This window comes from Sulfitobacter sp. EhC04, assembly GCF_001650875.1.
Classification (GTDB): domain Bacteria; phylum Pseudomonadota; class Alphaproteobacteria; order Rhodobacterales; family Rhodobacteraceae; genus Sulfitobacter.
Map to the genome: position 1 here is coordinate 1 of NZ_LXYI01000038.1, position 54,651 is coordinate 54,651.

Annotated in this window: 57 protein-coding genes, 1 pseudogene and 1 riboswitch (1 of these 59 only partly in view); of the genes and pseudogenes, 39 read left to right on the forward strand and 19 right to left on the reverse strand. The window is 62.3% G+C overall.

Going from position 1 to position 54,651, the window contains the following annotated elements; translation table 11 throughout:
* Positions 1 to 79: 79 nt before the first annotated feature.
* Positions 80 to 1,219, reverse strand: coding sequence for a phosphoserine transaminase (locus tag A8B82_RS15900; RefSeq protein ID WP_067294506.1), 1,140 nt, complete (start codon positions 1,217 to 1,219; stop codon positions 80 to 82).
* Positions 1,220 to 1,375: 156 nt separating this feature from the next.
* Here A8B82_RS15900 and serB point away from each other — a divergent pair, with 156 nt between their 5' ends.
* A complete protein-coding gene (gene serB, locus A8B82_RS15905) occupies positions 1,376 to 2,251 on the forward strand; it encodes a phosphoserine phosphatase SerB (RefSeq protein WP_067294508.1) in 876 nt (291 codons plus the stop codon).
* Between the two features lie 71 nt (positions 2,252 to 2,322).
* On the opposite strand, the gene A8B82_RS15910 is transcribed toward serB, so the two are convergent.
* Positions 2,323 to 3,303, reverse strand: a complete 981-nt coding sequence (locus tag A8B82_RS15910; RefSeq protein WP_067294511.1) for an asparaginase — start codon at positions 3,301 to 3,303, stop codon at positions 2,323 to 2,325.
* A gap of 176 nt (positions 3,304 to 3,479) precedes the next feature.
* Between A8B82_RS15910 and A8B82_RS15915 the strand changes: the two genes are divergently transcribed.
* The 3 genes from A8B82_RS15915 (at position 3,480) to A8B82_RS15925 (ending at position 5,843) form a co-directional block, all read left to right on the forward strand.
* The gene (locus A8B82_RS15915) at positions 3,480 to 4,010 is read left to right on the forward strand and encodes an invasion associated locus B family protein (RefSeq protein ID WP_067294513.1); all 531 of its coding nucleotides are present in this window, start codon (positions 3,480 to 3,482) and stop codon (positions 4,008 to 4,010) included.
* Positions 4,011 to 4,183: 173 nt separating this feature from the next.
* Positions 4,184 to 5,362 carry a 23S rRNA (adenine(2503)-C(2))-methyltransferase RlmN gene (gene rlmN / locus A8B82_RS15920; RefSeq protein ID WP_067294516.1) on the forward strand — a complete coding sequence of 393 codons (1,179 nt, stop codon included), beginning with the start codon at positions 4,184 to 4,186 and terminating at the stop codon, positions 5,360 to 5,362.
* A gap of 268 nt (positions 5,363 to 5,630) precedes the next feature.
* Positions 5,631 to 5,843: a hypothetical protein gene (locus A8B82_RS15925; protein WP_067294518.1), complete on the forward strand. Its 213-nt coding sequence runs from the start codon at positions 5,631 to 5,633 to the stop codon at positions 5,841 to 5,843.
* A gap of 92 nt (positions 5,844 to 5,935) precedes the next feature.
* On the opposite strand, the gene A8B82_RS15930 is transcribed toward A8B82_RS15925, so the two are convergent.
* Positions 5,936 to 6,781: a TIGR00730 family Rossman fold protein gene (locus tag A8B82_RS15930; protein ID WP_067294521.1), complete on the reverse strand. Its 846-nt coding sequence runs from the start codon at positions 6,779 to 6,781 to the stop codon at positions 5,936 to 5,938.
* A 168-nt stretch (positions 6,782 to 6,949) separates the two neighbouring features.
* Between A8B82_RS15930 and dapD the strand changes: the two genes are divergently transcribed.
* The 3 genes from dapD to A8B82_RS15945 all read left to right on the forward strand — a co-directional run bounded on the left by dapD (position 6,950) and on the right by A8B82_RS15945 (position 8,507).
* Complete coding sequence (gene dapD, locus A8B82_RS15935) at positions 6,950 to 7,777, forward strand: 2,3,4,5-tetrahydropyridine-2,6-dicarboxylate N-succinyltransferase (RefSeq protein WP_067294524.1); 828 nt, start codon at positions 6,950 to 6,952, stop codon at positions 7,775 to 7,777.
* 60 nt (positions 7,778 to 7,837) lie between these two features.
* The gene (locus tag A8B82_RS15940) at positions 7,838 to 8,092 is read left to right on the forward strand and encodes a GlsB/YeaQ/YmgE family stress response membrane protein (protein ID WP_067294527.1); all 255 of its coding nucleotides are present in this window, start codon (positions 7,838 to 7,840) and stop codon (positions 8,090 to 8,092) included.
* Between the two features lie 88 nt (positions 8,093 to 8,180).
* Positions 8,181 to 8,507 (forward strand): hypothetical protein, encoded by a 327-nt coding sequence (locus A8B82_RS15945; RefSeq protein WP_067294530.1) that lies wholly within the window; start codon positions 8,181 to 8,183, stop codon positions 8,505 to 8,507.
* Between the two features lie 151 nt (positions 8,508 to 8,658).
* Here A8B82_RS15945 and A8B82_RS15950 read toward each other — a convergent pair whose 3' ends face one another.
* Positions 8,659 to 9,753, reverse strand: a complete 1,095-nt coding sequence (locus A8B82_RS15950; protein WP_067294531.1) for a Hint domain-containing protein — start codon at positions 9,751 to 9,753, stop codon at positions 8,659 to 8,661.
* A 1-nt stretch (position 9,754) separates the two neighbouring features.
* The gene (locus A8B82_RS15955) at positions 9,755 to 11,335 is read right to left on the reverse strand and encodes a Hint domain-containing protein (RefSeq protein WP_067294534.1); all 1,581 of its coding nucleotides are present in this window, start codon (positions 11,333 to 11,335) and stop codon (positions 9,755 to 9,757) included.
* Between the two features lie 278 nt (positions 11,336 to 11,613).
* Between A8B82_RS15955 and dapE the strand changes: the two genes are divergently transcribed.
* The 6 genes from dapE to A8B82_RS15985 all read left to right on the forward strand — a co-directional run bounded on the left by dapE (position 11,614) and on the right by A8B82_RS15985 (position 18,304).
* Positions 11,614 to 12,759, forward strand: coding sequence for a succinyl-diaminopimelate desuccinylase (gene dapE, locus A8B82_RS15960; RefSeq protein ID WP_067294537.1), 1,146 nt, complete (start codon positions 11,614 to 11,616; stop codon positions 12,757 to 12,759).
* 2 nt (positions 12,760 to 12,761) lie between these two features.
* On the forward strand, positions 12,762 to 13,172 hold the full coding sequence (locus tag A8B82_RS15965; protein WP_067294676.1) for a GNAT family N-acetyltransferase: 411 nt from the start codon (positions 12,762 to 12,764) through the stop codon (positions 13,170 to 13,172).
* The gene (locus tag A8B82_RS15970; RefSeq protein WP_067294538.1) at positions 13,169 to 13,768 is read left to right on the forward strand and encodes a TIGR04282 family arsenosugar biosynthesis glycosyltransferase; all 600 of its coding nucleotides are present in this window, start codon (positions 13,169 to 13,171) and stop codon (positions 13,766 to 13,768) included. Before A8B82_RS15965 ends, A8B82_RS15970 begins: the two co-directional genes overlap by 4 nt.
* A 5-nt stretch (positions 13,769 to 13,773) precedes the next feature.
* Entirely contained in the window at positions 13,774 to 16,035 is a 2,262-nt protein-coding gene (gene rnr / locus A8B82_RS15975; protein ID WP_067294541.1) for a ribonuclease R, read from the forward strand.
* Positions 16,036 to 16,258: 223 nt separating this feature from the next.
* Positions 16,259 to 16,969 carry a helix-turn-helix transcriptional regulator gene (locus A8B82_RS15980; RefSeq protein WP_067294544.1) on the forward strand — a complete coding sequence of 237 codons (711 nt, stop codon included), beginning with the start codon at positions 16,259 to 16,261 and terminating at the stop codon, positions 16,967 to 16,969.
* A 72-nt stretch (positions 16,970 to 17,041) separates the two neighbouring features.
* A complete protein-coding gene (locus tag A8B82_RS15985) occupies positions 17,042 to 18,304 on the forward strand; it encodes a lytic murein transglycosylase (protein ID WP_067294545.1) in 1,263 nt (420 codons plus the stop codon).
* 57 nt (positions 18,305 to 18,361) lie between these two features.
* On the opposite strand, the gene A8B82_RS15990 is transcribed toward A8B82_RS15985, so the two are convergent.
* Together A8B82_RS15990 and A8B82_RS15995 are read right to left on the reverse strand one after the other, a co-directional pair.
* Positions 18,362 to 19,759, reverse strand: a complete 1,398-nt coding sequence (locus tag A8B82_RS15990; protein ID WP_067294548.1) for an aspartate aminotransferase family protein — start codon at positions 19,757 to 19,759, stop codon at positions 18,362 to 18,364.
* 84 nt (positions 19,760 to 19,843) lie between these two features.
* Positions 19,844 to 20,533, reverse strand: a complete 690-nt coding sequence (locus A8B82_RS15995; protein ID WP_235604715.1) for a GntR family transcriptional regulator — start codon at positions 20,531 to 20,533, stop codon at positions 19,844 to 19,846.
* Between the two features lie 144 nt (positions 20,534 to 20,677).
* On the opposite strand from A8B82_RS15995, the gene A8B82_RS16000 reads away from it, so the two are divergent.
* From A8B82_RS16000 to A8B82_RS16020, 5 genes are all read left to right on the forward strand, one after another.
* Positions 20,678 to 21,763, forward strand: coding sequence for a polyamine ABC transporter substrate-binding protein (locus A8B82_RS16000; protein ID WP_067294555.1), 1,086 nt, complete (start codon positions 20,678 to 20,680; stop codon positions 21,761 to 21,763).
* A gap of 72 nt (positions 21,764 to 21,835) precedes the next feature.
* Entirely contained in the window at positions 21,836 to 22,963 is a 1,128-nt protein-coding gene (locus A8B82_RS16005) for an ABC transporter ATP-binding protein (RefSeq protein ID WP_067294558.1), read from the forward strand.
* A 2-nt stretch (positions 22,964 to 22,965) separates the two neighbouring features.
* Positions 22,966 to 23,841, forward strand: a complete 876-nt coding sequence (locus tag A8B82_RS16010) for an ABC transporter permease subunit (RefSeq protein WP_067294561.1) — start codon at positions 22,966 to 22,968, stop codon at positions 23,839 to 23,841.
* Positions 23,838 to 24,659: an ABC transporter permease gene (locus A8B82_RS16015; protein WP_067294564.1), complete on the forward strand. Its 822-nt coding sequence runs from the start codon at positions 23,838 to 23,840 to the stop codon at positions 24,657 to 24,659. Before A8B82_RS16010 ends, A8B82_RS16015 begins: the two co-directional genes overlap by 4 nt.
* On the forward strand, positions 24,656 to 25,984 hold the full coding sequence (locus A8B82_RS16020; RefSeq protein ID WP_067294566.1) for an NAD(P)/FAD-dependent oxidoreductase: 1,329 nt from the start codon (positions 24,656 to 24,658) through the stop codon (positions 25,982 to 25,984). Before A8B82_RS16015 ends, A8B82_RS16020 begins: the two co-directional genes overlap by 4 nt.
* Here the strand turns inward: A8B82_RS16020 and A8B82_RS16025 are convergent.
* Together A8B82_RS16025 and A8B82_RS23645 are read right to left on the reverse strand one after the other, a co-directional pair.
* Complete coding sequence (locus A8B82_RS16025) at positions 25,965 to 26,705, reverse strand: flagellar hook capping FlgD N-terminal domain-containing protein (RefSeq protein WP_067294569.1); 741 nt, start codon at positions 26,703 to 26,705, stop codon at positions 25,965 to 25,967. The two genes, A8B82_RS16020 and A8B82_RS16025, sit on opposite strands and share 20 nt — an antisense overlap.
* A 13-nt stretch (positions 26,706 to 26,718) precedes the next feature.
* Complete coding sequence (locus tag A8B82_RS23645) at positions 26,719 to 29,025, reverse strand: flagellar hook-length control protein FliK (protein ID WP_138069789.1); 2,307 nt, start codon at positions 29,023 to 29,025, stop codon at positions 26,719 to 26,721.
* A 29-nt stretch (positions 29,026 to 29,054) separates the two neighbouring features.
* Here A8B82_RS23645 and A8B82_RS16035 point away from each other — a divergent pair, with 29 nt between their 5' ends.
* Positions 29,055 to 29,333, forward strand: a complete 279-nt coding sequence (locus A8B82_RS16035) for a rod-binding protein (RefSeq protein WP_067294574.1) — start codon at positions 29,055 to 29,057, stop codon at positions 29,331 to 29,333.
* Positions 29,323 to 29,682: a flagellar biosynthesis protein FlgN gene (locus tag A8B82_RS16040; protein ID WP_067294577.1), complete on the forward strand. Its 360-nt coding sequence runs from the start codon at positions 29,323 to 29,325 to the stop codon at positions 29,680 to 29,682. Before A8B82_RS16035 ends, A8B82_RS16040 begins: the two co-directional genes overlap by 11 nt.
* Before the next feature lie 220 nt (positions 29,683 to 29,902).
* Here the strand turns inward: A8B82_RS16040 and A8B82_RS24570 are convergent.
* Both A8B82_RS24570 and trhO read right to left on the reverse strand, forming a co-directional pair.
* Positions 29,903 to 30,010 (reverse strand): annotated as a pseudogene (locus tag A8B82_RS24570) (chemotaxis protein MotB); the annotation flags it as partial.
* Positions 30,011 to 30,116: 106 nt separating this feature from the next.
* A complete protein-coding gene (gene trhO, locus A8B82_RS16045) occupies positions 30,117 to 31,007 on the reverse strand; it encodes an oxygen-dependent tRNA uridine(34) hydroxylase TrhO (RefSeq protein WP_067294580.1) in 891 nt (296 codons plus the stop codon).
* Between the two features lie 89 nt (positions 31,008 to 31,096).
* On the opposite strand from trhO, the gene pncA reads away from it, so the two are divergent.
* Entirely contained in the window at positions 31,097 to 31,690 is a 594-nt protein-coding gene (pncA, locus tag A8B82_RS16050; RefSeq protein WP_067294582.1) for a bifunctional nicotinamidase/pyrazinamidase, read from the forward strand.
* A 13-nt stretch (positions 31,691 to 31,703) separates the two neighbouring features.
* Here the strand turns inward: pncA and A8B82_RS16055 are convergent, their stop codons facing one another.
* Together A8B82_RS16055 and A8B82_RS16060 are read right to left on the reverse strand one after the other, a co-directional pair.
* Positions 31,704 to 32,351, reverse strand: a complete 648-nt coding sequence (locus A8B82_RS16055; protein ID WP_067294584.1) for a MarC family protein — start codon at positions 32,349 to 32,351, stop codon at positions 31,704 to 31,706.
* A 92-nt stretch (positions 32,352 to 32,443) separates the two neighbouring features.
* A complete protein-coding gene (locus A8B82_RS16060; protein ID WP_067294586.1) occupies positions 32,444 to 33,115 on the reverse strand; it encodes an NYN domain-containing protein in 672 nt (223 codons plus the stop codon).
* A gap of 78 nt (positions 33,116 to 33,193) precedes the next feature.
* Here A8B82_RS16060 and pncB point away from each other — a divergent pair, with 78 nt between their 5' ends.
* Positions 33,194 to 34,486, forward strand: coding sequence for a nicotinate phosphoribosyltransferase (gene pncB / locus A8B82_RS16065; RefSeq protein ID WP_067294589.1), 1,293 nt, complete (start codon positions 33,194 to 33,196; stop codon positions 34,484 to 34,486).
* A gap of 211 nt (positions 34,487 to 34,697) precedes the next feature.
* Here pncB and A8B82_RS16070 read toward each other — a convergent pair whose 3' ends face one another.
* Positions 34,698 to 35,603 (reverse strand): DMT family transporter, encoded by a 906-nt coding sequence (locus A8B82_RS16070; RefSeq protein WP_235604716.1) that lies wholly within the window; start codon positions 35,601 to 35,603, stop codon positions 34,698 to 34,700.
* 241 nt (positions 35,604 to 35,844) lie between these two features.
* Positions 35,845 to 36,061: riboswitch (cobalamin riboswitch) on the forward strand.
* A 35-nt stretch (positions 36,062 to 36,096) separates the two neighbouring features.
* Here A8B82_RS16070 and A8B82_RS23655 point away from each other — a divergent pair.
* The 10 genes from A8B82_RS23655 to cobJ all read left to right on the forward strand — a co-directional run bounded on the left by A8B82_RS23655 (position 36,097) and on the right by cobJ (position 45,528).
* Positions 36,097 to 36,264 carry a CbtB domain-containing protein gene (locus A8B82_RS23655; RefSeq protein ID WP_082899340.1) on the forward strand — a complete coding sequence of 56 codons (168 nt, stop codon included), beginning with the start codon at positions 36,097 to 36,099 and terminating at the stop codon, positions 36,262 to 36,264.
* A gap of 192 nt (positions 36,265 to 36,456) precedes the next feature.
* Positions 36,457 to 37,149 (forward strand): CbtA family protein, encoded by a 693-nt coding sequence (locus tag A8B82_RS16075; protein WP_067294591.1) that lies wholly within the window; start codon positions 36,457 to 36,459, stop codon positions 37,147 to 37,149.
* Positions 37,150 to 37,156: 7 nt separating this feature from the next.
* The gene (locus A8B82_RS16080; protein WP_067294594.1) at positions 37,157 to 37,654 is read left to right on the forward strand and encodes a hypothetical protein; all 498 of its coding nucleotides are present in this window, start codon (positions 37,157 to 37,159) and stop codon (positions 37,652 to 37,654) included.
* On the forward strand, positions 37,651 to 38,025 hold the full coding sequence (locus A8B82_RS16085; protein ID WP_067294597.1) for a DUF1636 family protein: 375 nt from the start codon (positions 37,651 to 37,653) through the stop codon (positions 38,023 to 38,025). Before A8B82_RS16080 ends, A8B82_RS16085 begins: the two co-directional genes overlap by 4 nt.
* Entirely contained in the window at positions 38,022 to 39,056 is a 1,035-nt protein-coding gene (gene cobW, locus A8B82_RS16090) for a cobalamin biosynthesis protein CobW (RefSeq protein ID WP_067294599.1), read from the forward strand. Before A8B82_RS16085 ends, cobW begins: the two co-directional genes overlap by 4 nt.
* Positions 39,057 to 39,060: 4 nt before the next feature.
* On the forward strand, positions 39,061 to 42,303 hold the full coding sequence (cobN, locus tag A8B82_RS16095) for a cobaltochelatase subunit CobN (protein WP_067294602.1): 3,243 nt from the start codon (positions 39,061 to 39,063) through the stop codon (positions 42,301 to 42,303).
* Positions 42,300 to 43,427 carry a precorrin-3B synthase gene (cobG, locus tag A8B82_RS16100; protein ID WP_067294604.1) on the forward strand — a complete coding sequence of 376 codons (1,128 nt, stop codon included), beginning with the start codon at positions 42,300 to 42,302 and terminating at the stop codon, positions 43,425 to 43,427. The genes cobN and cobG overlap by 4 nt, the downstream gene beginning before the upstream one ends.
* The gene (locus tag A8B82_RS16105) at positions 43,428 to 44,057 is read left to right on the forward strand and encodes a precorrin-8X methylmutase (RefSeq protein WP_067294606.1); all 630 of its coding nucleotides are present in this window, start codon (positions 43,428 to 43,430) and stop codon (positions 44,055 to 44,057) included.
* 2 nt (positions 44,058 to 44,059) lie between these two features.
* Positions 44,060 to 44,797: a precorrin-2 C(20)-methyltransferase gene (locus A8B82_RS16110; RefSeq protein WP_067294609.1), complete on the forward strand. Its 738-nt coding sequence runs from the start codon at positions 44,060 to 44,062 to the stop codon at positions 44,795 to 44,797.
* Complete coding sequence (gene cobJ, locus A8B82_RS16115; protein WP_067294611.1) at positions 44,794 to 45,528, forward strand: precorrin-3B C(17)-methyltransferase; 735 nt, start codon at positions 44,794 to 44,796, stop codon at positions 45,526 to 45,528. Before A8B82_RS16110 ends, cobJ begins: the two co-directional genes overlap by 4 nt.
* Here cobJ and A8B82_RS16120 read toward each other — a convergent pair.
* A complete protein-coding gene (locus tag A8B82_RS16120; RefSeq protein WP_067294614.1) occupies positions 45,504 to 46,250 on the reverse strand; it encodes a cobalt-precorrin-6A reductase in 747 nt (248 codons plus the stop codon). The genes cobJ and A8B82_RS16120 overlap by 25 nt on opposite strands.
* Position 46,251: 1 nt before the next feature.
* Here A8B82_RS16120 and A8B82_RS16125 point away from each other — a divergent pair, with 1 nt between their 5' ends.
* Genes A8B82_RS16125 through cobF form a run of 7 tightly spaced genes read left to right on the forward strand, consistent with a single transcriptional unit; the run spans position 46,252 to position 51,698 of the window.
* On the forward strand, positions 46,252 to 47,433 hold the full coding sequence (locus A8B82_RS16125; protein ID WP_067294617.1) for a bifunctional cobalt-precorrin-7 (C(5))-methyltransferase/cobalt-precorrin-6B (C(15))-methyltransferase: 1,182 nt from the start codon (positions 46,252 to 46,254) through the stop codon (positions 47,431 to 47,433).
* On the forward strand, positions 47,430 to 47,798 hold the full coding sequence (locus tag A8B82_RS16130; RefSeq protein WP_067294620.1) for a cobalamin biosynthesis protein: 369 nt from the start codon (positions 47,430 to 47,432) through the stop codon (positions 47,796 to 47,798). The genes A8B82_RS16125 and A8B82_RS16130 overlap by 4 nt, the downstream gene beginning before the upstream one ends.
* Before the next feature lie 10 nt (positions 47,799 to 47,808).
* A complete protein-coding gene (gene cobM, locus A8B82_RS16135; protein WP_067294621.1) occupies positions 47,809 to 48,594 on the forward strand; it encodes a precorrin-4 C(11)-methyltransferase in 786 nt (261 codons plus the stop codon).
* Positions 48,591 to 49,913, forward strand: a complete 1,323-nt coding sequence (locus tag A8B82_RS16140) for a cobyrinate a,c-diamide synthase (protein ID WP_067294624.1) — start codon at positions 48,591 to 48,593, stop codon at positions 49,911 to 49,913. The genes cobM and A8B82_RS16140 overlap by 4 nt, the downstream gene beginning before the upstream one ends.
* A complete protein-coding gene (cobA, locus tag A8B82_RS16145; protein WP_067294682.1) occupies positions 49,913 to 50,638 on the forward strand; it encodes a uroporphyrinogen-III C-methyltransferase in 726 nt (241 codons plus the stop codon). Before A8B82_RS16140 ends, cobA begins: the two co-directional genes overlap by 1 nt.
* Positions 50,635 to 50,937 (forward strand): DUF1636 domain-containing protein, encoded by a 303-nt coding sequence (locus A8B82_RS16150; RefSeq protein ID WP_067294627.1) that lies wholly within the window; start codon positions 50,635 to 50,637, stop codon positions 50,935 to 50,937. The genes cobA and A8B82_RS16150 overlap by 4 nt, the downstream gene beginning before the upstream one ends.
* Positions 50,934 to 51,698, forward strand: a complete 765-nt coding sequence (gene cobF / locus A8B82_RS16155; protein WP_067294630.1) for a precorrin-6A synthase (deacetylating) — start codon at positions 50,934 to 50,936, stop codon at positions 51,696 to 51,698. Before A8B82_RS16150 ends, cobF begins: the two co-directional genes overlap by 4 nt.
* A gap of 83 nt (positions 51,699 to 51,781) precedes the next feature.
* On the opposite strand, the gene arfB is transcribed toward cobF, so the two are convergent.
* The 4 genes from arfB to mepA form a co-directional block, all read right to left on the reverse strand.
* Complete coding sequence (gene arfB, locus A8B82_RS16160; protein WP_067294632.1) at positions 51,782 to 52,204, reverse strand: alternative ribosome rescue aminoacyl-tRNA hydrolase ArfB; 423 nt, start codon at positions 52,202 to 52,204, stop codon at positions 51,782 to 51,784.
* A 391-nt stretch (positions 52,205 to 52,595) separates the two neighbouring features.
* The gene (locus A8B82_RS16165) at positions 52,596 to 53,216 is read right to left on the reverse strand and encodes a queuosine precursor transporter (protein ID WP_067294635.1); all 621 of its coding nucleotides are present in this window, start codon (positions 53,214 to 53,216) and stop codon (positions 52,596 to 52,598) included.
* A 92-nt stretch (positions 53,217 to 53,308) separates the two neighbouring features.
* Entirely contained in the window at positions 53,309 to 54,190 is an 882-nt protein-coding gene (locus A8B82_RS16170) for an esterase-like activity of phytase family protein (RefSeq protein WP_067294638.1), read from the reverse strand.
* On the reverse strand, positions 54,166 to 54,651 hold the 3' portion of the coding sequence (gene mepA / locus A8B82_RS16175; protein ID WP_067294641.1) for a penicillin-insensitive murein endopeptidase. 453 nt of this gene lie beyond the right edge of the window; only the last 486 of its 939 coding nucleotides appear in the window; its start codon lies beyond the right edge, outside the window; the stop codon is at positions 54,166 to 54,168. Before mepA ends, A8B82_RS16170 begins: the two co-directional genes overlap by 25 nt.

Consider the following 54,651-nt stretch of genomic DNA (forward strand, 5'->3'; position numbering starts at 1 on the left):
TTAGCGAAAACTGGGGGGGGGGGGGGGGCAACCCCCACCCTACCGGCTGTCGGGAGGGTGGGGTTCTACCCCACGGATATCATGCGTTGATTTCGGCCTCGAAAGCCCAGGCGAGCCAGGGCAGCATCGCGGCGATGTCGGCGGTTTCGACCGTGCCGCCGCACCAGATGCGCAGACCGGCGGGCGCATCGCGGTAGGCGCCGATGTCCAGCGCCACATCCTCGTCCGCCAGCCGCTTGGCGACGGCCTTGGCAAAGGCGGCACCGTCGGTGATGCGGTCATCGGTGAACTTCAGGCAGACCGACGTGTTGGAACGCGTGGCCGGGTCTTCGGCCAGGTTCGCGATCCAGTCGTTCGCCGCGCAGAAATCAAAGATCGCCTGCGCGTTGGCGTCGGCCCGTGCGATCAGACCTTTGAGGCCGCCCACGGATTTGGCCCAATCAAGCGCCAGCAGGTAATCCTCGACGCAGAGCATGGAGGGCGTGTTGATCGTCTCGCCCTTGAAGATGCCTTCGTTCAGCTTGCCGCCTTTTGTCATGCGGAAGATCTTTGGCAGGGGCCAGGCGGGGGTATAGCTTTCCAGCCGTTCCACCGCGCGGGGGCTGAGGATCAGCATGCCGTGGGCCGCTTCACCGCCCAGCACTTTCTGCCAGGAGAAGGTGGTCACATCCAGCTTGTCCCAGGGCAGGTCCATGGCAAAGGCGGCAGAGGTGGCATCACACAGGGTCAGGCCCGCACGATCTGCCGGGATCGCATCGCCGTTCGGCATGCGCACGCCGGAGGTGGTGCCGTTCCAGGTAAAGCAGACATCGTTGTCGTAGTTGAGCGTCGCCATGTCCACGATCTGGCCATAGTCGGCTTCGTGTACTGTCGCTTCGATCTTGAGCTGTTTGACCACGTCGGTGACCCAGCCCGCGCCGAAGGATTCCCAGGCGACCATTTCGGCAGGGCGTTCGCCCAGCAGGGACCACATGGCCATTTCGAAAGCGCCTGTATCAGAGGCGGGAACGATGCCGATGCGGTAATCGGCCGGTACGCCGAGGACCTCGCGGGTCGTCTCGATTGCTGCAAGCAGTTTGGCCTTGCCCGGTGCCGCGCGGTGGCTGCGGCCAAGGGGCGCGGTGGCCAGCTTGTTCAGATCGAATGTGGGGATTTTGGCACAGGGGCCGGAAGAAAAACGCGGATTAGCCGGCCGCGTTGCCGGTGTCGTCATAGCCATTGATGCTACCCTTTCAGATAAGCGCCCTTCGTTGGGGAAGGGTGTCCCACGGCTGCGTTTAAGGGGTCGCTCAGGCTGGCGCAATCTGAAAAACGTGTCTAGAACGCCGCCTTGTCGCACATTTGCGACTTGAATGACGCGGATCGGAAACTTCGGATGTATACAGTTGTCTTGCTGACCTCACCCCAAGCGCGGAGTCTTGCGCCCGCGCTGGTCGAAAACCTGCGCAATGCCTGGGGCGGCGGCGACGCGGTCTGGCTGGCACCGGATGAGGCGGCGGAATTCGGGATCGCGCGACAGCCCGACAATTTTGACGCGGTCTGGGAGGACTGTCAGGAGATGGGCGTCGATCTGGTTGTGGTGCCGACGGAGAATCGCCGCAAGCGGATGTTGCTGGCCGATATGGACAGCACGATGATCCAGCAGGAATGTATTGACGAACTGGCAGATGAAGCCGGTGTCGGGGCAAGGGTCAAGGACATCACGGCACGCGCGATGAATGGCGAGCTGGATTTCGACGGCGCGCTGCGCGAGCGGGTCGGCCTGTTGAAAGGGCTGCCGGAAGCGGTGATCGGCAAGGTCTTGGCGGAACGGATTACCCTGATGCCGGGCGGCCCGGCGCTGCTGGCGACGATGAAGGCGCAGGGCGGTCATGCGGCGCTGGTCTCAGGCGGTTTCACGGCCTTTACGGCGAAGGTTGCGGGGATGCTGGGTTTTGATGAGCATCGGGCCAACACCCTGCTGGTCGACAAGGGTGTGTTGAGTGGTGAGGTGGGGATGCCGATCTTGGGGAAACAGGCAAAGGTCGACGCGCTGGCGCAGATCACGACGCGGTTGGGCATTGCCGAAACGGATGTGATCGCCGTCGGGGATGGGGCGAACGATCTGGGGATGTTGAAGCGCGCGGGCCTTGGTGTGGCGCTGCACGCAAAGCCCGCCGTTGCCGCGCAGTGCAATGTGCGGGTGAATTTCGGCGATTTGACCGCGTTGCTATACGTGCAGGGCTATGCGCAGGTGGATTTCGCCGCCTGACGGCGGCGATCCGGAGGGGGCGCTGCCCCCGTCCTTCGGACTCCCCCGGGATATATTTCAGCCAAAAAGAATCAGAGGAGTTCGGCAGCGGGTTTCAGTATGCCTGTCTGGATGTCCCGCCTGTTGGTGATCGGGGCGTTCATCCGCTTTAGCGTTGCGGGATGGTTCGGATCGAGGGCACCGAGTCTGACCAGGATCGCGGCGATGGCGCATTCGGCGGCGCGGGTGGTGCCGCAGGCCGCCTTGAGGGCGATGCCCAGCTTCTGTTCCGGCAGGATGGCGATGAAGAAACCTTCGGCGCCGGTTTTCAGGGCGATCTTGCCTTCCATCGCGCGCATCAACTCGGTGCAGGCCCGGCCTTCGCCCGCGACAAGCTCGGGGTGCAGGCGCATCGCTTGATGCAGGCGTGTTTCGGCGGCACCATCGGGCGCGGCGGCAAAACGGGCCATGGCGCGCGCCATGCCGTGCAGCGTGCAGGCATGGTTCGGGGCAGAGCAGCCGTCAATGCCGTAACCCGGCGAGGTTTCTTCGGTGACGTCTTCGAATGCGGTCAGGCAGGCCATCTGAACCGGGTGGGCCGGATCGACATATTCCGCATTGCCGCCAAGGTGCTTGTTCAGTGTCAGAAAGCCCGCGTGTTTGCCCGAGCAGTTGTTGTGGACCTGGCAGGGGGATTCATGGGCCCGGATCAGGCTGTCGCGGGCATCGCGGTCATCGGGTTCCTGGGGGCCGCACCGGAATGCGGTATCCTCCAGTCCAAGGGTGTCGAGCCAGGTGCTGACCCTGTCGGTATGGATCGCCGCGCCATTGTGCGAGGCGCAGGCGAGCGCGAGCTGTTCTGTGGAAAGCCCCATCTTGTCAGCGGCACCGGAGGTGATCAGCGGCAGGGCCTGAATCATCTTGGACGACGAGCGCGGCAGGATCACCTTGGCCGGATCGCCCCAAGCCTGCACGATTTGACCGGTGTCGTCACAGACCACCGCATGGCCCGAATGCACGCTTTCCAGAATGGGACCACGCCAGATTTCGGCAAAGGGGCTGGGTTGGGTCATGAATTCCTCCGATTCGTGCGCGAAATCCTGCCAATCAGGGTTTCGTCTGTCGCCTGTTTCGCGTTATTATGCTTGTTGTCGAAAAGATAACAGGCACTTGCAGGAGAGCGGCCAAACAACGCCGCCATCAAGGCTTGCGATTGAGTTGAGGTCAAGGACAGCTGGAGGCTGGACAGATGCGAATTATTAAGAATTTTGGGATTGTGGCGGGGTTGGCCGCTTTTGCGGCGTCAGGCGTTGCCGCACAGGATCAGAGCACGAACCGCGTTGCGGCCAAGACCGACTGGAGTGTCTTTGTTGAGGACAATCCGACCGAGTGCTGGGGCGTGTCCACGCCAAAGGAAACCGTGAATTCGCGCGATGGCCGGGTTGTCGCGGTGAACCGTGGCCAGACGTTGTTGATGGTGTTCTACCGGCCCTCTGCCGGTGCCAAGGGGCAGGTTGCCTTTACCGGCGGTTATCCTTTCAAGTCTGGCTCGACCGTGAACATGGATATTTCCGGCAATACATTTGAGCTGTTCACCGAGGGTGAATGGGCCTGGCCGGCGACCACTGAAGATGATTCCAAGATCATCACGGCAATGAAACGCGGTGCCGATGCGGTGCTCAGCGGTCAGTCGGGCCGGGGGACGGATACCAAGGACACGTTCTCCTTGCTGGGCTTCACCGCTGCGGTGGAAGATGCGGCCAAGCGCTGCGGCGGGTGAGCGCCATCTATGCCTTGGCCGTCAGGGTGAAGCCGTAAATATCTGTGCTTCGACATAAGTTGGTGCATGACGGCCTGGGATGAAGCCAGGATGGTTTGTGGTTGGGCCAAGACCCTTTTGCAATTCACGGCACATTCTATATAGAGACGCATCCACCCAAGGAGAGTCGCCCCATGACCGCCACCGCGCCAATCACCCAGGACGTCCATACCATTCCGCGCAAGATGCCGGAGGGGCCTGTGAACCTTGTCGGGATGACCCGCGACAAGATGCGGGAGGTCCTGATTGCCAATGGGACGCCGGAAAAGCAGGCAAAGATGCGGGTGGGCCAGATCTGGCAGTGGATCTACCAGTGGGGTGTGCGTGATTTTGACGCGATGACCAATCTGGCCAAGGCGTATCGCGCCGAACTGGCTGAGAAATTCGTGATCGAGGTGCCGGAGGTTGTGACCAAGCAGGTCAGCAGTGACGGCACCCGCAAATATCTTGTCCGCATTGCCGGTGGTCATGAGGTCGAGGTTGTTTACATCCCAGAGGACGGGCGCGGCACACTTTGCGTGTCGTCGCAGGTGGGTTGCACGCTGACCTGTTCGTTCTGCCACACCGGCACGCAAAAGTTGGTGCGCAACCTGACGGCGGCAGAGATCATTGGCCAGGTCATGGTGGCGCGGGACGATCTGGACGAATGGCCCGTACCGGGTGCGGTCAAGGATGAGACGCGGCTTTTGTCGAACATCGTGCTGATGGGCATGGGTGAACCGCTGTATAATTTCGAGAATGTGCGCGACGCGATGAAGATCGCGATGGACGCCGAAGGCATCCAGCTTTCCCGGCGTCGGATCACACTGTCCACATCAGGCGTGGTGCCGGAAATCTGGCGCACCGCGCAGGAGATTGGTTGCCAGCTTGCGGTGTCTTTCCATGCGACCACCGACGACGTGCGTGACAAGCTGGTGCCGATCAACAAGCGCTGGAACATCGAGGAACTGCTGGACGCCCTGCGCAGCTATCCCAAGGTCAGCAATTCCGAGCGGATCACCTTCGAATATGTCATGCTTCACGGCGTCAATGACAGTGACGAAGACGCGCGGCGGCTGGTCAAGCTGATTGACGGCATTCCGGCCAAGATCAACCTGATCCCGTTCAACGAATGGCCCGGTGCGCCCTACAAACGGTCCAGCAACAACCGCATCCGCGCTTTTGCCGACATCATCTACAAGGCCGGTTATGCCTCTCCGATCCGCACCCCGCGGGGCGAGGATATCATGGCCGCCTGCGGGCAGTTGAAATCGGCCACCGAACGCGCGCGCAAGTCGCGCAGGCAGATCGAGGCGGATGCGGGGCTGAACTGAACCGCCGTCGCCCCAGAATGGTTCTGAAGCTGGGCGGGTTTCAATTCCCGATACAGTAGAATCTGGCGGTTTGAGAGCAATTTGGGTGCCGAGATCAATCGGCTATGCCTTCCATGTAGTTGAATTAAGATATAAAATTCAGAATGGCCGCGCTGTCGATCCTCCGGCGCATCCAGAAATGACCTTTGTTCCGACGCATTCCCGAGCGATTGTTGCCACGGGCGAGGTCAAGATTGTTTCCTGTAGAAACCCAATCAGGAGACAGAACATGTCTGTCATGATCAACAAAGACCCTTTTATCACCGCGCAGGTCATGGACCTTGTCTTGCGGGAACGCGCCGTCGCGCTTTCGAACCGCGAATGGAAACATCGGCTGGCGGGATACGGTTACGCCATCAAGGTCACGGATCACGGTGAGATCGTGGAAACGCTGCCACATCATGTCGAAGTTGGTGTACTGCCGGTCCAGCCGCGCGCCTGACAGGGACGACTGCGTTTGATTGGCCAAGCGTCGGCACGCCCGCGACCTGCGCCTGCTGACCAAGACCGACCCGAAATACCGGGGTTCTGACCTTACCGGCCCGGTATCTCCTTGCGAGGCGGCGATACTTTCCAGTTTTCGATCAGGTCCATCGCTTCTGCTGCTGTTTCGACAAAGCGGAACAGATCCAGGTCTTCGGCCGATATGGTGCCCGCATCTGCCAGCGCGTCCCAGTTGACGATCTTTTCCCAGAACGCCCGCCCAAAAAGCAGAAACGGCACCGGTTCCATCCGGCCGGTCTGGATCAGGGTCAGCGCCTCGAACATTTCGTCCATGGTGCCAAAGCCGCCGGGAAAGACGCAGATCGCCTTGGCCCGCATCAGGAAATGCATCTTGCGGATCGCGAAGTAGTGAAAGTTAAAGCATAATTCCGGCGTGACATATTCGTTCGGGGCCTGCTCAAACGGCAGAACGATGTTCAGCCCGACAGACCGCCCACCGGCGTCCATTGCGCCCCGGTTGCCTGCCTCCATCACCCCCGGTCCGCCGCCGGTGACAATCACCCCCTCGCGCCCGTTGCCCTGCATGGATTTCAGGGTCATCAGGCGGGCAAACTCGCGGGTTTCGTCGTAAAAGCGGGACAGTTCCGCCAGCGTCTCGGTCCGGGCGGTATGTTTTTCTGCCGGTTCAGGAATACGGGCCCCACCGAACAGGACGATGGTGCTGTCCACCCCTTCGGCATCCAGCATCAACTGGGGTTTCAGCAGTTCCAGTTGCAGACGTACCGGGCGCAATTCCTCGCGACACATGAAATCGTCGTCGGTAAAGGCCAGACGATACGCCGGGGCACGTGTCTGTGCCGTGTCGGGTGCGGATTCCGCCGCCTTGCGATCGCTGGATGCATGGCGCAGGGGGTGGCGGCGGTCATCGTCTTTCATCGGTCTCTCCGGATTGGCTGGCAGAACAGGGTGGCGTGGTTGGGCCGAACTTGCAATGGGGTATCCATATTGCCGGAACCGGCCCGCCGTTGGTCTTTACTGACGTTGCGTGACCTCGGGTCGGCAGGTATAGCGCATCAAAGTCTTTCTTCAGCAGGAGTGCGCCCGATGTCCAATGCCCAACTTGAAACCGCCATTGAAAATGCATGGGACACCCGTGACCAGATCAATTCGGCGACCACCGGCGAAACCCGTGACGCGATCGAGGACACGCTGAACGCGCTGGATTCGGGCAAGCTGCGGGTTGCGGAAAAGCAGGAAGACGGCAATTGGCATGTGAACCAATGGGCCAAGAAGGCCGTGCTGCTGGGCTTCCGGATCAAGGATATGGAATATCACGACGGCGGGCCGCAGGGTGCCGGGTGGTGGGACAAGGTTGACAGCAAGTTCAAGGGCTGGGGCGACGCGGAATGGAAAGAGGCCGGTTTCCGTGCCGTGCCCAACTGCGTGGTGCGGCGGTCGGCCTATATCGCGCCGGGTGCTGTGCTGATGCCGTCTTTCGTCAACATCGGTGCCTATGTGGACACAGGCGCCATGGTGGACACCTGGGTGACAGTCGGGTCCTGTGCGCAGATCGGCAAGAACGTGCATCTGTCCGGCGGCGTTGGCATCGGGGGCGTGTTGGAGCCGATGCAGGCGGGCCCGACAATCATCGAGGACAACTGCTTTATCGGGGCGCGTTCAGAAGTGGTCGAGGGCTGTATCGTGCGTGAAGGTTCCGTTCTGGGCATGGGTGTTTTCATCGGCCAATCGACCAAGATCGTGGACCGCGAAACCGGCGAGATCATGTATGGTGAAGTGCCTGCGGGCTCGGTCGTGGTGGCGGGCACCATGCCATCCAAGAACAATGTCAGCCTGTATTGCGCTGTCATCGTCAAGCGGGTGGATGAACGGACGCGGTCGAAAACCTCGATCAACGAGCTTCTTCGTTCCTGACCGGGAACCTTTGGTCATCTTGTTGGTTGGGATCTGACACCTCAGAGAAGGACGGATACCATGACAGGTTTGGGCTGGTTCGCGGCAATTATCGTTGGCGGCATCGCCGGATGGCTGGCGGAGAAATTCATGAAGGGGGATCACGGGCTATTGCTCAACATCTTCATGGGTATCGTCGGGGCGATGCTGTTCAATGCAATCCTGTTTTTCGTGTTCGATTCCACCCTTGGCGGATGGATCGGCCAGCTGTTCGTCGGCTTCGTCGGTGCGTGCATACTGATCGCAGCGATCCGCGCTGTACGGGGCCGCAGTTGACCAGGCTCTGATCGCTGGTGTTCCGACCGGCGCGCGGGGTGTCTTGCAATGGCTTGACAAACCCCCTGCCGCGCCGCCAATAGCGCGCATGGCGAAAAAAGGCCCCAGCAGACAGCAAGTGTACACCCTTTTGGTCGAGATTGGCCGCAAGGAGGGTGATGGCCTGCCCGAAAAGGCGACAGGTGCCGCGCTGATGTGCTTTGCCTCCGGCATCGACGAGGCGGAAGCGGTGCGCGAGACTGTGGCGATCCTCAAGCAGGCGGATACCAATCCGCTGGACGTCACGGGATATGGCACATTGGCCGAACGCGAGGCCGAAGGTCACGAGATCGACGACGAGGAACGCGCGCTGATGGCCCGCGCGCTGGAAGAAAACGCGGTCATCGTCGCGCAGATGACGCCCTTCTTTGATTAAAGCGCCCCGCCTTAAACTTGAATCGCCGATACCCTGCCGCGCTTCGCGCTCTCGGGACATCGGCGATACGGAGTGTATCAGGTTAAAGGCGGGACGCTGTAGCAACTGTATTTCTCAGACGGGCTGAGCAGACCATTTCTGGCCTGACCCGTCAGGCCGCGCGCTGTCGGGCCAGATGGATCGCATCGTACCATTGCAATACGTGATGCGCGGGCTTGCCGTGCTCGGGCAAGCTGTTGCGGTCCAATCCGTGCAGCAGGCTGCCGTGCAGTTGTTGCCCGTTCCGGCGAATACGCCCGATGTAGAGGCTTTCGAGCGCGGTGCCCGCCGCCAGGAGCGTTTCGTGGCTGGGCAAGAGCAACTGGGTATAGCTGATGGTCGGGCCGCAGGGCTCTTCCATGGCGGCAAAACCGTTGACCAGATGCCGGGCGGGCACCAGCACCGCCTCCTGGCCAAACAGGTATTCCACTTCGGGGCCGTCGATGATCAGCCGCTGATCGGGTGATACGATGATGTCCTGCTGCAATCCGAAATAGGGCGCGCGCAGGCGGACAGGGCGATAGCTGCCGCGCGCGGGGACTGTCCGGCTGATGGTCTGCAAGACCGGGACCACGCCCGCATCGCGGGTCATCACCGTGTCGCCGCGTTGCAATGTATTGGCGGGTTTGTAGCCCCAGGGGGTGGCCAGCGGTGTGCCCGGCAACAGGCTTGGCATCGGGCCGATCGGTTCGATCTGATCCGACAGCGCGGCAAAGATCATGTCCGGTGCAAAGGTGTGATCGCCGCTGCCCAGCATCAGGTGACGCACGTCTTCCAGCGACAGGGGGCGCGGATTCTCGATATACACGCTGGTCGAGGTTGTGACTTCGGGCTGTTCCAGCGTCATCCGGCCCCATTTGGCGCAGCTGTCCCAGGAATAGGTGATGCGCACCACATCTGTCCGGCCTGCATCCTTGCGCTGGATCGCGGCGTGGTTGATGGATTTGCCCTGCACCTGCACCATGGCGATACCGCCGCCCGGTATCGCCTGAAATGTCAGGCTGCGCTGCCAGGGATATGTCGTCTTGTATCCGAACAGAAGCTGCGGACGCCCATCCGCCGAAAGCCGGGTTTCAAACATGATCGAACCACGCGTCAGCAGCGTGCGCGGATTGTCCTCGACCTTTGGTTGGTCATTCTTGTCACTGCCCAGACCCCGGACAGAGAACCGCCTGCCATCGTGATCGCAAAGCGCCAGCCAGGTCATGTCACGCCGCCTTTGCGGCACGCAGCAGGTCCGCCTCAAATCGTTTCAGGGTCCGGCGTGCGGCGGGGGAATAGCCCGCGCCCGTCTCGGGGTCGATTTCCGGGAACAGGGCGCAGATTTCATTGACGATCTCCTGCTCGAAGCTGCGTTTGGTCTGGGGGCCGGGCAGGAAGCTTTCGGTTTCCAGCCCTTCGGAAAAGACAACCTGATGGCGGTCGAACAGCAGATGAACATAGGTGACTTCGCCGCCCGTGCGGCGGGTGACGGACCTGTCATTCACAAGGTCCCGCGCCGCGATCAGCACTTCGGCCTCTCCGAACAGCAGCTCTGCCAGATTGTCCCGGATCAGCACCCGATGCAGCGGCGACACCAGCAAGTCGCGGTGTTGGCCAAAGGTGTTGGCGCGGATGTGGATCGGGGCAAAATCGCCGGTGGCGGGCACCGTGCGCGTGCCGCGCCAGCGCAGCGGCTGCGGGCCGTCATCCTGTGTCAGCACCATATCGCCGGGTTGCAGGCTTTCGGCTGGCCGTTCCCCGTCGAGGGTCGCGATCAGGGTGCCGGCGACGAAACAGGGCACACCCGTGGCGTTGACGAAGCCCACGTCGGTGTTGATGCCGTTGTCGATTGTATAGGTGAAGTTGAAGTTCTCGACGTCACCATCACCCGTGACCGTAAATGTCCCGTTTGCGTTTAGCCGCACTGTCTGGCCGGTTGGTAGCGTGATCGTGTCGCCCGCATTGACGGCAACGCCGTTGACATGGGTGATGGTCAGCGTGCCGCCGCCTTCATTGATGTCGTTGCCCAGGACGTCGATTTCACGCTCGCCGTCCGGGTACAGATCGACATTGTCCGAAATCGCGATCAGGTCGGTCTGAACCGAGTTGCCCGCGATCAGCAGATTGGAATCGTAATTGCTGTCCGCGACGTCGGCGATGGCAAGGCGCAGCGAATTCACGACGCCGGGATTGACGAACATTGTCAGGGTCAGTGTGATCGTGAACCCGTCCATTTCGGTGTTGAACTGGTCGTTCTGGTTGTTCACGTACATGTTGATGTTGTTGGCGGTGTTGACGTTGCCGGGGTCCACGTCGCCATTGCCCACGTCCATCGGCACAAGCGAACCGTTGACCCAAACGCCGACAAAATCCTGATAGATCGAATTTTCGAACTCGGGATATTCCTCCGAGGAAAAGACGAACTGCATGGTCATCACACTGCTGTCCGGAATGAAATCCACATCCAGCGTTGCCGCATCATATGTCCTGGCCCCCGCCACGTTGTTGTAGGGGCCGTAGTTGTTGGTTCCCGATGTATTGGTGGAGGTATTGGTGTTCTGGTTCGACTGACCGTAGGAATTGGTGAAATCCTGCGCGTTGCCCGTCGACAGGATCACCCCGGTATCGCCGGGCGTCACGCCGGGGGCTGTTGAGTCGCCACCTGAATAAATACCTGCGCTGTCGTTGTCGCCGTAATATGTGGCACCAACCACCGTCACGCCGTCGCCGAATATCGTTTCGGCCATTTCCGTGGCACTGGTGCCTTCGCGGACCGTTTCGATGGGAAGTTCTGATGCTGCTACCACGTCTCTGCCTCATACCCTTGGTTCGAGGCGGCATTGGTCAGCGGCGCAGGGATCAAGCCCGTGCTTTTCGTTTGCCAAAGTGCAAGGGTGGCCCTGTTTTCAGGTGTCCGGTCTTGCGTTTACTGCTGATGCCCTGCCTCGGGTCATATTATTGCCACAACCTTAACACCATCCGGACAAAACTGTTAAGCGTTTCGTGAAATCCACCCCTTGGCACCGCGCTTTTTTGGCCACAAAAGGTCCTTGCCGACGAAAACACATCATCCAAGGAGCCCGATATGCCCGCGATTGACCCTGTAGAGCTGACCGCAAGGCTGGTGCGCTGCGCCTCTGTCACCCCGGCGAATGATGGGGCGCTGGAGATTGTGGAGGAGGTTCTGTCGCAGGCCGGGTTCAACTGTGCCTGGGCAGATCGGGGGGGCATCCGCAACCTTTTCGCTCGCTGGGGGGTCAAGGGGAATGGCAAGGCCTTTGGCTTTAACGGGCACACGGATGTGGTGCCTGTGGGGAATCCCGACGATTGGTCGATGCCGCCCTTTGGGGCAGAGACCAGGGATGGCGTGATGTATGGCCGTGGCACCACGGACATGAAATCGGGTGTTGCGGCATTTGTTGCCGCTGCTGTCGATTTCGTGCGCGACACCCCGCCGGACGGTTCTGTTGTCCTGACCATCACCGGCGACGAGGAGGGCGATGGCGTGGATGGCACCATGGCGCTGCTTGACTATATGGCGGAAAATGGGGAGCGCATGGATGCCTGTCTGGTGGGCGAGCCGACCTGCCCGGAGAAGATGGGGGATATGATCAAGATCGGCAGGCGCGGGTCCATGACCGCTTGGTTCAAGGTGATCGGGCGGCAAGGGCATTCGGCCTATCCGCATCGCGCCAACAACCCGCTGCCCGCCATGGTGCGGCTGATGGACCGCCTTGCCAGCCATGAGCTTGACCAGGGCACGGAGCATTTCGACCCCTCTACACTGGCCGTCGTGACGGTGGACACCGGCAACCCCGCCACCAATGTGATCCCGCGCAGCTGTTCGGCTGCCGTGAATATCCGGTTTAATGACAGGCATTCCGGGGCCAGCCTGACGGAGTGGCTGGAGCAGGAGGTGGCGCAGGTCCGCGATGCCTTTGGCGTAGAGGTAGAGACGACGATCAAGATCTCGGGCGAAAGTTTCATCACCCCGCCCGGCGCATTGTCGGCGCTGGTGGCAACTGCCGTCGCGGCTGAAACCGGGGTGACACCCGAACTGTCCACCACCGGCGGCACCTCCGATGCCCGTTTCGTCAAGGCGCATTGCCCGGTGGTGGAGTTCGGGCTGGTGGGGCAGTCCATGCATCAGGTCGACGAACATGTTGAGGTTGAGCAGATACACCAGCTCAAGGCGATATATGGGCGCATCCTGCGCGATTATTTCGCGTGACCGTGTCGATTGAAGAAACGGATGACCTGACAAGCTGCCTGCACCTGCGGCGCGTTGTCTTTACCCTGGAGCAAGGCGTCAGCGAGGCGGATGAAATCGACGGGCTGGACGACAGATGCCTGCATCTTCTGGCGCGGGACGGGGCCACACCGGTGGGGACCGCCCGCATCCTGTTCGACGGCGAGGTTGCCAAGATTGGCCGGGTTTGCGTGCTGAAATCCCATCGCGGCACCGGGTTGGGCGCGGGTCTGATCCGCGCGGCACTGGCAGCGGCCAAAGGGCGCGCGCGCAAGGCCAGGCTGGGCGCGCAGGTGCATGCCCTGGGGTTCTATGAGGCGCTGGGGTTTACGGTGGTTGGACCCGTCTTTGACGATGCGGGCATTCCGCATCGCGATATGGTGCGGGACCTTTGAACCGAACGCTGATCATCATGTTGAAAGAGCCGCATCCGGGCCGGGTCAAGACCCGCCTTGGCCGCGACATCGGCATGACGTCAGCGGCATGGTGGTTCCGGCATCAGACACGGCACCTGTTGCGGCGATTAGACGATCCACGCTGGCAGATCGTACTGGCGGTTTCACCTGATGCCGAAGGGATGCGCAGCCGGGTCTGGCCCGCTGGTCTGCCCCGGCTGGCGCAGGGGCGCGGTGATCTGGGGCAACGGATGGCGCGGATGCTGGGCCATGTGCCGCAAGGCTCCGCCTGCCTGATCGGCGCGGATATTCCGGGTATGAACCGGGTGCATGTTGCAAAGGCATTCAGCCGGCTGGGCAGTCATGACGCGGTCTTTGGCCCCGCCGCCGACGGGGGGTTTTGGCTGATCGGCCTGAAGCACCCCCGCCGCCAGCCCCCCGGTTTTTTCCAGAACGTGCGCTGGTCCACGCCGGATGCGCTGGCCGACAGCCGGGCGACGCTGCGTGACCACCGGATTGCGACCTGCGATACCCTGAGCGACGTGGACACTGCTGACGATTTGAACATGACGTTGGCAGGGCCGCGTGCTAGCTGAGGGACATGAGCAACATCCCGACCAAAGCAGAGATCCTCGACTGGATCGAACAGAACCCCACCCTGACCGCAAAGCGTGACATCGCCAAGGCGTTCGGGATCAAGGGGGCCGCACGCATCGACCTCAAGCGCCAGCTCAAGGAGCTGGAGGCCGAAGGGCATCTGGAAAAGCGCAAGCGCAGCTATCAGGACCCTGACCGCCTGCCGCCGGTCTCCGTTCTGGTGATCAGCCACGCGGACAAGGACGGCGATCTGTTTGCCAAGCCGATGGAATGGCAGGGCGAGGGGGTGGAACCCGTTGTTCTGGTGATCCCGCGCGCATCCGACCCCGCGCTGGGCGAGGGGGATCGCATTCTGGCGCGTCTGACGGTGGTGAAGGAAGATGGCCACAATTACGAAGCCCGCCTGATCCGGCGGATCGGCACCAATCCAAAGCGGGTCATGGGTATCTTCCGCAAGCGCAGCGAAGGCGGGCGGATCGTGCCGATCGACAAGGGGGCCGACCGCGAATGGGCGGTGGCAGAGGGGGCGACCCACGGTGCCAGGGACGGCGAGTTGGTCGAGGCGGAACAGGCCGGGCCAAAGGGCCGGATGGGCCTGCCCAGGGCGCGCATTGTTGAACGGCTGGGGGATCCTTCGGCGCCCAAGGCGGTGTCGTTGATTGCGATCCATCAGCATGGCATTCCGGATCATTTTCCCGACGACGTGATCGCCGAGGCGGATGGAAAGAAACCTGCCGGGCTGAAAGGCCGCGAAGACCTGCGTGATCTGCCGTTGATCACCATCGACCCATCAGACGCGCGCGACCACGATGATGCCTGCTATGCCCATGCCGACGACGACCCGAAGAACGAAGGCGGTCATGTGCTGTGGGTCGCGATTGCCGATGTTGCCCATTATGTCACGCCCGGCTCTGCCCTGGACCGCGAAGCGCGCAAGCGCGGGAACTCCACCTATTTCCCCGACCGCGTCGTGCCGATGTTGCCTGACCGGCTGTCAGGAGACCTGTGTTCCCTGCACGAAGGGGTGCCGCGCGCCTGTATCGCCGTGCGCATGGTGCTGGATGCCGGGGGCAACAAGCTGAAGCATTCATTTCATCGCGGGCTGATGCGCTCGCCCGCCTCATTGCATTACGAAGAAGTGCAGGACGCCATAGATGGCAACCCGAATGACAAGACAGGGCCACTGCTGGAGCCGGTGCTGAAACCGCTGTACGCGGCCTATGGCGCGCTGAAATTGGCAAGGGCCGAGCGCCAGCCGCTTGATCTGGACCTGCCAGAACGGCGGATCGAACTGGCAGAGGACGGCACGGTCAAGTCGGTGAACTTCAAGGACCGTCTGGACGCCCATCGGTTGATCGAAGAATTCATGGTGCTGGCCAATGTCGCCGCGGCGGAAACGCTGGCGGCCAAGAAGACACCGCTGCTCTACCGCATCCATGAGGAACCCTCGCAAGAGAAACTGGATGCTTTGCGGGAAACCGCACAGGCCGCCGGGTACACGCTGGCCAAGGGGCAGGTGTTGCAGACGGCGCATCTGAACCGGCTGCTGAACGATGCGGCGGGCTCTGACGATGCGGAACTGATCAACCTCAGCACCCTGCGGTCGATGACGCAGGCTTATTACGGGCCGGAGCACATCGGGCATTTTGGCCTGGCTTTACGGTCCTATGCGCATTTCACCTCGCCGATCCGGCGTTATGCCGATCTGATCGTGCACCGCGCGCTGGTCACTGCGCATGGCTGGGGAAAGGATGGGCTGACGCCCGAGGATATGGACGTGCTGGAGCAGACCGGCGCGCATATCTCCGATACGGAACGCAGGTCGATGACGGCGGAGCGGGACACAACCGACCGGTATCTGGCGGCCTACCTGTCTGAGCGTGTGGGCAGTGAATTTACCGGCCGGATCAGCGGCATCGCCCGGTTCGGGGCCTTTGTGAAACTGGATGAAACCGGGGCCGATGGATTGCTGCCAATGCGCGCGCTGGGCCGCGAGTATTTCCATTATGACCGCGAGGCGCAGACCCTGATGGGCTCGGATACCGGTATGCTGATCAGCATCGGCCAACGCGTTACTGTCCGCCTGGCAGAGGCCGTGCCGGTCACCGGCGGCATCGCGCTGGAATTGCTCGAAATCGACGATCAGAAAGTCGCGCAGGGGCGGCAGTCACCGGCAGGTCGCAATCCGCGCCGGAGCTCGGCCAAGGCAAAGCGCAAGAAGGACAAGATCAAGCGCAAAGTGGCTCGGACACGGCGGTCGAAGTGACATCATGCAACTGCCGACCGTCCAGCATGTTCTGACAACGGTTGGTTTGGCTGGCAGGCATCCGGTCCTCGGCAATGCCTGTCTTGGCCAGCCAGTGGCCCGGCTTGCACTTTACGTCGGAGGGCAAAGGTGAAGAGGGTGATCACGGTGCGCCCCTGTTTTCCATGCTCCGTGAGAGAGGGCCGTGCTGTCAATTTTTGTCAGGAAGGTTTAGGCTGCGCCAATGACCCGAACACATCGCCTTTTCCAGATGATGACAACGCTGCATCGGCTGCCCGCGCCGGTCCGGGCGCAGCAGCTTGCGGATGAAATGAATATCTCGCTTCGGACGGTCTATCGCGACATAGATGCGCTTCGGGGGCTGGGCGCGGTGATCGACGGCGAGGCGGGGTTTGGCTATACCCTGATCGGAGATGCCGCCATGCCCCCGCTGGGATTCGAAGATGACGAACTGGAGGCCCTTGTGCTGGGTCTGCGGAATGTCACCGTGATTGGCGACCCGGCCCTTGCTGGTGCTGCCAGAACCGCGCTGGCCAAACTGACCGCCCGCGTCCCCCCGCGACAGGCGCATCGGTTGCAACATGCGATTCTGGATGCGCGCCGGTCCGATCCGCCCGCGCCACCGCGTATCGACGTGGCTGTGTTGCGCGCTGCGACATGGGACGAGGAGGCCGTCGCCTTTTCCTACGTGGATGCCAAAGGGGCCGCTTCTGTCCGTCAGGTCGATCCTTTGGGCATCGTCTACATGCAGCAGACCAGTATGTTGCTGGCCTGGTGCCACCTGCGGCTGGATTTTCGGGCATTCCGGCTTGACCGCATGGATGACCTTGCCCGCACCGGCAAGAGCTTTCGGCCCCGCCGTGTTCCGATGCTGCGCGACTATACAGCGCGCCTAAGGGAAGCAAACCGCACACGGCCTGAAGGCCAGGACTGAACAACCAGTCACAAGCCCTTTTTCGCGGGGCCAAAGACGGGTAGGTTTGCCCAAAGTCCTTTTCAAAGAGACATGCAAATGCACAGGCGACTTTTCCTTTTCTGCCTATTGATGGTTTTCGGCACGGCCAGCGGGGCACAGGCCCCCGATGCTTCCGTCCGCCCGCCGGAGCGTGCTGCCGTGGTTCAGGCGGCGCCGGAGGGCGGTTCCACCGCAGGGTTGCGGGCGTGGGTCGCGGATTTTCGGCCGCGCGCGCTCGAACAGGGCATTGATGGGGCGGTCTATGACCGGGCGCTCAGGGATGTGACTTATGATGCAGAAGTCGTGCGCCGCGACCGCAACCAGGCCGAATTCACCAAGACGATATGGGATTATCTGGACACAGCGGTGTCTGATCTGCGCGTCTCCAACGGCAGGGCGGCCCTGGCGAAGTGGAACAGCACGCTGAGCCAGATCGAAGAAACCTATGATGTGGACAAGGAGATTGTCGTCGCTATCTGGGGATTGGAAAGTGCCTATGGCACGTTCCGGGGCGGTGATTCTGTGCTGAATTCCATGGCCACGCTTGCCTATGATGCCCGGCGGGCCGCGTTTTTTGAAGATCAGTTGCTGGCCGCCCTCAAGATTTTGCAAAGCGGCGATACCACGAAATCCAGGCTCAGCGGGTCGTGGGCCGGTGCGATGGGCCATACGCAGTTCATGCCGACCTCGTTTCAGGACCATGCGGTCGATCATGATGAGGATGGCAAACGTGACATCTGGGGCGATGACCCGGTGGATGCGCTGGCCTCGACGGCGGCTTACCTCAAGCATCACGGATGGAACCGGGGCCAGCCCTGGGGGGTCGAGGTCAAGATACCCGAGGGTTTCGATTATGCATTGGCGCGCCGATCCCTGCGCAAGATGCCAAGCGAATGGGCAACGCTGGGTGTCACCCGGCCCAGTGGGACGGCAGTAAAGGATTATGGTCTGGCCTCTGTCCTGCTGCCCGGCGGGGCGGAAGGTGCGGCTTTCCTGATCTTTGGCAACTTTGCGGCGTTGGAAAATTACAATACCGCGGATGCCTATGTGGTTGCGGTCGGTCACCTTGCTGACCGGATCAGGGGGGGACCGGCGTTTGAGCACGGCTGGCCCAGGCACCTGCGGGTTCTGACCTTTGACGAAAGGGTCGAGCTACAGAAAAGGCTGACCAGCGCGGGCTATGACACGGAAAAGATCGATGCCAAGATGGGGCCGCTGACAGTGGATGCCATCCGCCGTTTTCAGGTGGATCAGGGCATTGCGCCCGATGGCTATCCGTCGCTGAGCGTTCTGGACCGCTTGCGGGCATTGTAAGGATGGCGGGCTGCCTGCGCCCGGGAGGGCGACACCCCACCCGCCATCCCGAAGGGGTCAGGATGCTTTCTTCAGCATGTCCTTGTCCTTGAGATCCTTGTAGGTCGCGTCCAGCGCCAGCTTGGCGCGGGATGCAAAGACGTCGATCTCTTCCGGTGTGATGACCAGCGGCGGCGAAATGATCATCCGGTCGCCCACATGGCGCATGACAAGATTGTTGGCAAAGCAGTGCTCGCGGCACATGTAGCCCACGGTGCCGCCATCGCTTGCGAATTTGGCGCGGCTTTCCTTGTGCGGTGTCAGGGGCAGGGATGCCATCATGCCTGACACGTTCACTGTGCCGACCAGAGGATGCTCGCCCAGTTTTTCAAGCGCCGCGTGCAAGGCCGGCATCGCGGTGTTGCGGATATGGCCAAGCAGATCTTCCTCTTCCATGATGCGCAGGTTTTCCAGCGCGACAGCGGCGCAGACCGGGTGCCCCGAATACGTATAGCCGTGGTTGAATTCGCATGCGTCGATCACGGCCGCGATTTCATCCGACACGATGGACCCGCCGATGGGCGCGTAGCCAGAGCTGAGCCCCTTGGCGATGGTCATGATGTCGGGGTTGATCCCGACGGTTTGCGAGCCGAACCAGTTCCCGGTCCTGCCGAAACCGCAGATCACCTCGTCCGCGATCAGCAGCACGTCGTATTTTCGGCAGATGCGTTCGATCTCAGGCCAATAGGTGCTGGGGGGGATAATCACGCCGCCAGCGCCCTGGATCGGTTCACCGATGAAAGCCGCGACCTTCTCTGCCCCGAGTTCTAGAATCTTTTCTTCAAGCTCCTGCGCGCGGGCAAGGCCGAATTCCTCTGGCGTCTGGTCGCCGCCTTCTGCCCACCAGTCGGGCTGTCCGATGTGGTGAATGCCGGGAATCGGCAAGCCGCCCTGTTCGTGGATATAGGTCATGCCACCCAGGCTGCCGGACCCGACAGAAGAGCCGTGGTAGGCATTCTTGCGGCTGATGATATGGCTTTTTTCCGGCTGGCCCTTTTGCGCCCAGTAAGTCCGCACCATCCGGAGGTTCGTGTCGTTTGCTTCCGATCCGGAGCTGGCAAAGAACACGTGGTTCAGGTTGCCGGGCGCAAGGTCGGCGAGTTTTTTCGCCAGGGCAATGGCAGGCACATGCGAGGTCTGGAAGAACGTGTTGTAAAACGGCAGTTCATTCATCTGCCGCGCGGCGACCTGGCCCATTTCCGGCCGACCGTACCCCAGGTTCACGCACCACAGACCGGCCATGGCATCCAGAATTTCATTGCCGTCACTGTCCGTCAGGTAGACGCCGCTGGCCCGCGTAATGATCCGGGCACCCTTTGCCGCCAGTTCGTCATTGGTTGTGAAGGGGTGCATGTGATGCGCTGCGTCCAACGCCTGGAGTTCGGCGGTTGGCAGATGGTTGGTGATGGTTGACATGGCATGACCCTTTCGGACAGGCGTTTCGGAATGGGTCGCAGAATATGATCAAATTCTGCGGTGTCAATCGAATCACGGGTATGTTCAGGTTTCGGCAAGCACGACCCTGATCTGATGCATGCCCTGATCGACGTCTTCTGCCATGGCTTTTGCAGCTGCATCGGTATTGCCACCCGCCAGCGCCGCGATCAGGTCCGAATGCTTGTCTGGCAAGCTGGAAGTCCCGAATCGCCCGCAGACGACACGAAGGGAGGGGCCGAATCGCAGCCAGAGCCGGTCGACGGTGGCTGTCATGATCGGGGCCGCCGCTGCGGCATAGACCTGCGAATGAAACCGGTAGTTATGGGTGAGGTAACCGCCGACATCGCCCACGTCTATCGCGGTATTCAAATCCGAATCGCAGGCTCTCAGCCGATCCAGACACTCCGGGGTCATGCGCTGCGCTGCCCGGCGGGTCAGTTCCGGCTCCAGCGTTCGGCGCATGAAATGCAGTTGATCAAGGCAATCCGCCGTCAGACCGGGGACCGTAACGCGACGATTTCCCTGGTGAATTAGCGCCCCTTCCGCGATCAGGCGGCGCAGCGCCTCGCGCACCGGCGTCATGCCGGCACCAAGTGTTTCAATCAAACCCTGGATTGTCACGGCCTGCCCCGGAACAAGATCGCCAAACAAAATCATCACGCGCAATTGCTCGTAAACCTGCTGATGCGCAGGTATTTTTGCAGGATCGTCGGCACGAAACGGATTTCCGTGCACGAACATCTCAGTTTTCATTCTCAGCGCCTTTTTTTTGTCCAACACCAGCACCTTGCACCATAATGCAGTGCATGAAAGCATATCTTATATTGCCCGCGGAGGCAAAACTTGATCAAATTCAACAGAAGCCGGGATCAACCTGGTATCAGATGGGAGAGCCAAATGAAGAATTCTATCATGGGCAGCGTTGCCGCTGCCGCCGTCATGGCAACAAGTGCCATTGCCGATGAAGTCAGGGTCTATAACTGGTCCGACTACATTGACGAGAGCCTGTTGGAAAAATTTGAAACCGAGACAGGTATCGACCTGATTTACGATGTGTTCGACAGCAACGAAGTGCTGGAGACAAAGATGCTGGCCGGTGGGTCAGGTTACGATGTGGTTGTGCCGTCAGGTACTTTCCTGCAACGGCAGATCACGGCGGGGGCGTTCCAGAAGCTGGACATGGCCAAACTGCCAAACAGTGGCAACCTTTGGGATGTGATCGAAGACCGGCTGAAGAAATACGATCCCGCGAACGAATATGCGGTCAACTACATGTGGGGCACCACCGGCATCGGCGTGAACGTGAACAAGGTCAAGGAAGTGCTGGGCGAAGATGCGCCCATGGGGTCCCTTGCGTTGATCTTCGATCCCGCGAACATGGAAAAGCTGGCCGCCTGTGGTGTGCATTTCCTGGATGCACCGGCAGAGATGATCCCGGCGGCGCTGGCCTATCTGGGCGAAGACCCGGATGCGCAGGACGTCGAGACAATTGAAAAGGCCGAGCCTGTGCTGTCGGCAGTTGCACCCCATGTGCAAAAATTCCACAGCTCGGAATACATCAATGCGTTGGCCAACGGTGACATCTGTGTCGCTTTCGGGTGGTCCGGTGACATCCTGCAGGCGCGCGACCGTGCCGCAGAGGCCGACAATGGCGTCGAAATCGAATACAACGCACCTTCCGAAGGGGCGCTGATGTGGTTCGACAACATGGCCATCCCGGTAGACGCGCCAAACCCGGACGCCGCGCATCAGTTCATCAACTTCATCATGGATGCACAGAACATGGCGGCGGCATCGAACTACGTCTATTATGCCAATGGCAACAAGGCGTCCCAGGAATTCCTGGAAGAAGACGTGATCGGTGATCCGGCGATTTATCCCAATGAGGCGACGCTGGAAAAACTCTATACCACATCGCCATATGGGCCGAAGGTGCAGCGGACAGTGACCCGCATGTGGACCAAGATCAAGTCAGGCACCTGACCCGATCCTGCGGCGAGGCCTGATGGCCTCGCCCTTTTTTCATGGTCTGCGGCACCCCAAGGATGATTTGAATTGACCCAAACTGTATTCGCCCCATGGGATGATCCCAATGAAAAGCCGCTAATTCGGTTTCAGAATGTGACCAAGCGATTTGGCGAGTTCGTTGCGATTGACGATCTGACGCTGGATATCTTTGAAAAGGAGTTCTTTGCCCTTCTCGGTCCTTCCGGATGTGGCAAGACGACAATGATGCGGATGCTGGCGGGGTTCGAATCCATCAGCGAAGGTCGCATCGAATTGTCCGGCAAGGACATCGGCCATGTGCCGCCTAACAAGCGCGCGGTGAACATGATGTTCCAGTCTTATGCGCTGTTCCCTCATCTGTCGGTCTGGGACAATATCGCCTTTGGCCTGCGCCGCGACCGCAAGAGCAAGTCCGAGATCGACGCGCGGGTCGACGAGATGCTGAAACTGACCCGGCTGGAAAAGTTCGGCCGCCGCAAACCGCATCAGATTTCCGGCGGCCAGCGGCAGCGCGTTGCCCTGGCACGGTCCCTTGCCAAGGCGCCGAAGCTGCTGTTGCTGGATGAACCGCTGGGCGCGCTGGACAAGAAACTGCGTCAGGATACCCAGTTCGAACTGATGGACATTCAGGAAAGTACCGGCACCACCTTTGTGATCGTGACCCACGACCAGGAAGAGGCGATGACCGTTGCCTCCCGCGTCGCGGTCATGGACGAGGGGCGGATCATTCAGGTCTCGACGCCTGCAAACATCTACGAATACCCCAATTCGGTCTATGTGGCGGATTTCATCGGTGATGTGAACATTATCGACGCGACAGCGACCCCGACGGGAGAGAATACCTATGCCTTGAACTGGATCGACGGTCAGCCGCCGATCACCGCAGAGACCAAGACCACATTCAGCACGGGCCAGAAGGCGCATCTGGCCATCCGGCCGGAAAAGATCCGCATTTCGACGGAAAAGCCCGATGATGCGGCCAACGCCCTGCAGGGCAAGGTGCTGGACATCGCCTATCTGGGCAACCTCAGCACCTATCACGTGCAACTGCCCGGTGGTCAGGTGATCAAGGCGCAAACGGCCAACACCCGCCGCATCGCGCGTCGCGACATCACCTGGGAAGACCCGGTATGGATATCATGGAGCGCCACCGCCGGCGTTCTGTTGGAGCATTGAACATGCGCCGCTTTGCCCTGATCGCTGTTCCCTATGCATGGCTGCTGGCGCTCTTCCTCGTTCCGTTCATCATCGTTTTCAAGATTTCGCTGTCGGATCTCGCGCTGGCGATTCCGCCCTATACCCCCACCATGCGGGACGGGATCGGCGACATGTTCGCCGCCTTCGATTTCGAGAATTTCGTCTTTTTGACCGAGGATGACCTGTACTGGAGAGCTTACCTGAGTTCCCTGCGCATCGCGCTGGTTTCGACCTTTGTGACATTGCTGGTGGGTTATCCCATTGCCTATGGCATGGCCAAGGCACCCGATGAATGGCGGGCGACCCTTATGATGTTGGTCATCCTGCCATTCTGGACTTCTTTCCTGATCCGGGTCTACGCTTGGATGGGCATTCTGAGCAACGAAGGCCTGCTCAACCAGTTCCTGCTCTGGCTTGGATTGATCAATGAGCCGCTGGTGATCCTGAACACAAATATCGCTGTCTATATCGGTATTGTTTATACGTACCTGCCGTTCATGATCCTGCCGATCTATGCCGCGCTCGACCGGTTGGATGAATCCCTAAATGAAGCGGCAGAGGATCTGGGGTGCTCTCGGATGCAGGCGTTCTGGCTGGTGACGATCCCGCTGTCGAAAAACGGGATCATTGCGGGATCGTTTCTGGTGTTTATCCCGGCGCTGGGTGAATTCGTGATCCCGTCGCTGTTGGGTGGGTCCGGCACGCTGATGATCGGCAAGATCCTGTGGGAAGAGTTCTTTAACAACCGCGATTGGCCGGTTGCTTCCGCCGTGGCGGTTGTCCTGCTGTTGATCCTTGTCATCCCCATCGTGCTGTTCCAGCGCAACCAGCAGAAACAGGCGGAGGCAGAGCAATGAAACGGATGTCGTGGTTCAATGTCACCTCGCTGACCCTGGGGTTCGCGTTCCTGTACCTGCCGATGATCATCCTCGTGATTTACAGTTTCAACGCCTCCAAACTGGTCACGGTCTGGGCGGGTTTTTCGACCCGCTGGTATGGCGAGTTGATCCAGAACGAGGCGTTTCTGGATGCAGCATGGGTGACGATCAAGGTTGCCGTCATGTCCTCGACATTGGCCACTGTCCTGGGGACGATGGCCGCCTATGTCCTGGTACGGGGTGGGCGATTTCTGGGCCGCACCCTGTTTTCCGGGATGATTTATGCACCGTTGGTCATGCCAGAGGTGATCACCGGCCTCTCGCTGTTGCTGTTGTTCATCGGCATCGGGCTGGATCGCGGGGTTCTGACCATCGTGCTGGCGCATACAACCTTTTCGATGTGCTATGTCTCTGTCGTCGTGTCCTCGCGGCTTGTCACTTTCGACCGGTCGCTGGAGGAGGCGGCGCTTGATCTGGGCTGCTCCGGCTGGGACGCCTTTCGTCTGGTCACCCTGCCGATCATCGCACCTGCCGTGATTTCGGGATGGTTGCTGGCCTTCACCCTGTCGCTTGACGATCTGGTAATTGCGTCGTTCACCTCCGGGCCTTCCGCCACCACTCTGCCGATCAAGATTTTCTCGGCTGTGCGGCTTGGCGTCTCGCCCGAGATCAACGCGTTGTCCACGATCATGATTGCAATCGTCGCGATCGGTGTGATTACGGCGTCGCTTGTCACAAAACGCAATGCCATTCGGGCCGAGGCCGACACCCGTGCAGCGGAACGCGCCCAGGCATGAAACGCATATACGGCGACTTCGCCTATTCCGATGCCCCGAGGCAGGGATGTTGGTGGGATCAGACCTGCGACATCCCTGATCGTCCGGCGCTGTCCGGCGAACACCGCTGCGAGGTTGCGATTGTCGGCGGCGGCTTCACCGGCATTTCGGCGGCCCTGCATCTGGCCGAAGCCGGTGTCAAAGCCACGGTCTTGGAAGGCCGGTATGTCGGTTGGGGGGCCTCGGGCCGGAACGGCGGATTTTGCTGTCTGGGCGGTGGCATGTTGGACAATGCGGCGCTGGACAAACGCTTTGGCCGGGATGGTCGCATGGCCTGGCGCGAAACGGAAATGGCGGCGATCCGCCTGGTCGAAGGCCTGTTGGACCGGCATGCGATAGATGTGGATCGCCATTCCGATGGTGAAACGCAGTTGGCGCATCGACCCAAGGACTTTGACGCGATGCGCGATGACCTTGAATATTATGCAGAGAGTTATGGCGTGGAGGCGCGCCTGACCCGGCCAGAGGATCTGGTGACCGAAGGCATGAATGCGGGGTTTCACGGGGCCATCACCGTGCCCATCGGTTTTGGCCTGAACCCGCGTAAATACATCACCGGGCTGGCTGCCGCTGCCGAAGCGGCGGGGGCCCAAATCCATCATGATACACCGGTCACCGCGATCACGCGGCAGGGGTCCGGTTTCGAACTGCAGACACCGGCGGGCCGGGTGATTGCTGATCGTGTGATCATCGGCACAAACGGCTATTCTTCCGAAGATTTGCCGGATTGGCTGGCGGCCCGCTATATGCCGACCCAGTCCAGCGTGATCGTCACCCGCCGCCTCACGCAAGATGAGCTGGACGCGCAGGGCTGGACCAGCAGGCAGGCCTCTTATGATACCCGCCATCTGCTGCATTATTTCCGCCTGATGCCGGACAATCGAATGCTGTTTGGTGTGCGCGGTGGCCTGCTGGCCAACGCCGGATCGGAGAAGCGGGCGCTGGAACGGGCGCGGGCGGATTTCGACCGCATGTTTCCGGCATGGCGCGAGGTGGAAACACCTTTTAATTGGTCGGGCATGGTCTGTATTGCGCGTGACAGGATGCCCTTTGTGGGGCAGGTCCCCAACCAGCCGGGCATGTTTGCAAGCCTTTGCTACCACGGAAATGGGGTCGCGATGGCAAGCTATTCAGGAGCGGTGCTGGCGGACGTGGTTCAGGACAAGGTGCCGCAACACCCAGATCCGGAAGCCATGCAGCGCCCACTGGCCAGGTTCGAACTGGGCAGGCTGCGCCGCGCCATCATGCCCTTTGCCTACCTTGGTTTCAGCCTCTCCGACCTATAGCGCTGGTGCCGGCTGATGACCCGCCTGCGCTTGAGCCGGTGGCAGGGCTGTTGCCGGCCGGTTCGCGTAGACCGCTGACGGCGCTGGCCAGAACGGCAGCGCCCCCTTCCAGGATCAGAACGGTTTGGCCGTCTTGCACACGCGCCTCCGTGATGCGGCCATATGTTGCGACCGGATCGGTCAGGACCACTTCACCATCTGCCCGGCTTTCGATTTCAAAACTGTAAAGGCCCTGGGCGAATGGCGTGCCATCCTCTGCGACACCGGCCCATTCGACAGGCTCCGCCGAAACCGGGATCGATGTGCGCTGCACCTCGGTTCCGGTCTCATCATAGACAACCAGAAACACCTCGTCAGAGATGGCGGCAGGATTTGGATTGATCGTGACCGGGCTGCCGTCGAAGTAGGTGGGCGCAGTGCTGAGCGCTTCCATGCCGATCCAACCTGCCATTTGTGCCATTCCGCCAGAACCAAGATGTGTTGTCAGCGCGGTCAAAAGGTCATTGGACAGCACCTGCTGTTCCACCATCGAGAATTGCGCCAGCTGGGCGGCATATTCAGAGGAATCAATCGGTTCCAGAGGGTCCTGGAACCTGGCTTGTGCGGTCAGCATTTTCAAAAACGTCTCAAAATCAGAGGATATGACGGCGTTGGACCCGGCCGAGGCGGCAGTGCCGGTGCCGGAGGTAAGGTTTGCAGCAGTTGATGTGGGTGAGATCATTGGTCTTCTCCAGTCATAGCCTGATGTCGATGCCGGTTTCGGGCGCGGAAGAGAGGCTGATTTCCACCGGGTTTTCCGGGCCCGCATCGGCCCCCGATTCAGGTGGTCTTGACGGTGACTCCGTCGTCCGGTCCCCTTGTCCGGTGTCCCCACCCGCAAAGCTGAGGCTGACATTCGAATAGCCGATTTGTCTGAATTCCTGCGTCAGCTCTGCGATATGCCGACGCATCAGTTCAATCGTATCCGGGCGTTCGGCCGTGACATGTATCACCATGCCGGACTCGGTTGCGGAAAGGGCCAGGCGTACGCGGCCCAGCTCCTCGGGATTGAGCGCAATATCAACCGGGCGCTGCCCGGTATTCTGGAATGCCTCAGCCAGTTGCCGCGCGACCTGCACCGGTAAATCAGCGCGATGCGGCGGGGTGGTTTGATGTGCCGTTGACGTGTGCATAACATCCACGCGCGGTCCCCCGTGGCCATCAGCAGCCTGCGGGCGGTTTGGTTCCACTACAGATTGGGCTGTGTCGGTCTTTGCGGCCTCTGGACCGGTTGTGGACGCGGGCGCTGCCAAAGCGGCCCTTGGGGGACTTTCGGCGTTGGGCGTTTGCGGAAGGGTGGCATCGCGACTTGAGACGGCACGTTCTGGTGGGTGGCTAGCCGCCGATGCGCGGCGACCCTCGTGGTGAGAAACGGACAGGAGCAACCCGTGATCGCGGGCCACCGCAGCAGCGTCAGGCGCTGAGCCTGAAACAGGTGCCGCAGGTCGTGGATTGAGGGCGGGACGATCTGCTGCCTGCGGTATCAATTGGGATTGACCCGTCCCGCCCTTGTGATCGAATGCCATCTCACTGCGCCCCGCGCCGGGCATTTTGGCGGTGTCGGATGATCCTTGTGGAAAATTCACGACAGTGGCAGGGTTTGCGACGGGCGCGGGACGCTCTGATTGGCGGCTCTCATTGTTGAAAGACCGATCCATGGCCTTGCTGATCGCCGTCACAGGGTCTGTGACAATTTTCCCTCGACCTGGCTGTGTCGCAGCGTTGAAGGCCTGTTCGGGTTGTCGCGGCATCACCATCGGCGTTTCCCGTGGCTGGACCAACCGCGAGGTCACGTCACCTGTAGATGGCCCCGGTTGCGGCCCCTTTCCGCCAGCCGTCGGAGGCACCTCCCCGTGGATTTTCAGGTGGCCCGCTGTGTCGGGAGCCCAGGTTGGCGCGCCATTGCGGCCCATCGGGATGACCGGCTGATCCAATTGCTGATCGGCGGCGACTGCCGGGCGATTTCCGGCGATGGATTGCTGCCCAGACAAGGGGATCAAGTCAGACTTGGGCCACAGCACCGATGATCTGCGTGTTTCAGGGCCTTGCCGACCCATTTGGCCGGTTACGGCGCGTTCCAGAAACGTCTCGCGCGGCTTGGCGGCGGCGGATGTCGGCGGTTCTGTCGGCGTCGGGCGATTTTGAAAATTATGGTTTTCAGGCTCAGGCGACGGGCCGCTTGAAGCAGGCCCTGGTCTGTCTGCCCGCTTTGCGAGAGGCAAAGCTGTTTGGGTGAAAACCAAGCCCCCATCAGTGGTTTGAGGTGAGGGGTGCGGCAGATTTGTGCCCATCACAGGTTGCCGGATAGTTTCGTGATCCTGCGCGGTCACTTTGGCAGGAAGCGCCAGGCTTTCATGCGCGGGGCTGAGGTGGCTTTCTCTCCTTCGCTCCGGCAGGACAGGACGGTCTTGTTGCAGCGTAAATATCGTTTGCAATTGCGGCTTCGGTTCGGGGCGGGCCGGGGTGTGAATTTCGGAAGTCTCATCACTTCTCGCCCGATCAGTTGCCAATTGACCATCCGTCACTGCCAGTTGGTGATCCGCTTGCGACGTCGGCGTTTTTGGGTCGGTAGCTGCCGGGCGTGATGCGGCTTCAGCTCTCTGTCGATCGCAGCTCTCCTCCCGGTTGTCGCGCGGGTGGTCTACGGAAGCGGTGTCGATGTCCTTTGGTTCCGCGACCCGGACATTCTTTGCGGGCTTTTGCCCTGTGCGCATCTTTCCCGGCTCCGGTTCGGACTCCGGTGTCTGGGCCTTTTCAGTGAAAGGTTCCGCCGAATTGTCATAGGCGAGACCAAAATCAGCCATGCCGGCGCCAATCGCGGTGCCATTAGGCGCAGCGGCGGGCAGTACCAACGTTCCCGGTTTTCGGGCCTCGCTTGCCGACTGGGCAGTGGTTTGAGTCAGGGAAATGTTCAACAGCGCCTCCGGGAGTTCTTCTCCGATAAGGGCTGTATGCGGCAATATCCTTACCGGTTGTTTACCGGTTCCGGCGCATCCTGGCAAAAATAGAGCGCAATTTAGGGATCAGGTCGATGCAAATTACTCAACCACCGGGCCGTATCCCTGCGGCCAGTGCTGCGGACCTGCGGCTCCGACAGGCGGCCGAGCAGCTTGAAGCGACATTTCTTGCAGAAATGCTGAAATCCGCAGGGCTTGGACAATCTCGGGATCAGTTCGGCGGTGGCGCGGGGGAGGATCATTTTTCCTCTTTCTTGGTGCAGGAGCAGGCCGCGGCAATGGTCCGGGCCGGTGGCATCGGATTGAGCGAATCTCTCTATGAAGCACTCAAGGAGAAAGAAGATGACCGATGAGATCATGAAACATCAGATCGATGCCCTCAATGACCTGCTGGAATCGGAACGCGAGGCCCTGCTGGAGGGAGATCTGGAGCGGTTGGCAGAGATGCTTGAGCCGAAAGAGACGTTGATCGGCGCGATCAATATGATGCCTGGAGGAGATCTGAAGGTGCTTCGGGCACTCGACAACAAGGTAAAGCGAAACCAATTGCTGCTAGGTGGGGCGCTGGACGGAATCCGCGCGGTTGCAGAACGGATGGCACAGCTTCGACAGGTCAGAAGCAGCCTGGAGACCTATAACGCCGATGGAAAGAAGCGAACCATCGACATGCCGGACAAAACCACCTTGGAACGGCGGGCGTGAGGGTCAAGTCGATCAATCCCAACTTCGGCAAAATCAGCTAAAAATCGCGATAGTCCCGTGGCTGGCATTCAGCAAACATTAAGCCCCGAGAGGGCATGTAGGCCAAGCACCCGAAATCGGGTGGCGCATCGTTTGCCAAAGAACGCGTGCACAGGTCAGAACGCCGCCAACCTATCCCCATGGGGGGTGACACTCCACGGACGCAAAGCGTCTTTGACTGAAGGAAATAGCTTATAGCGACTTTCCAGGCCCCACCATGGTGCCCGCCGCCGCCGACGACCTTCTTACGTTTGATGATGATTGGCCGCGCATTTGCCTGCGCACTCATCTCCACCACCTCTTTTTCACCCGAGACCATGAATAGGGGATGAGGTTTACTGCCCGCTTAACAGGTCAATTTGTCGGGAAATTAGGGGCCGCAATGGATCGGCAGATTAGGGCAGGCGCCGCCGTGCCGCCAGGCGAAGCTGTTTCTGCCGCTCGCGGAACCGTGCCTTGTCGGCCTCTGTGGTTTGGTCAAAACAATGATGACAGCTTACGCCTTCTTCGTATTCGGGCCGGGTGCGGTCCTGAGGCAGGATCGGTTGCCGACAGCCATGGCACAGCAGATGCGGTCCCTTGCGCAGCCCGTGACCCACGCTGACCCGCGCATCGAAGACAAAGCAGTCGCCCTGCCAGGTACTGTCCTGCGCAGGCACGTCTTCAAGGTATTTCAGGATGCCACCCTTGAGGTGAAAGACCTCTTCAACCCCTTGTCCCAGCAGATAGTTGGTCGATTTCTCGCATCGGATGCCACCGGTACAGAACATCGCGATCTTCTTGTTGTGGAACCGTTCCTTGTTGGCCTCCCACCAGGCGGGAAATTCGCCAAAGCTGGCGGTCTCGGGGTCAATTGCCCCATCGAATGTGCCGATGGCGACCTCGTAGTCGTTCCTAGTGTCGATCACCGCCACCTCCGGATCGCGGATCAGGTCGTTCCAGTCCTTAGGTTCGACGTAATGTCCGACCCGCGCCTGTGGGTCCACATCCGGCTGACCCATGGTCACAATCTCGCGCTTGATGCGCACTTTCATCCGGGGGAAGGGCGGCGTTTCGGATTGCGCCTCCTTCCACTCCAGCCCGTCGCAACCCGGCAGCGCGCGCAGATGGGTGATCACCGCGTCGATGCCCGCGCGCGGTCCCGCAATGGTGCCATTCACGCCCTCAGGTGCCAGCAGCAGCGTGCCCTTGACCCCCTGCGCGACACATAACTCCAGCAGCGCGGGCTTCAGCGCTGCGGGCTCTTCGAACCGGGTAAAGTGGTAAAGGGCGGCGATCGTATGCATGGAGGCGGAAATAGGCCCTTGGGGGGCTGTTGTGCAAGGGGGTGCTGAGGTAAAAGCCCCGGTATCCAACCAGAAAGGGAGTGACCCCGATGCAGGCCCTGATCGTGATCGACGTACAAAAGGATTTTTGCCCAGGCGGCGCGCTAGAGGTGCCCGAAGGGGATCTGATCGTGTCGGGCATTACCGATCTGATGGCAGATTTCGATGCGGTTGTTCTGACCCAGGATTGGCACCCTGCGGGGCATTCGTCCTTTGCCAGCGCGCATGAAGGGCGCGCGCCCTACGACATGATGGAAATGCCCTATGGCCCGCAGGTCCTTTGGCCCGACCACTGCATTCAGGGCAGCCTGGGCGCGCAGTTTCACGAAGGGCTTGCACAGGACCGCGCAGACCTGATCATCCGCAAGGGCTATGACGCGGCAATCGACAGCTATTCCGCATTTTTCGAGAATGACCACAGCACTCCCACGGGATTGGAAGGCTATCTGCGCACACGCGGTATCGACAGGCTGACCATGGTGGGGCTGGCGCTGGATTTCTGCGTCAACTTTTCGGCTGTTGACGCGGCAAAGCTGGGTTTTGCAGTGACAGTGCGGCAGGACCTGTGCCGCGCGATTGATCTGGACGGATCACTGGATGCGGCCCGTGCAGGCATGGCTGCCAGCGGCGTCATGTTGGCCTGATACGGCAGGCGCCCTAGTTCAACGGGCTTTCTGTCTGAGCCAGATCAAGCAGGCCCAGCGCTTCCAATCCACCCAGTGTCGAATCGACCGCCACAGTGGCCAGGACAATGCCCATGACCCGGCTGATCACGCTTGACCCTGTGGTGCCGATCAGGCGGCCGATCCTGGACGCCAGCAGCAAAAGCACCAGCGTCAGCAGCAACACCAACACAAGCAGCCCGCCGGTGACCACCTGATCGACCACCGGATTGGTGTGGTTGTCGGTAAGGATGACAATCGCCAGCATGGCACCGGGCGAGGCGATTGAAGGCATCGCCAGGGGAAAGACCGCACCAGCCAGATGGTCACGTTCGGCGCTGGCGACTTCCTTTTCCGGTTTGCTGTCGCCAAAGATCATGGTCAGGGCGAACAGGAACAGGATGATCCCGCCCGCGACCTGGAATGACCCCAGCCGCAGCCCCAGTGATTCCAGCAGGAATTGGCCGCCAATGAGAAAGGCCAGCAGAACGGCCCCCGCGACAAGCACCGCCCGCAATGCGAAACTGCGGTGCAATTGCTTTGGCACATGGGCCGTCGCGTACAGGAATATCGGAATGCTTCCGATGGGGTCGATGACCACCACCAAAGTAATGAATTCACGGATCAGGTTCTGCCAGTCCATCGGGCGGCTGTCTTTCGGGGCTGAAATATTGGGCGCTAACCTGCTTTACCGGGATTGACCGGCAGGTGAAACGCCAAAGCGGGCCGTTTTGGCTAAAGGCCTTCGAAGATCGGCTTGCCGTTGGCAAAAATGCCCCGGACAAGGCGCAACTTTCCTGCAATCTGAGCCCGATCCCTGAACTGGTCGTTGGACACCACCGGCATGTTGTTCTCCTTGGCGTATTGCAGCAGGAATGCGTCAGCTTCTGTCCCTGCGGGACAGACCATCACCCGGTTCTGCGGCAGGCCAAGTGCCTTGGCAAAATCCTTTTCCGTCAGGCTCTTGTCCTTCAGGTGGTGGCGCGATGAGGCATCCAGAAAGACCACCGGCGCAAATTTCCGTTTCACCAAGGCGTAGACGACCAGCCGCAGGCTGGCCAGTTCCGCGTCCTCGCCATCCCAATACAGGACATTGGTGCCGTCTATGGCGATATCCTGCCGGTCCTTGGCGGCGATTTGTTCCCTGGGCGGCGCAACCGGCGCGGGCGCGCGGCCCAACCGCGACAGGACAATGGCACCCAACACCAGCAGGGCGGCACCGCCCCAGCCAAGGGCATTTGACGCAACAAATGGATAGGAGAGCGACAATAGCCCCGCCAGCGCGGCTGTGCCCAGCAACGTCAGCCAAAGCGCTGCGGCCAGCAAGCGGACATAGCCAAAAGCGGCCAGCGCCAGAACAACGGGGGTCAGGATCTGCAACGGTGTGAGGTTTGCAAGCACATCCATGGTTCAAACCTTACCTTTGTCCTTGCCCCCGTTGTGCAGTCTTTGCCACAAGGGTGCGGTAATTCTGAGGAATAACTGATGGTCGATATCGCAACCCGCGTCTGGAATCACAAGTGGAAGATCGACCCGATCGTTCGCTCCCTGATCGACATGGATTTTTACAAGCTGTTGATGTGTCAGTCCATTTTCCGCAACAAGCCGGACACGCAGGTCACCTTTTCCCTGATCAACCGCTCAGATCATGTGCCTCTGGCCAAGCTGATCGACGAGGGTGAGCTGCGCGAGCAGTTGGACCACATCCGGTCTCTCAGCCTCAGCCGCGGGGAAAGCACCTGGCTGCGCGGCAATACCTTTTACGGCAAGCGCCAGATGTTCCGGCCCGATTTCATGGAGTGGTTCGAGGGGCTGCGCCTGCCGCCCTACCACCTTGAGCGGCGTGGCGACCAATATGAGCTGACTTTCGAAGGCAAATGGCATGAGGTCATGCTGTGGGAAATTCCCGCGCTGGCGGTGCTGATGGAACTGCGGGGCCGCGCGGTGCTGGACACGATGGGCCGATTTGAGCTGCAGGTGCTTTATGCCCGCGCGATGACCCGCGTCTGGGAAAAGATCGCCGACCTGCGCGAGATCCCGGACCTGTCCGTGGCCGACTTTGGCACCCGCAGGCGGCACAGCTACCTGTGGCAGGACTGGTGCGTTCAGGCCATGCAGGAAGGGCTGGGAAAAGCCTTTACCGGGACCTCGAACTGCAAGATCGCGATGAGCCGGGAACTGGAGGCGATCGGGACAAATGCGCATGAATTGCCAATGGTTTACGCCGCATTGGCCGAGGATGACACGGCGCTGGCGCAGGCCCCCTACGAGGTGCTGTCAGACTGGCATGACGAACATGAGGGTAACCTTCGGATCATCCTGCCGGACACCTATGGCAGCAAGGGTTTTCTCGACAATGCGCCGGACTGGCTTGCCGGTTGGACCGGCATCCGCGTGGACAGCGGCGATCCGGTCAAGGCCGCGCAGATTGCCATCGACTGGTGGAAATCGCGGGGCGAGGATCCGACCCAGAAGAGGGTGATCTTCAGCGACGGTCTGGATGTGGACAAGATACGGGAACTGCATGGTAAATTCGCCGGAAAGGTCAATGTCTCCTTCGGCTGGGGCACGTTGTTGACCAATGATTTCAGGGGCTTGGTCGAGGATGATGCCCTGGCCCCGTTCTCACTGGTATGCAAGGCGGTCGCGGCGAACGGCAGGCCCACGGTGAAGCTGTCGGACAATCCGAACAAGGCGATGGGTCCTGCCGACGAGATCGAGCGTTACAAGCGGGTCTTCGGGGTTGGGGCCCAGGACCGCCAGGAGGTTGTTGTCTAGGACCTCGTGCGCGCAACACCTGCGCCTTGCTGGTGGCGGAAATCGGCGAATCATTGGTTAATGGCTCTTTTCCAAGGGTTTCGCCGGTATGATTCCCGTACACGGCCCGTACACAACCTGTGCACCGTTTTACGGGCCGGAGGCCGGTTAACGGGGCGTGCGGCGGGATGTGTTAACAGCCCATGAAAATTTTGCGGGGGATCATCCCCATTTACTTTGGCGTGGTCACGTCCCGACGTGCCGCATTCATCTGCCGTTCCCGCCAGATAATCAGCAGTCCGCCACCTGCCAGCAGCAGCGCGCCGGGGAACAGCTCTGCCCACGGCGCTTCGCCGTAGAACAGCCAGCCCAGGACAAAGGCCAGCGGGATGCCGAAATAGCTGAACGGAGCAAGGTTGCTCTGTTCGGTCATGCGGTAGGCCGTGACCAGCACCAGCACCGCGAATCCGCCCAGCCCGCCCATTGCCACAATCCACAGCAGATCCGTGCTGTCGTGCATGGGCGTGAAGCCGCCCGTGGCCAGCGTCAGCGCCAGCGCGCCCAGGGTCGCAACGCCGGTGGAGTAGAGGTTGATCAGGGCTGTTGGCGGGCCGTCGTCCATCATGCGGGCGGTGACGGCGGTCAGCGCATAGCACAGCGCCGCGCCCAGCGGCAAAAGTGCGGCCAGAGAAAAGCTGTCGCGGCCCGGCCCCACAATCATCACCACCCCGGCAAAGCCGACCAGCACCGCAGCCCAACGGACCAGCCCGACCTTTTCGCCCAGCAGGGGCACGGCAAGGGCGGTGACAAAGACCGCGTTGGAATAGGAAATGGTGGAGGCGGTGGCAAAGGTGAGGATGCCCAGCGACAGGTAAAAGAAATACTGCGCAAAGGTCAGGATCAGCCCGCGGAGCAGGGCCAGTTTCCATTGCCGCATGCGCAGGCTGCGCCCCTTGGCGTGCCAGTCGCGGGAGGTCCACAGGACTAGAAGGGCAGGTATCAGCCCCACCAGGTTGCGGTAAGCCGAAAGTTCGGCGGCCCCGTAGGTGCCAGAGAGATATTTGATGATCAGCCCCATGCCATCGAACAGCAGAAGCGCAAACAGCGAGTAGAGAATCGCGAGGGTGGTTCTGCTCACGCGGGGAAGGCTCCTGTCGGGCGGGGAGGGGTGTCTGTCTGTTATGGGCCGGGCGGCAGAGCAGGACCAGAGGGAATTTGACTGTCCAGGATCGGGCGGCGGTGGGCCAACACCCGAAGCGCCGACCGTTTGATTGAAAGCCTGATACCGATATTTCCGATCTGCGCGCGACTCTGTGGCAGGCATGCGCATATGGCGCACGAGTTGTCGTGAATGAGTCTTGCCTTGGCCTGGGCGAAGTGCAACATTAGGCCTGCTTGGTGTTCCCGCAAGCGCCCCTTGGGGCGTGGAACCGAACAGGGAATTCCGTAAGGGCCGCATGGCCTGAAGCGGAAGCCGCCCCCGCGACTGTAAGCGGAGAGTCTGCGCCCAACATGCCACTCGACCAACCGGTCGGGGAAGGCGGGCAAAGACATCGACCCGTGAGCCAGGAGACCTGCCAGGCATGAGAAACTTGAAACAGGTCGTCGGGTGTGACGGCAAGGAGATGACAATGACTACAATGACTGCCAAGTCGCTGACCGCCAGCCGCTTTGTTCCCGCGATATTTGCCGCCGTGCTGGGCATTGCCCTGATCACGCTGACCGGGCACGTTCAGGCCGCCGCGCTGCATGATGCCGCGCATGATGTGCGCCATGCGACAGGTTTCCCCTGCCACTGACCTGTACGGGCCCTCGGGATCAGGTCTGAGCCGCGTCAAAGCAAGCGGCGACCCGGTTTCTTTGGTGAACAGCGCAGCGCATTCCGGTCCGAGACCTTTATCAGCTTGAGGCGCTGCCGATTTTCGGCGGCGTGTTTGTGTTGATAGGGTATCGGCACCGCCGCGTTGCCATGAAAACAAGAGGATTTTGTCATGACGTCACGGTTTTTGGTTTCTGCCCTTTTTGCCGGGGCATTGGCGGGGGTGATCATCGGCCTGCTGCAATTGGTATTTGTGCAACCTGTTCTGCTGCATGCGGAGCTTTATGAAAGCGGGGAACTGGTGCATTTCGGCGCAGAGGCCGTCAGCGCCCATCCCGTCCTGCCCGGATTCGACCTGATGCGCGACGGTTTGAGCGTGATTTTCACCATGCTGACCTATACCGGCTATGCGCTGATCATGGTTGCCGCCATGAGCTTTGGCGAAGATCGCGGTGCGCGGATTGACGGGCGCTGGGGCATCCTGTGGGGTGTGGCCGGTTTTGTGGCCTTTCATCTGGCCCCCGGATTCACCCTTGCGCCGGAAGTGCCCGGTGTTGCTGCCGCCGATGTGGCCCTGCGGCAGGTCTGGTGGTTCGCGACCGTGATCGCGGCCTGTGTGGCGCTCTGGTTGCTGGCATTTGGCCACAACTGGGCGGCCTGGGGCGCGGCGGCGCTTTTGCTGGCTGCACCGCATCTGATCGGCGCACCGGAGCCCGAGAGCTTTACCGGCCCCGTCCCGACCGAGATCGGCGCGCTTTTCGCGGCCCGTGCGCTGGGCGTCGGGCTGGTTGCCTGGGTGCTGCTGGGGTCCTTTGCGGGCTATTTCTGGCAACGCGAAGGGGAGCACGCCGCGCAGGCGGTGTGAGGCTGTGATGAGCAGAACGCTTGCGCTTTTCGTCATTGGCCTGATCTTCGGCGGCGGCCTCGGCTTTGCCTTTGCGGCGGGCAACGGGATCACCTTTGACGGGCATGATCACGGGGATGCGGCCCAACATGGCGGTATGGATCACGGCGGGACGGATCATGCGATGATGCACGACACGCCCATTGACGTGTCGGCGGATGCCGCGCCCGATGTGCAGATCATGGTCAGCCCGGACCCGATGGCGGGCTATAACCTGCATGTCATGGTTGAGAACTTCGCGTTTTCGCCGCAGAACGCCAGCCTGCCCCATCAGCCGGGGCAGGGCCACGCCCATGTCTATGCAAACGGGGTCAAGCTGGCCCGGATCTATGGCCCCTGGATGCATCTGGACGGGTTGCCCAAGGGCGAGGTCGAGATCGAAGTGACCCTGAACAGCAACGATCACCACCCGCTGGAAGTGGATGGCGCGCCGGTAACAGCCAGGGCCGTGGTGGAGGTGGAATGACTGCAACGCTTTATGTCTGCACCACCTGCCGCGCAGGCGAGGTGCTGGAAGAGGATGCAACCCGCCCTGGTGCGTTGCTGCACAGCGCATTGGTCGGGGCGGACGCGCCCGACGGGGTCGAGATCGTCGGGGTGGCCTGTCTGTCGGCCTGTTCGCAGGGGTCTGCGGTGGCGCTGTCGGAGCCGGGCAAATGGACCTATGTCTATGGCCGTCTGACCCCGGCGGATGCCCCCGATATCCTGGCCGGTGCCGCCGCCTATGCCGCAAGTGCCGACGGGCTGGTGCCCTGGCGCGAGCGCCCCGTGATTTTCCGCAAGCAAAGCCTTGCCCGAGTTCCCCCCCTTACCCTGCCTTTGGAGGCCGCCGAATGAATGACCTGAGCAAAATCCCCGTGACCGTGATCACCGGGTTTCTGGGGGCTGGCAAAACGACGCTGATCCGCCATCTGATGACCAATGCCGGAGGGCGGCGGCTGGCCGTGCTGGTGAATGAGTTCGGGACCGTCGGGGTGGATGGCGATATCCTGAAATCCTGCGCGATCCCCGATTGCCCCGAGGAGAACATCGTGGAACTGGCGAACGGCTGCATCTGCTGCACGGTGGCGGATGATTTCATTCCCACCATCGAGGCGCTGATGGCGCTGCCCACGCGGCCCGATCACATCCTGATCGAGACCTCCGGTCTGGCTCTGCCCAAGCCGCTGCTCAAGGCCTTCGATTGGCCCGCGATCCGGTCGAAAATCACGGTAGACGGTGTGATTGCCCTTGCCGATGCCGAAGCCGTGGCGGCAGGGCGTTTCGCCCCCGACGAGGCGGCGGTGGATGCGCAGCGTTTGGCCGATGACAGCCTGGATCACGAGACACCGCTGTCCGAGGTCTTTGAAGACCAGATCTCCTGCGCGGATATCATCCTGATGTCCAAGGCCGATCTGGCCGGTGAGGAAGGCCTTGCGAAGGCGCGCAAGATCATCGAGGCCGAAAGCCCCCGTCCGATCCGCATCCTGCCGATGACCGAAGGGGTGATCGACCCCAAGGTGGTGCTGGGCCTGAACGCGGCCGCCGAGGACGATCTGGCCGCGCGCCCGTCGCATCATGACGGGGCGGACGACCACGAGCATGATGATTTCGAGACCATCGTGGTGCCGATGCCCGAGGTCGAGGATGTGAACGCGCTGGTTGCGGCCATCGAAAAGCTGGCAACAGAGCAGCACATCCTGCGGGTCAAGGGCTATGTCGCGGTGGCGGGCAAGCCGATGCGCCTGCTGGTGCAGGCGGTCGGCGCGCGGGTGCGGCACCAGTTCGACCGGCCCTGGGGCGCGGATGCGCGGCAGGGGCATCTGGTGGTGATCGCGGAACACGACCACATCGACACCGCCGCCATCCGGGGCGTTCTGGGGGCCTGATACCATGCACGTCGTCTTTCGCGAAAGCCACGGGCTGGAGGACAGCGAAACCCCGTTTGATCCGGGCCAGACGCCTGCGGATCTGGTGGTGCTTTCGTTCTCCGACAGTGACCTGGGCGCTTTTGCGGCGGGCTGGCACCGGGGTGGCGGGCCTGAGGGCAAGCTGCCGACTCTGCGGCTGTGCAACCTTGTGGCGCTGCGGCATCCGGCGTCGGTGGACAATTACGTCGAACAGACGCTGAGCGGGGCCAAGGGCATCCTGATCCGCTTGATCGGCGGCGAGAATTATTGGCCCTACGGCATCATGCAGGTGCAGGATTTCGCACGGCGCAACAACATCGCGCTGGCGGTGCTGCCCGCAGACGGGCGCGAGGACCCGGCGCTGGACGCACATTCGACATTGCCGGTGTCGACCCTGCGGCGGCTGTCGCACCTGTGCGACGCGGGCGGTGCGGTGGCGGCCCAGGCGGCATTGGCGCAACTGGCGCTGGCCGCCGGGTTCTACGCAGGCCCGGTGCCGGGCAGCAAGACGGTGCCGGATTGCGGAATCTATGACCCGGAACAGGGCGTCATTCCCTTTGCCGATGTGACCGGCGACGTGGTCGCGGTCACCTTTTACCGCAGCTATCTGACTGCCGCCGATACTGCGCCGGTTGACGCGCTGATCACGGCCTTGCGTGATCGGGGCTTCACGGCTGTGGGCCTCTTTGTGCCATCGCTGAAGTCCGAGGCGGGCCGTGACTTTCTGTATCAGACGCTAGCGCGGCTCAACCCATGTGCGATCGTGAACGCCACCGCCTTTTCCGGGCGGGGCGAGGATGGCACAACGCCGCTGGATGGCTCCGGTTGCCCGGTGTTTCAGGTTGCACTGTCAACGGCGCGTCAAAAGGAGTGGGCCGAGGCCGAGCGCGGCCTGTCGCCCGCAGACCTTGCGATGCATGTGGTGCTGCCAGAGGTGGACGGGCGTCTCTTTGCCGGGGTTGTCAGCTTCAAGGCACCGGAAAAGAAAGACCCGCACCTGCAATTCTCGCGCTTTGCCCACCGGGCAGATGCCGAAAGGATCAATGCGGTGGTGGACCGGGTGGCGGGCTGGCACCGGCTGGCGCGGACCCCGGCACAGGACCGCAAGCTGGCGCTGGTGTTGTCCACCTATCCGGGCCGCCAAGATCAGATTGCCCATGCGGTCGGGCTGGATGCGCTGGCCTCGACCGAGGATATGCTGCTGACGCTGGCCAATGCGGGCTATGGCGTGGAACCGGCAATCGGATTTGGCAAGTCTTTGACTCAATGTACGATTTCCTGGCCCGTCAAAGGTGACATGTCATATTTGACATGTCTTCCTGACACCCTGTTGAAGGACCTGAACACCGCATGGGGGCCGGTGGAGGATGATCCGCTCTACCATGACGGGGCATTTCATTTCCCGGCGCAACGCTGCGGCAACGCGCTGGTCGCGCTGCAACCCGAACGGGGCAGCATCGCGGCCCGCGATACCGATTATCACGATCTGGCCCGCATCCCGCGCCATTCCTATGTGGCCTTCTACCTGTGGCTGCGTGCCCAGGGCATGGATGCGCTGGTGCATATCGGTGCCCATGGCACGCTGGAATGGCTGCCGGGCAAGGCGGTGGCGCTTTCGGGCGACTGCTGGCCCGAGGTGCTGACCGGACCGATGCCGGTGATCTACCCGTTCATTGTCAATGACCCCGGCGAGGCGGCGCAGGCCAAGCGGCGTATCGGGGCCGTGACGCTGGGCCATTTGCCGCCGCCGATGAAGGACAGTGAAACGCCACAGGCGCTGGTTCAACTGGAACGTCTGCTGGATGAATATTCCACCGCCGACGGGCTGGACCCGGCCCGGCGCGACCGCCTGATCGACACCATAAGGTCAGAGGCGCGGGCCGCCGGGGTGGAGGATGATCTGGGCCTGGACGATGCCACCAGCGCGGCCGAGGCGATCACACGGATTGACCGCTTCGTCTGTGACATCAAGGAAAGCCAATACGGCGACGGGTTGCACATCTTTGGCAGTGGTGAGGGCGAAAACGCGGGGTTGCTGACCGCGCTGGATGGGCGGCGCGTCGAGGCCGGCCCGTCCGGCTCACCCTATCGGGGCCGCTCCGACGTGCTGCCCACCGGGCGCAACCTTTACGCCGTGGACCCGCGCAGCGTGCCGACCCGTGCAGCCCATGCTCAGGGCGTGAAGCTGGCCGAAGAGTTGATCCGCCGTCATCTGCAGGATCAGGGCGATTATCCGCGCGGTCTGGTGGTGGACCTATGGGGGTCGGCAACCATGCGCACCGCCGGTGAGGAAGTCGCGATGGCGATGCATCTGGCCGGGCTGTCCCCAACCTGGGACGAAGGGTCTGAGCGGGTGTCGGGTTTCGAGGTGCTGCCGCTGACCCTGCTGGACCGCCCCCGCATTGACGTGACCCTGCGCGTGTCGGGCCTGTTCCGGGATGTGTTTCCGGGCCTGTCGCAACTGTTCGAGGCGGGTGCCGCTGCCCTGGCCGAGCGCGAAGAAGCGCCTGACATGAACCCTTACCTGACCCGCACGCCCCGTGTCTTTGGCCCGAAACCGGGGCTTTATGGCATGAACATGGAAGCCGCGATGCTGGATTATTCCGACGCAGGGCGCGCGGCGGCGGGGGAGGCCTGGATGAAGGCCTCTGAATGGGCAATCGACGCCAAGGGTGTGTCGCACCAGGATCGGGGCGCGTTGGAGGCGCGGTTGCAGGGCGCAGACGGTTTCGCCCATGTGCAGGACCTGACGGAAAGCGACGTGCTTCTGGCGTCGGATTATGCCAGCCACGAGGGCGGGTTTGCCGCCGCGATGGCACATCTGGGGGCGGCCAAGCCCGCCATGTACCATGTGGACAGCACTGTCGTCGGTACCCCGCGTGCCCGCACCATGGCCGAGGAAATTGCCCGCGTGGTGCGTGCCCGTGCCGCAAACCCGGACTGGGCCAGCGGCATGATGCGCCACGGTTTCAGGGGCGCGGCAGAGGTGGCCGCGACGCTGGACAATCTGGCCGCCTTCGCGCATCTCACGCGGGCCGTGCCTGCGCATCTTTTCGACCTATATTTCGATGCGACGTTAGGCCGGGAGGATTTGATGGAGTTTATGGAACGCGAAAACCCCAAGGCATTGGCAGAAATGCGCGCCCGTTTTGCGGCACTGCGCGATGCGGGCCTGTGGGTCACACGGCGCAATTCGATCTCTGCCCGGATGGACGCCGCCGAATGACTGCGCCGTTGATCAAGGGCTATTGCCCCGGTGCATTGCGCCCGATGATGTCGGGCGACGGGCTGGTGGTGCGGGTGCGCCCCTTCAACGGGCGTCTGCGCCGGGCGCAGGCCGATGGCATCGCAACCCTGGCCGCCGCCCATGGCAATGGGCTGATCGACCTGTCCAGCCGGGGCAACGTCCAGATCAGGGGCGTGCGCGAGGACAGTCTTGCGGCGCTGATCAACGGTCTGGGCGCGATGTCGCTGGTCGATGCGGACGCCGACATCGAAAGCCGCCGTAACGTGCTGGTCACCCCGTTCTGGCAGACGGGCGAGGAAACAGAAGGCTTCGCCGCCGCGCTGAGCGATGCGCTGGCCCTGCCGGATGCACCGCGCATTCCGGGCAAGTTCGGCTTTGCCGTGGACACGGGCCGCACGCCGGTGTTGCAGACCGCTTCTGCGGATATCCGGCTGGAACGGGACGCGGGCGGCGGTCTGATCCTTGTCGCTGACGGGTTCGACAAGGGCAAACCTGTAGCCTCCGGGACGGTCGTGGCCGAGGCCATGGCGCTGGCGCAGTGGTTCGTCGACCTAAGGGGTGACCATACTCGCATGGCAGCATTGCTGGCCGGTGGTGCCGCACTGCCCGGTGGGTTCATCGTGCCGCGTCAGCGTCAGGATTACCTGCCGCGGCCCGGTTACACGCCACTGGGGGCGATGGTTGGCCTCGCCTTTGGCCAGTTGGAGGTCAAGACCTTGGCGAGCCTGGCCAAGCAGGGCGGCCTGCGGATGACGCCCTGGCGCATGTTGCTGGTGGAAAGCGCGCGCAAGCTGCCCAAGGTGCGCGGCGTGATCACCGACCCCGATGATCCCCTGCTGCGGGTGGTGGCCTGTACCGGCGCGCCGCGATGTGCGCAGGGATTGGCCAAGACACGCTCTGTCGCGCGCAGCCTTGCGCCGCATGTTCCCCCCGGCAGCCTTCTGCATATGTCGGGCTGCGCCAAGGGCTGCGCCCATGCCCGCCCTGCGCCCCTGACGGTTACGGCCACCAGGGACGGTTTCGACCTGATCCGACAGGGACGCGCCAGCGATGCGCCCGACGCGACCTCCCTTACCCCAGAAGACATCATCAAGGCGATTTGAATGCCCCACAGCTACATCACCGATGGCGCGGAGATTTACCGTCAGTCCTTTGCCACGATCCGGTCGGAGGCGGCGCTGGACCGTTTCACCCCCGAGGAAGAGATCGTCGCGGTGCGCATGATCCACGCCGCCGGGATGGTCGGGTTGGAAGAACATGTGCGCTTTTCCCCCGGCATGGCAATTGCCGCGCGGGCGGCGCTTGAGGCAGGCGCGCCGATCCTCTGCGATGCCTATATGGTCAGCGAGGGCATCACCCGCAAACGCCTGCCGCGCGAGAACGAGGTGATCTGCACCCTGCGCGATGCGTCTGTGCCGGAGATGGCCGCCGAGATGGCCAACACCCGCTCTGCCGCAGCGCTCGAACTCTGGCGGCCGCATCTGGCGGGGGCGCTGGTGGCGATAGGCAACGCGCCGACCGCGCTGTTTCATCTGCTGAACATGCTTGAAGACCCCGATTGCCCGCGCCCCGCCGCGATTATCGGTTGCCCTGTCGGCTTTATCGGCGCGGCAGAGAGCAAGGATGCCTTGATGGCCGATCTGCCGGTGCCGTCGATGATCGTGCAGGGGCGGCTGGGCGGTTCCGCGATCACAGTGGCGGCGGTAAACGCGCTTGCCAGCAGGGTGGAATAGGCATGGGCAGGATCATCTGCGCGGGCCTTGGCCCCGGCGACCCCGAACTGATGAGCGTGAAGTCGGACCGCATGATCCGGGCTGCGCGTCATGTCGCGTATTTCCGCAAGAAGGGCCGCGCCGGACAGGCCCGGACCATCGTGCGCGACATGCTGCGCGACGATGTGGTCGAATACGCGATGGAATATCCCGTCACCACCGAGCTGCGCTTTGACAGCGCGGAATATCGCGACCTCATGGTTGATTTCTACGCTGAGTGGGCCGACCGCCTGGCCGAGCTGGCGCGCGATCATGAGGTTGTCGTGCTTTGTGAAGGCGATCCGTTCTTCTACGGCTCTTTCATGCACCTGCACACGCGCCTGCAGGGCCGGGCGGAGGTCGAAGTGCTGCCGGCGATTCCCGGCATGGTGGGCTGCTGGAACGCGCTGGATACGCCCTTTACCTGGGGTGACGACGTGATGTCCGTCCTGATGGGCACGCTGCCGGATGCCGATCTGGTGGCGCATATGGAACGTGCCGATGCTTTGGTGATCATGAAAACCGGGCGCAACATGCCCCGCGTGCGTGCCGCGCTGACTGCCACCGGACGGCTTGAGGATGCCTGGCTGGTGGAAAAGGGCACGATGCCCGGTCAACGCGTCGCGCGGCTGGCTGATGTGGATGACGACGATTGCCCCTATTTCGCGATCGTGCTGGTGCATGGCCAGGGCCGCAGGCCAGAGGCCGAGGTGGAGGCGTGACAGGCTGGGTTGCCATCGCGGGCCTTGGGCCGGGGCGGGACGATCTGGTTACGCCCGAAGTGACGGCGATGCTGGCCGAGGCAACTGACGTGATCGGCTATATCCCTTACGTGAAACGCGTGGCACCCCGTGACGGGCTGACCCTGCATCCAACCGACAACCGGGTCGAGATCGACCGCGCCACCCATGCATTGACACTTGCCGCCGAGGGCCGCCGCGTGGCGGTGGTGTCGGGCGGCGATCCGGGGGTTTTTGCCATGGCCTCTGCCGTGTTCGAAGCGCTGGAAGGCAAGCCGCAGTTTGCCGAGACAGACATTCGCGTGCTGCCCGGTATCACCGCGATGCTGGCCGCCGCCGCCCGCGCCGGCGCGCCTTTGGGGCATGATTTCTGTGCCATCAACCTCAGCGACAACCTCAAGCCCTGGTCGGTGATCGAACGCCGCTTGCGGCTGGCTGCGCAGGCTGATTTCGCGATGGCCTTTTACAACCCGCGTTCCAGGTCGCGTCCGCACCAGTTCGGCGATGCGCTGGCGATCCTGCGCGAGGAATGCGCGCCCGACCGGCTGATCACCTTTGCCCGCGCGATCAGCCGCCCGGACGAGGCCTTGAACACCGTGACGCTGGCCGAGGCGACAGCAGAGATGGCGGATATGCAGACCGTTGTGCTGCTGGGCAATTCGCAGACGCGGCTTGTCGGGCGCTACGTCTATACGCCGCGTTCAGCCTCGTGAACCAGCCAGGACATCACCTGCGCCACGTCATGCGCGATGCTGTCACCAGGCAGGGTCGGCCTGTTGGCCATGATCACGGGCAGACCCAGGGCACGGGCGGCGTCCAGCTTGGCGCGCGCACCACTGCCGCCTGCGTTCTTGCAGACCACATTGGTGATGCCGTGGTCACGCAAAAGCGCGGTGTCCTCTGCCAGCCCGAAGGGGCCGCGCGCCAGAATCACGGTGGTATCCGGCAGCGGCAGCGGAGCCTCGGGCGCATCGACAAGGCGCAGCAGGTAGTGGTGCTGGGGCTGGGCGGCAAAGAGGCCGATCTGTTGCTTTCCAATGGCGAGAAACACGCGAGACGGGCTGTGCGGCAGAGCGGCGGGCAGGTCTTCGACCGTTGCAATATGCTGCCAGTCATCGCCCGCCCCGGCCTGCCATGGCGGGCGTTCCAGCCGTATCAGCGGGGTCCGGGTCGTGGTACAGGCAGCATGGGCATTCCGGCTCATCCCGGCGGCGAAGGGATGGGTGGCGTCGATCACATGGGTGATGGCCTGATCGCGGAGGTATCGCATCAGCCCCGGCACACCGCCAAAGCCGCCCGTTCGCTGCGGCAACGGTTGCGCGACCGGGGATTGCGTGCGTCCGGCATAGGAGAATGTGGCGATCATCCCGGCCTCGGCCAACTGTCTGGCCATCTGGCTGGCCTCTGTGGTGCCGCCCAGCAAAAGGATGTGCATGATGGGTGACCCGTGGCTCAGCATCGTTGGAATGCCGCACGATACCGCAGCACAGCTGCCCCCTGCAAGCCGGGCTGCGATTGACGCCGCCGAGGTGATCTTTGGCGGGCCGCGGCACCTTGATCTGGTGAACGCCGGGGACAGGGGGCGGCCTTGGCCGGTGCCGTTTACGGTCGATCCGGTGCTGGCGGCAAAGGGGCGGCAGGTTGTGGTACTGGCCTCTGGCGATCCGTTCTGGTTCGGGGCAGGGGGCAGCCTGTCGGCGCAACTGGACCCCGGCGACTGGCGCGTTCTGCCCGCGCCCTCGACGTTTTCATGGGTGGCAGGCGCGCTGGGCTGGCGGCTGGAGGATGTGACCTGCCACGGTCTGCATGCCGCGCCCCTTGCGCAGTTGCGCGCGGTGCTGGCCCCCAAGGCGCGTTTCATCTGCCTGTTGCGTGACGGTGCGGCTCCTGCCGAACTGGCGCATTGGTTGACCGCAGAGGGCGCGGGGCAGGCCCGGCTGTTTGTCTGTGAGCGCATGGGCGGCACGGATCAGCGGGTCCGGGAAACCACGGCGCAGGGGTTTGACCTGAGTGATGTCGCGGCCCCTGCGGCTGTCGCGGTGGCGCTGCCCGCCGGGGTGGGCCTGCCCCGCAGTTCCGGCCTGCCGGATGATCTTTTTGCCCATGACGGCCAGATCACCAAGCGGCCCGTGCGGGCGCTGACCCTTTCCGCGCTTGCCCCGCGTCCGGGAGAGGTCCTGTGGGACATCGGTGCCGGGTCGGGATCAATTTCGGTTGAATGGTGTCTGACGGGTGGCCGGGCGGTCGCGTTCGAGCAACATGCGGCGCGGGCGGACAACATCACCCGCAACGCCGAGCAGTTCGGCCTTGCCCATCGTCTGACGGTGCATCACGGGGACGCGCATGCGCTGATCGCGGACCGCCCGGCACCGGATGCGGTTTTTGTCGGTGGTGGCGGCAGCGACGCTTTGTTTGAGGCCTTGTTTGACACCTTGCCCAAGGGCACGCGGCTGGTCGCAAATGGCGTCACCCTGGAGACCGAGGCGCGGCTGGCCCGCCTGCACGGCGAAAAGGGCGGCAGCCTGCTGCGGGTCGAACTGGCCGAGGCCGCGCCGCTGGGCCGTCTGCGCGGCTGGCACGCTGCCCGTCCCGTGGTGCAATGGAGCGTGGTCCTGTGAGGGTTGTCGGCATCGGGTTTCGCGCGGCGGCCGATCTGGCCAGCCTTCAGGATGCGTTGCAGCAGGTGCTGGATGCGGCGGGTGGCGGTGGCATTGATGCGGTGGTGACAGAAGCCGCAAAGGCCCGCGAAAAAGTATTTCGCGAGTTCGCGCAGGTGCTGGGCCTGCCCGGTCTGGGGGTCACGGCGCAGGATCTGGGCCAGATGATCACACCGACGCAATCGGCGCGGATACAGGACCGGTTCGGCACCGGGTCGCTGGCCGAGGCTGCGGCGCTGGCCGCAGCAGGCCCGGAGGCGCGGCTGGTTGCGCAGCGGGTCGTGTCGGGCGATGGTATGGCCACGGCGGCCCTTGCGGAAAGTTGAGAGGGAAAACATGACAGTTCATTTCATTGGCGCAGGCCCCGGCGCGCCCGACCTGATCACATTGCGGGGGCGCGACCTGATCGCGGCCTGCCCCGTCTGCCTCTATGCGGGGTCTCTGGTGCCCGAGGCCCTGTTGGCGCATTGCCCCGATGGGGCGCGGATCGTGAACACCGCGCGCATGTCGCTGGATGAGATCATCGAGGAAATCACTGCGGCCCATGCGGCGGGACATGACGTTGCGCGGCTGCATTCCGGCGATCTGTCGGTCTGGTCCGCGATGGGCGAGCAGCTGCGCCGGTTGCGGGCGCTGGACATTCCCTATGACGTGACACCGGGCGTGCCGTCCTTTGCCGCCGCAGCCGCGGCGCTGAACGCGGAGCTGACCCTGCCGGGCGTTGTGCAATCGGTGGTGCTGACCCGTACCTCGGGCCGCGCGACCGCGATGCCAGAGGGCGAAACGCTGGAGAATTTTGCGCGCACAGGCGCGACGCTTGCGATCCACCTGTCGGTACATGTGCTGGAAAAGGTCGTGGCTGACCTGACACCCCATTACGGCGCGGAGTGTCCGGTGGCGGTGGTCTGGCGCGCAAGCTGGCCGGATCAGCGGGTGGTAAAGGCGACGCTTGCCACCCTGCGCACGGCCATCGGCGAAGAGATGGAGCGCACGGCGCTGATCCTGGTGGGGCATGCGATCGGGGCAGAGGATTTCGGCGAGAGCAGGCTTTACGCAGGCGATTATGACCGTCGGTTCCGCCCTGTCGGCACTGACCCGCGCTTTCCGGAGACAGAGGAATGATCCCGCCCGGCCTGATGATCTCTGCCCCGTCGTCTGGTACGGGCAAGACCACGCTGATGCTGGGTCTGCTGGCGGCATTCCGGGCGCAGGGGCTGAACGTGCAGCCGTTCAAGAGCGGCCCGGACTACATTGATCCTGCATTCCATACGGCAGCGTCTGGTCTGGCCTCCTATAACCTTGACAGCTGGTCGATGGAGCGCGCCGTGATCGACGGGCTGGTGGGCAACGCCACCGGGGCGGAGCTGATCCTGGCCGAGGGGTCGATGGGGCTCTTCGATGGCGTGGCCATTCCGGGGGCCTGCGGCAACGGGGCCAGCGCCGATATCGCGGCGCATATGGGCTGGCCCGTGGTGCTGGTGCTGGATGTCTCCGGCGCGGCGCAATCCGTCGCGGCCACGGCACGCGGGTTTCGCGACATGCGGCCGGATGTGACCCTGGCAGGCGTGGTGCTGAACCGCGTGGCCTCGCCCCGGCATGATACACTGGTGCGCGCGGGCATGGAGCAGGTCGGCATCCGGGTGCTGGGCTCCTTGCCCCGGCAGAACGGGGTCGAACTGCCCGAAAGGCATCTGGGGCTGGTACAGGCCGGAGAGCAGGAAAACCTGCCGCAGATCCTGGCTGACGCCGCTGCATTCATCTCCGAACATGTTGATCTGGCAGCCCTGCGCGCGGCGGCGGCAGGGACATTGTCGAAGGCGCCGCCACCGGCAAAGATCGTGCCGCCCGGACAGAGAATTGCACTGGCGCAGGACAATGCATTCGCTTTTGTCTATCCGCATCTACTGGCCGGGTGGCGCGCCGCCGGGGCAGAAGTGATGCCGTTTTCGCCGCTGGCGGATGAAGCACCGGACAGCGGTGCTGATGTGTGCTGGTTGCCGGGCGGATACCCCGAACTGCACGCGGGCAAGCTGGCCGCAGCGGAGGCATTTCGCGCGGGCCTGATCGAATTTGCGCAGACAAGGCCGGTCCATGGCGAGTGCGGCGGCTATATGGCGATGGGTGCCGGGCTGGTAGACAAAGAGGGCATTCGCCACCGTATGGTGGGGCTGCTGGGGCTGGAAACGTCCTTTGCCAAGAGAAAGATGCACTTGGGTTACCGCAAGGCGGACCTGAATGCGGCCATTCCCGGCCAGACCATACGGGGGCGTCTGCGCGGGCATGAATTTCACTATGCGACCATCCTGGAAGAGCCCGACGCGCCGCTGGCCCGGATCACCGACAGCAATGATCTGGAGGTGCCGGAAACAGGCTCGGTGCGCCGGTTCGAGAACGGCGGCGTCGCCACAGGCACGTTTTTTCACATGATCGGTAACGGATGATGAGCGGTTTTGTTTCCTTCGTATCCTCGGGGCCCGGCGACCCGGAACTGCTGACCGTCAAGGCAGTGGACCGTTTGCAAAAGGCCGAGGTGGTCTTGTTCGATGATCTCAGTTCGGGCCCGATTCTGGAACATGCCAACGCGGAGGCCGATCTGATCGGCGTGGGCAAACGTGCCGGGCGCGCATCGCCCAAGCAGGATCATGTCAGCCGGGTGCTGGTAGACCACGCAGCGGCAGGCATGCGTGTCGTGCGGTTGAAATCGGGCGACAGCGGCATGTTTGGTCGGCTGGAGGAGGAAATCACCGCCCTGCGCGCAGCCAATATCCCGTTCGAGATCATTCCCGGCGTGACTTCGGCCTCTGCCGGGGCTGCGGTTGCGGGGATACCGCTGACCCGGCGGCTGACCGCGCGGCGGGTGCAGTTCATCACCGGTGCGGATGTGACCGGTGACCTGCCGCCCGATGTGAACATGGCGGCGCTGGCCGATCCGCTGGCCACGACAGTGATCTATATGGGCAAGCGGACCTTTCCAGGCCTTGCAGCGCGGCTGCTGGACCATGGGTTGTCCCCCGATACGCCCGCCCTGCTGGCGGAGGCGGTGTCCACCCCGGCGGAAAAGCTGCAGTGGTTCACCATCGCGACACTTGCCGCCTATCTGGAGACGACCACCAGCACCACACCCGCGCTGATCTACTACGGCGCGCTGGCGGAGCCGGGGTTGTGACGGTGTTTGTCTGTAGCTCCTGCCCCGAAGGCGCTGAATTCGTCGAGGTGATGCGCCAAGGCCTGCCGGAGGAAGAGGTGCGGCAGATCGACTGCATGTCGGGCTGTACGCGGCCGCAGACCGTTGCCTTTCGGGTGACGGGCAAGGTGGCCTATCTGTTTGGCGACATCACGGCGGATGATCTGGGGGACCTGCAACGGTTTGCGGCGCTATATGCGGCATCATCCGATGGCACCTTTGCCGATGCGCGGGTGCTTGGCGGGTTGCGGATGAAAGCCATCGCACGGATACCGGGATGAGCGGCCTGCACCTGACCCTCATCGGTATCGGCACGGGCAACCCCGAGCACCTGACCCTGCAGGCGATCCGGGCGATCAATGCCCAGGACCTGATCCTGATCCCGCGCAAGGGGCCGGGCAAGGGTGACCTGGCTGAATTGCGCCGCGCAATCTGTGACGAGGTGCTGAGCAACGAGACAACGCGCATCGTGGAATTCGACCTGCCGGTGCGCGATGAGGCGACGGCGGACTACCGGCGTCGGGTGGATGACTGGCACGATGCGATTGCCGAGGCCTGGCGCGCGGCGATGTCCGGGCAGCCCGATGCCGCGCGCGCCGCGCTTCTGGTCTGGGGAGATCCGTCGCTTTACGACAGCACCCTGCGGATTGCCGCCCGGCTGGACCCGGCACCAAAGGTCGAGGTGATCCCCGGCATCACGTCATTGCAGGCGCTGACAGCGGCGCATGCGATTCCGGTCAACGACATCGGAGCGCCGTTCCTTGTGACGACGGGACGGCGATTGCGGGAGGAAGGCTGGCCTGCCGGTATCGACACGCTGGCGGTCATGCTGGACGGCGGCTGCGCCTTTGCCGATATCGACCCGGACGGGGTTCATATCTGGTGGGGCGGATATGTGGGCATGCCGGAGCAGATCATCTGCGAAGGCCCGCTGGCCGAGGTCGCGGAGCGGATCGTTCAGATGCGGGCCGAGGCGCGGGCGCGGCATGGGTGGATCATGGATATCTACATCCTGCGCAGGGATTACAGCGTCCGGCCTTAAACATGAAACAGTTGTTCGCTGCCTCCGCCTGCGGCGGGGCGCGAATAGTGATGTGCGATGCCTCAGGTTAAAGGCCGGACGCTTTATTCCGACGGATCGACCTTGCCCCGCATGGCCTTGACCTCTCCCCTGACTTTTTTCGATTTCAGGCGGCGTTTCTTTGAACCGAGCGTGGGGCGCGTGGGAATGCGGCGCTTGGGTGCCGTCAGGGCTTTTTTGATCAGGTCGGCCAGCCGGTCGCGGGCAATATCCCTGTTGCGGGCCTGGCTGCGGGTCTCGTCGCATTGCAGGATCAGCGCGCCCTCGTTTGTCCAGCGGCGACCGGCCAGACGGCGCAGGCGGGTCTTTACCGGGCCGGTCAGGGAGGGCGATGTCGCGGCTTCAAATCGGAGTTCGACGGCGGTTGCCACCTTGTTGACGTTCTGGCCGCCCGGACCGGAAGAACGCACGAAATTCTCCGTGATCTCCCAGTCCTGGATGGTGATGGTATCGGTGATCCTCAGCATTCTTGTATCTTTGCATCTGGCGTGGGCAAATTGAACATGAAAAGGGCCGCCCCGGTCGGAGCGGCCCAATTGTCGGTTTGGCGAATGGTTTCAGGAGGTGGGTCGGTTAGACCGTCTGTCCACTCGGGATTTCAGCTGCCAGGGGCTGCCCTAGCAGGAGGTCCTCCAAGCTGTTCCGACACCTCGCTCCAATACCTTTCTTGACACTGGATCACCTCCTTTACATTTGTTGAACTCACCCTGAGGGTTGCACAGGTTTTTCCAAACGCAAAGAGATTTTTTGCAGCAGGCGTGATCCTGCGGTGCGGCTGTGCCGCGCGCGATTCATTTTTAGGCATGGGGGACATTGCCCCCCAGACCCCCTGCGTATTGCAGGCATAAAGAGGCCTGTTCAGGCCGTTTGTGTCAGCCGGGCAGTGATGATCCGGAAAGGGATCAGCGCGACAAGCGCGATGGACAGTTTCACCGCCCAATCCGCAATGGCGAGCGAGACCCAAAGCGGCGCCGCGGGGCCTGCGCCCAGAAGCGGCAGCGTTTCGGCGGCCCAGGAGACATCCGTGGCCGGATGGATAAAGCTGAGGCTGCCCGCGAAGGCGATGGAAAAGAACAGCGCGGTGTCGATGCTGCTGCCGATCAGCGTGCTGACCAGCGGCGCGCGCCACCATTTGCCGCCGCGCAGGGCGGCAAAGACCGATACGTCGATCAGTTGCGCGGTCAGGAAGGCAACGCCGGAGCCGATGGCGATGCGCAGAGTGACCAGCGGGCCGAATTCGCCCATGATCTGCGTGCCGATCAGCGAGCAGACAAGACCCACCACAAACCCCACCAAGACGACGCGGCGGGCGGCGGCGGACCCATAGACGCGGTTCATGATGTCGGTGACCAGGAAGGCCAGCGGATAGGTGAAAGCGCCCCATGTCAGCCATTGGCCGAACAGGAACTGGACAAGGATGTTGGAGGCCACGACGATGGCGGCCATGGCAATAATGCCGGGAAGATATGTGCGTGTCATGTATGAACCGTTTTTTGCAAGGGTGCGGCGACTTGGCCCGTGGAGCATCCCCGGACAGGGCGGCTTTAGTGGCATCGCGGGCAGCATGCAAGCTATTTGGTCAGGATGAATTCGACGATCTGGGTGCGCTGGATGCGCAGGAAGTTGTCGTCGGCGATCATCGTGATCCGTGTGTTGCCCGCCGGATCGCGCCAGACGCTGAGGGATTCCAGGTTGTCGAACCGGCCCGGTAGCGTGGTGAGCAGCGTGGTTTCACCCAGGTCGGGGGCAGCAAGGTCGAACCGCCGGATACGGCTGCGAAAACCCAGCGGCGTCACGGTACGTTCGGCCAGATAAAGCAGGCCCTCCGCATCGAAATCCGCGCCGACGGGCCGGAAAGGACCGCGCGGGGGGATATGCCGGGTTATGCGCCATTGCCTGCCGTCAAAGCTGTATATGGGAAAGCCCCCGCGCTGCGAGGCGCTGCTTTCCGGGATGGCGACGAGAGTGCCATCGGGGCGTACTGCCAGTGCTTCGAGCCCGCTGTTGCGGGGAAAGCCCGCAAAATCCGGGTGATCCGGCAGGCGGGTCGCAGCCCCGGTTTCCAGGTTCAATCGCCCGACCCGGTGGTCATGTTCAAAGGAGACATATGCGGACCCATCCGCCGCGATTGCCAAAGCTTCGGAATCGGCGGCATTGTTACGGAGGGGCTGACCGCTGTGGTAGGTCAGCGGTTTACGGCTGAGGGTCTGGATCGCGGTAATCTGTCCTGCCTTGCGGATCAGCCTGGCCCGGACAAGGCTGGACCGGTCCGTGATCAGATAGGCGGTGTTGCCATCCGCGCTGATTTCCATGCCCGAGAAGCCACCGAACCAGGGATCTGGTTTGGACCATATGACATTGGACGTCAGGCGCAGCCCCTCGGCCTGCGCGAGAGACGCACAGGCCAGAGCCGCCGCGATGGACAGGATCAGTTTTCGAGGACGGATTTGCATTGTGCCGGCAAGTCGGCCAGCACCAGCTCACGCCGTTTTTTCGGGGGCGGTGCGTTTGGGTCGGCCTTTTTGGGCGGTGGCGGGTTCAGGATGTTCTGTTGCCACTGCACCGCATCAGCGCAGCCGTCGCCCGCAGGGGGCGGGGTCTGGTTCACGCAGCCGCGCGCGCCCTTGGGGCAGGCAAGGCGGACGTGAAAATGATAATGGTGTCCGTACCAGGGACGGATCTTGCGCAGATAGCTCCGGTCTCCCTTTTCATCGGCGCACATCTGCACCTTGGCACCGGGGAATACAAAGATCCGTTCGACGCGGGGGTCCTTGGCGGCGGCCTTGATGATATTGTGGTGGGCCTGTGTCCAGGAACTGTTCACATAGGCCCCTTCGGCACGGCGCAGGGAGATGGAAGAGATGCTTTCGCGCTGTTGTCGGCTAAGGCCCAGGGATTTGGGTGGCAGCATCCA

What these genes read in the sequence shown, in the direction of transcription:
- A8B82_RS15990 (WP_067294548.1), bottom strand. Translation starts at nt 19,759, where the DNA reads ATGTCAACCATCACCAACCATCTGCCAACCGCCGAACTCCAGGCGTTG.
- cobM (WP_067294621.1), top strand. Translation starts at nt 47,809, where the DNA reads ATGACAGTTCATTTCATTGGCGCAGGCCCCGGCGCGCCCGACCTGATC.
- A8B82_RS15925 (WP_067294518.1), top strand. Translation starts at nt 5,631, where the DNA reads ATGTCTGTCATGATCAACAAAGACCCTTTTATCACCGCGCAGGTCATG.
- A8B82_RS16075 (WP_067294591.1), top strand. Translation starts at nt 36,457, where the DNA reads ATGACGTCACGGTTTTTGGTTTCTGCCCTTTTTGCCGGGGCATTGGCG.
- A8B82_RS16165 (WP_067294635.1), bottom strand. Translation starts at nt 53,216, where the DNA reads ATGACACGCACATATCTTCCCGGCATTATTGCCATGGCCGCCATCGTC.
- A8B82_RS15940 (WP_067294527.1), top strand. Translation starts at nt 7,838, where the DNA reads ATGACAGGTTTGGGCTGGTTCGCGGCAATTATCGTTGGCGGCATCGCC.
- A8B82_RS16120 (WP_067294614.1), bottom strand. Translation starts at nt 46,250, where the DNA reads ATGCACATCCTTTTGCTGGGCGGCACCACAGAGGCCAGCCAGATGGCC.
- A8B82_RS15980 (WP_067294544.1), top strand. Translation starts at nt 16,259, where the DNA reads ATGACCCGAACACATCGCCTTTTCCAGATGATGACAACGCTGCATCGG.
- pncB (WP_067294589.1), top strand. Translation starts at nt 33,194, where the DNA reads ATGGTCGATATCGCAACCCGCGTCTGGAATCACAAGTGGAAGATCGAC.
- cobW (WP_067294599.1), top strand. Translation starts at nt 38,022, where the DNA reads ATGAATGACCTGAGCAAAATCCCCGTGACCGTGATCACCGGGTTTCTG.
- A8B82_RS16105 (WP_067294606.1), top strand. Translation starts at nt 43,428, where the DNA reads ATGCCCCACAGCTACATCACCGATGGCGCGGAGATTTACCGTCAGTCC.
- A8B82_RS23655 (WP_082899340.1), top strand. Translation starts at nt 36,097, where the DNA reads ATGACTACAATGACTGCCAAGTCGCTGACCGCCAGCCGCTTTGTTCCC.
- A8B82_RS16035 (WP_067294574.1), top strand. Translation starts at nt 29,055, where the DNA reads ATGCAAATTACTCAACCACCGGGCCGTATCCCTGCGGCCAGTGCTGCG.
- cobA (WP_067294682.1), top strand. Translation starts at nt 49,913, where the DNA reads ATGAGCGGTTTTGTTTCCTTCGTATCCTCGGGGCCCGGCGACCCGGAA.
- pncA (WP_067294582.1), top strand. Translation starts at nt 31,097, where the DNA reads ATGCAGGCCCTGATCGTGATCGACGTACAAAAGGATTTTTGCCCAGGC.
- cobN (WP_067294602.1), top strand. Translation starts at nt 39,061, where the DNA reads ATGCACGTCGTCTTTCGCGAAAGCCACGGGCTGGAGGACAGCGAAACC.
- A8B82_RS16010 (WP_067294561.1), top strand. Translation starts at nt 22,966, where the DNA reads ATGCGCCGCTTTGCCCTGATCGCTGTTCCCTATGCATGGCTGCTGGCG.
- A8B82_RS16110 (WP_067294609.1), top strand. Translation starts at nt 44,060, where the DNA reads ATGGGCAGGATCATCTGCGCGGGCCTTGGCCCCGGCGACCCCGAACTG.
- serB (WP_067294508.1), top strand. Translation starts at nt 1,376, where the DNA reads ATGTATACAGTTGTCTTGCTGACCTCACCCCAAGCGCGGAGTCTTGCG.
- arfB (WP_067294632.1), bottom strand. Translation starts at nt 52,204, where the DNA reads ATGCTGAGGATCACCGATACCATCACCATCCAGGACTGGGAGATCACG.
- A8B82_RS16055 (WP_067294584.1), bottom strand. Translation starts at nt 32,351, where the DNA reads ATGGACTGGCAGAACCTGATCCGTGAATTCATTACTTTGGTGGTGGTC.
- A8B82_RS16170 (WP_067294638.1), bottom strand. Translation starts at nt 54,190, where the DNA reads ATGCAAATCCGTCCTCGAAAACTGATCCTGTCCATCGCGGCGGCTCTG.
- dapE (WP_067294537.1), top strand. Translation starts at nt 11,614, where the DNA reads ATGCCCGCGATTGACCCTGTAGAGCTGACCGCAAGGCTGGTGCGCTGC.
- A8B82_RS16060 (WP_067294586.1), bottom strand. Translation starts at nt 33,115, where the DNA reads ATGGATGTGCTTGCAAACCTCACACCGTTGCAGATCCTGACCCCCGTT.
- A8B82_RS16125 (WP_067294617.1), top strand. Translation starts at nt 46,252, where the DNA reads ATGGGTGACCCGTGGCTCAGCATCGTTGGAATGCCGCACGATACCGCA.
- A8B82_RS15930 (WP_067294521.1), bottom strand. Translation starts at nt 6,781, where the DNA reads ATGAAAGACGATGACCGCCGCCACCCCCTGCGCCATGCATCCAGCGAT.
- A8B82_RS16080 (WP_067294594.1), top strand. Translation starts at nt 37,157, where the DNA reads ATGAGCAGAACGCTTGCGCTTTTCGTCATTGGCCTGATCTTCGGCGGC.
- A8B82_RS15910 (WP_067294511.1), bottom strand. Translation starts at nt 3,303, where the DNA reads ATGACCCAACCCAGCCCCTTTGCCGAAATCTGGCGTGGTCCCATTCTG.
- rnr (WP_067294541.1), top strand. Translation starts at nt 13,774, where the DNA reads ATGAGCAACATCCCGACCAAAGCAGAGATCCTCGACTGGATCGAACAG.
- dapD (WP_067294524.1), top strand. Translation starts at nt 6,950, where the DNA reads ATGTCCAATGCCCAACTTGAAACCGCCATTGAAAATGCATGGGACACC.
- A8B82_RS16025 (WP_067294569.1), bottom strand. Translation starts at nt 26,705, where the DNA reads ATGATCTCACCCACATCAACTGCTGCAAACCTTACCTCCGGCACCGGC.
- trhO (WP_067294580.1), bottom strand. Translation starts at nt 31,007, where the DNA reads ATGCATACGATCGCCGCCCTTTACCACTTTACCCGGTTCGAAGAGCCC.
- A8B82_RS16020 (WP_067294566.1), top strand. Translation starts at nt 24,656, where the DNA reads ATGAAACGCATATACGGCGACTTCGCCTATTCCGATGCCCCGAGGCAG.
- A8B82_RS16015 (WP_067294564.1), top strand. Translation starts at nt 23,838, where the DNA reads ATGAAACGGATGTCGTGGTTCAATGTCACCTCGCTGACCCTGGGGTTC.
- A8B82_RS16085 (WP_067294597.1), top strand. Translation starts at nt 37,651, where the DNA reads ATGACTGCAACGCTTTATGTCTGCACCACCTGCCGCGCAGGCGAGGTG.
- A8B82_RS15985 (WP_067294545.1), top strand. Translation starts at nt 17,042, where the DNA reads ATGCAAATGCACAGGCGACTTTTCCTTTTCTGCCTATTGATGGTTTTC.
- cobF (WP_067294630.1), top strand. Translation starts at nt 50,934, where the DNA reads ATGAGCGGCCTGCACCTGACCCTCATCGGTATCGGCACGGGCAACCCC.
- A8B82_RS15950 (WP_067294531.1), bottom strand. Translation starts at nt 9,753, where the DNA reads ATGACCTGGCTGGCGCTTTGCGATCACGATGGCAGGCGGTTCTCTGTC.
- A8B82_RS16000 (WP_067294555.1), top strand. Translation starts at nt 20,678, where the DNA reads ATGAAGAATTCTATCATGGGCAGCGTTGCCGCTGCCGCCGTCATGGCA.
- A8B82_RS15900 (WP_067294506.1), bottom strand. Translation starts at nt 1,219, where the DNA reads ATGGCTATGACGACACCGGCAACGCGGCCGGCTAATCCGCGTTTTTCT.
- rlmN (WP_067294516.1), top strand. Translation starts at nt 4,184, where the DNA reads ATGACCGCCACCGCGCCAATCACCCAGGACGTCCATACCATTCCGCGC.
- A8B82_RS15915 (WP_067294513.1), top strand. Translation starts at nt 3,480, where the DNA reads ATGCGAATTATTAAGAATTTTGGGATTGTGGCGGGGTTGGCCGCTTTT.
- A8B82_RS15995 (WP_235604715.1), bottom strand. Translation starts at nt 20,533, where the DNA reads ATGAAAACTGAGATGTTCGTGCACGGAAATCCGTTTCGTGCCGACGAT.
- A8B82_RS15945 (WP_067294530.1), top strand. Translation starts at nt 8,181, where the DNA reads ATGGCGAAAAAAGGCCCCAGCAGACAGCAAGTGTACACCCTTTTGGTC.
- cobG (WP_067294604.1), top strand. Translation starts at nt 42,300, where the DNA reads ATGACTGCGCCGTTGATCAAGGGCTATTGCCCCGGTGCATTGCGCCCG.
- A8B82_RS16040 (WP_067294577.1), top strand. Translation starts at nt 29,323, where the DNA reads ATGACCGATGAGATCATGAAACATCAGATCGATGCCCTCAATGACCTG.
- A8B82_RS16140 (WP_067294624.1), top strand. Translation starts at nt 48,591, where the DNA reads ATGATCCCGCCCGGCCTGATGATCTCTGCCCCGTCGTCTGGTACGGGC.